Here is a 55664-nt window from a genome sequence, read left to right as displayed (position 1 = left end):
GGTGACGCGGTCGAGGACGTGCACGGTGAGGCCGCGCTGGACGCCGAGCAGCGCGGCGAGCAGGCCGAACGGCCCCGCGCCGGTGACCAGCGCCGTCCGGGGCTCGAACCACGCACGCGCCCCCACCCTGTCGACCTGCTCCCACGCCTTGGCGACCACCGAGGACGGTTGCAGCAGCACTCCGTCCATGCCGAGTCCGGTGGCGACCCGTACGGCGTAGGACTTGTCCGCGCACCACAGGTCGCTGGCGTAGCCGTCGCGTTCCTTCATGCCCCGCTCGAAGTAGCGGCCGTTGCGGCACATGTCGAACTGGCCGTGCGCGCAGGCCCCGCACGGCACCGGGTCGGGCCTGCGCACCAGGCCCACGACGAGGTCTCCCGGAGCGAAGCCGGAGCCGGGCGGGGCCCGCCGTACCCGGCCGAGGGACTCGTGCCCGATGACCAGCCGCTCCCGGCCGGGCGGGGCCCAGCCGTAGTCGCCGGCCACGATCTCCCTGTCCGTACCGCAGATGCCGATGGCCAGACCTTCCACGAGAAGGTCGTCCGGCCCGGGCTCGGGATCGGGGACCTCGGTCAGCGCCAGCGAACCGGCGCGGTGCGGCACGACGGTGAGCGCTCGCATGCCGGTCTCCTTTCCCTGCGGTCAGTTCGGGCCGCCGTCGCCGGGGTCGCCCGCCGCCGCGGTGAACTCGCGCAGCGTCCGCGCGAGCGTACGGCGGCTGCCCGGCGGCAGGCGGCGCAGCGCGTCGGCGATGTGCCCGCGGCGGGCCGCGCGGAGCCGTTCCAGCGATCTCCGGCCGGTCTCGGTGACGTCGATCGTGACCTCGCGGCGGCTGTGCGGGGACAGCAGACGTGTCAGCAGCCCGGCGGTGTGCAGGCGGGCCACCAGGCGGCCGGCGGCGGAGACCGACATGCCCAGCAGGGCGGCGAGCCCGCTCAGGTTCAGCGGGCCGTGCCGGTCGACCGCGAGCAGCACCCGCAGCTGGGTGACCGGCAGGCCGGCGCTTCGCGCCACCGCCGTGAGGGTCATCTCCACGAGGGCGAGGGAGGCGTCCTCGACCACCCACGCGTCCTCCTCCAGGCCGCCCGAATCCGGGCCGCCCGAATTCAGGGCTCCCGAGTCCAGTGCTCCCGAGTCCAGTGCTCCCGAGTCCAATGCTTCGGAGTCCAGTGCTTCGGAGTCCAGTGCTCCGGCGCTCATCGTGCCCCCAGGACCCGCGCCGGGCCGGGCCTGCGTACGATCCGGCACTCGGGGTGGTCGCCCAGCGGGGTGCCGCGCACCCCGGCCGCCAGCAGCTCAGCGAGGTGGATCGCCTGGCGTCCCACCCCCGACTGCTCGATCTGCGTGCGGCAGCTGAAACCGTCGGCGAGGATGAGCGTGCCGGCGTCGGCGGCGCGGATCGCCGGCAGGATCTCGTGCTCCGCGCAGGTCATCGACACCTCCAGGTGACCGGCGGTGAAACCGAAGTTGCCGGCGAGGCCGCAGCAGCCGCCCACCGCCTCCACCCGCACGCCGGCCCGTGACAGCAGGGCCTGGTCGGTCTCGAAACCGAGCACCGAGTGGTGGTGGCAGTGCGGCTGGGCGACGGCGTCCCGGTCGATCCGGGGCGGGTCCCAGCCGTCGGTCGCGCTCAGCAGCTCGGCGAGGGTCCGGGTCTGCTCGCCCAGCCGGGCGAAATCCCGGTCGTGCGCGAACATCTCCGGCGCGTCGGCGCGGAACACCGCCGTACAGCTGGGTTCCAGCCCGACGATCGGAATGCCGCGGCGCAGCGCCGGGGCGAGCGTCCGGACGGTCCGGCGCAGCACCCGCCGCGCCACGCCCAGCTGCCCGGTCGAGATCCAGGTCAGGCCGCAGCACAGGGTGCGGGGCGGGAGCAGCACCCGGTAGCCCGCCGACTCCAGCACCTCGACGGCGGCCCGGCCGATGTGGGGATGGAAGTTGTCGGTGAAGGTGTCCGGCCACAGCACCACGGGGCCCCGCTCGCCCCCGCCGCGGGGACCGCGCCGCCGATACCAGTCGCTGAAGCGCGCCGGTGCGAAGTCCGGCACCGGCCGGGCCGGTTCGAGATGCGCCAGGCGCTTGGCGAGCGCCGCCAGCACGGGCGCGTGCGTCAGCGCGTTGACCACGCCCGGGGCGAGCGCGGCCACGCGGGCCCACACCGGCAGCCACCCCATCGCGTAGTGGTCGGTCGGCCGCAGCCGGCGGGCGTAGTGGTGGGCGAGGAACTCGGCCTTGTACGTCGCCATGTCGACCTGCATCGGGCAGTCGTGCTTGCAGCCCTTGCAGGCCAGGCACAGGTCGAGGGCGTCGCGCACGGCGGTGGAGCGCCAGCCGTCCTCGACCGCGGAGTCGGCGTGGCCGTCGAGCATCTCGAACAGCAGCCGCGAGCGGCCGCGGGTGGAGTGCTCCTCCTCACCGGTGGCCCGGTAGGACGGGCACATCACCCCGCCGGTGTGCTCGCGGCACTTGCCGACCCCGACGCACCGCATGACGGCCCGCTGGAAGCTGCCCTCGTCGTCGGGGTAGCCGAAGTGGACGGACGGGTCGGCGGGCGTCCACTCGGGGCCGAGCCGCAGGTTCTCGTCCAGCTTGTACGGCGCGACGATCTTGCCGGGGTTCATCCGGTCGCCGGGGTCGAAGACGGCCTTGACCCGCTCGAATGCGGTCATGACGTCGGGCCCGAACATCCTCGGCAGCAGCTCGCCCCTGGCCTGCCCGTCGCCGTGCTCGCCCGACAGCGAGCCGCCGTAGGAGATGACCAGGTCGGCGGCCCGTTCGAGGAAGGCGCGGAAGGCCGCCACCCCGTCGGCGGTCACCAGGTCGAACGGGATGCGGGTGTGCACGCAGCCCTGCCCGAAGTGCCCGTACAGAGAGGCGTCGTCGTAGCCGAACTCCTCGAACAGGCGGCGCAGGTCGCGCAGGTAGCCGCCGAGCCGCTCGGGCGGGACCGCGGAATCCTCGAAGCCCTCCCAGGTCTCGCGCATGCCCGGGACCCGGGCGGTGGCGCCGAGCCCGGACTCGCGCACCTCCCACAGCTTCTTCTCGGTCTTGGCGTCGTCGACGAAGGAGATGTGCGGCGCGTGCTCGCTGTCCTTCAGCTCCTTCAGCAGGCCACGTCCCTTGGCGTCCGCCTCCTTCTGGGAGTCGGCGCCGAAGGAGACCATGAGCCAGCCGCCGCCCTCCGGCAGCCGCTTGAGGGCGTCGGGATGCATGTGCTTGCGTCGCTCGAAGTCCACGAGCTTGTCGTCCACCCCCTCCAGCTGGAGCGGGCCGTAGCGGGCGATGCGCGGCACGGCGTCGGCGGCCACGTTGATGTCGTGGTAGCCGAGCAGGACGAGGCATTCGGCCTTGGGCGCGGGGACCAGGCGCAGCTCGGCCCGCAGCACGGTGACCAGCGTGCCCTCCGACCCGACCAGCGCCCTGGCCAGGTCGAACCCGTTCTCGGGCAGGAGCTGGTCGAGGTTGTAGCCCGACACCCGGCGGGGGATGTCGGGGAAGCGGCGGCGGATCTCGTCGGCGTGCTCGTCCACGATCGCGCGCAGCTCGCGATAGATCCGCGCCCGCGGCCCGCCCTCGGCGACGATCCGGCCGAACTCCTCGTCGCCGGTCGGCCCCACCCACATCCTCTGGCCGTCGTAGGTGAGGATCTCCAGCCGCGCGATGTTGTCGGCGGTCTTGCCGTACGCCTGCGCGGTCGAGCCGCAGGAGTTGTTGCCGATCATGCCGCCGAGCGTGCACTGGGAGTGCGTGGACGGGCGCGGGCCGAACATCAGGCCGGTGTCGGCCAGCAGCCGGTTCAGCACGTCGAGCACGATGCCGGGCTCGACCACGCAGGTGCGCGCCGCGGCGTCCACCGACACCAGCCGGTGGCAGTACTTGGACCAGTCGATCACCACGGCGGCGTTGCAGGTCTGACCGGCCAGGCTCGTGCCGCCGCCCCGCGAGGTGACGGGCGCGCCGTGCTCCCGGCAGACCGCGACGGCCTCGGCCGCCGCGTCCACCGTGCGCGGCACCACCACCCCGAGCGGCACCTGCCGGTAGTTCGAGCCGTCGGTGGAATAGGCGCCCCGGCTGCCCGGGTCGAACCTGACCTCGCCGTCCACCCGGGCGGCGAGGTCCCGCTCCAGGTCGCGCAGCCGCACGTACGGCTGTCGCGGCCGGGCCGTCACGGGCGGGGGAACGAGCACCTGGTCGGTCATGGCGTCACCGCCCCAGTTGAGAGATCTTGTCCTTGAACAGCGTCGTCGCGATGGCCGCCTTGTGCGGCTGCCCCTTGAGGAACGCCTCGGCGAACTTGACCGCCTGGTCACGGGCCACCTTGCCCGGCATGGGCGGCTCGTTCGGGTCGACGTCGACGTCCACCAGCGCGGGTCCCGGATGGGCGAGGGCCTGCCGTACGGCCTCGTCCAGCTCGGCGGGATCGGTGACCTTGCGCCCGTACCCGCCGCAGGAGCGGGCCCAGGCGGAGAAGTCGGAGGACGGCGCGCCGAATCTGACTCCGTGCTCGGGGTACCCCAGCACCATCTGCTCCCACAGGATCTGGCCGAGCGAGCCGTTGTTGTTCACCACCACCGTGATCGGCAGGCCCAGACGGGCCGCGGTGAGGAACTCGGCCATCAGCATCGCGAACCCGCCGTCGCCGATGAACGCGATCACCTGCCGGTCGGGGTGGGCGAGCTGCGCCGCGATCGCGTACGGCAGGCCGGGGGCCATGGTGGCGAGGTTGCCCGACAGGTAGAACTCCCGGTCGCCGCGGATCGTCCAGTGCCGGGCCGCCCAGGTCGCGATCGTGCCGGAGTCGCAGGTGAGGATGGCGTCGTCGGAGGCGGCCCGGTCCACGCAGCCGATCAGGTACTGCGGCGCGATCGGGGTGCGCTCCGGGTTCTCCAGGGCGGTCATGTTCTCCCGCCATTCGGCCATGGCCTTCCGGTACTTCTCCAGGTGCGCCCGGTCGTCGACGCGGTGCAGCAGCGGAAGCAGCGCGGCCAGCCCCTCCTTGGCGTCCCCGACCATCGGCACCTCGGTCGGCATGCGCACGCCCGCGCGGGCGGGGTCGGCGTCGATCTGCACGACGCGGACCTTGCCGGGCTCGGGCAGGTGCTTGGTGTAGGGGAAGTTGGTGCCGACCATCAGCAGGGTGTCGCAGTCCTCGACCAGCTCCTCTCCCGGCTTGGTGCCGAGCAGGCCGATCCCGCCCACGGCGTACGGCGAGTCGTCGGGGATGACCGCCTTTCCGGGCAGGGTCTTGATCACGGGAGCGCCCAGCGTCTCGGCGACGGCCAGCACCTCCGCGCGGGCGTGCAGGGCGCCGGCTCCGGCGAGGATCGCGGGCCGCCGGGCCGCGTTCAGCACCTCGGCGGCCGCCCTCAGGTCCTCCTCACGCGGCACGCCGGGCGGGGACAGGTAGACGGGGGCGGTCGCGGGGGGCCGCGCGGGGGCGACGTGCTGGTAGGGGTCGGCGTCGGCGGGGGCCACCTGGACGTCGTTGGGCAGGCACAGGTGGGCCACCCCGCGCCGGGCGTACGCCGTGCGGATCGCGATGTCCACCACCCCGGGCAACTGGGTGGGGTTGTCCACCACCAGGTTGTACTCGGCCACGTCCTCGAACACCCGGTCGAGGTGGACCTCCTGCTGGTAGCCGGTGCCCAGCACACTGGTCTCCTGCATGCCGGTGATGGCCAGCACCGGCTGGTGGTCGAGCTTGGCGTCGTACAGGCCGTTGAGCAGGTGGATTCCGCCGGGGCCCGAGGTGGCCAGGCACACCCCGATGCGGCCGGTGGCCTTCGCGTGCGCGGCCGCCATGAACGCGGCCGCCTCCTCGTGGTGCACCAGCACGAACCGGACACGGTCGGATTGGCGGCGCAGCCCTTCCATGATGCCGTTGATGCCGTCACCGGGAAGCCCGAAGACGGTGTCGACACCCCAGTCGGCGAGCCGCCTGATGAGTACTTCGGAGGCGATTTCCGTCATATAGGCCGCGCTGCCCGGGGAATGGGAAGCCGAACACTCACCGCATGGAAAATCTTTCCTCCGATCCAGAGTCCTGGGGGCACGACCGGGTAGGAGGACGCCCGTGATCAGGGACCTCGTGATCAGGGACCTCCACGTGTCGGCGTACCGCGTGCCGACCGACCGCCCGGAGGCCGACGGCACGCTGAGCTGGGACGCGACCACGATGGTGGTGGTCCGCGCCGACGGCGGTGAGGCGGCCGGGCTCGGCTGGACCTACGCCCCGGCCGCCGCCGCGGCGGTCGTCACGGACCTGCTCGCGCCGGTGGTGCGCGGCGGCGACCCGTTGGACGTGCCGGGCCTGTGGACCGCGATGGTCCGCCGCGTGCGCAACGCGGGCCGCACCGGCGTCGCCGGGTACGCGATCTCCGCGGTCGACGTCGCGCTCTGGGATCTCAAGGCCCGGCTGCTCGGCGTGCCGCTCGCCCGCCTGTTCGGCCTCGCCAGGGAGCGTGTGCCCGTGTACGGCTCGGGCGGGTTCACCACCTACGACGACGACGTCACGACGGCGCAGCTCGCGCACTGGGCGCACGAGCAGGGCATCCCCCGCGTCAAAATCAAGATCGGGGAGTCGGCGGGCACGGCGCCCGGCCGCGACCTGCACCGCGTCGCGCTCGCCCGCCGCGTCATCGGCGACGCCGCCGAGCTGTACGTGGACGCCAACGGCGGCTACGGCGCGAAGCAGGCCGTGCGGATGGAACGCCGCATGCGTGATCACGACGTGCGATGGTTCGAGGAGCCGGTGTCCTCCGACGACCTTGCCGGGCTGCGCCTGGTGCGCGAGCGGGCCGACGCCGACGTCGCGGCCGGGGAGTACGGCGGCGACCTCGTCTACTTCACCCGCATGTGCGCGGCGGGCGCGGTCGACTGCCTGCAGATCGACGCGACCCGCTGCGGCGGCTACACGGGCTGGAACGGCGCGGCCGCGATCGCTGCCGGGCACGGGCTGGAGGTGTCGGCGCACTGCGCGCCCAACCTGCACGCGCCGGTCGCCGCGGCGACGCCGAACGTGCGTCACATGGAGTGGTTCCACGACCACGTGCGCATCGAGGGCGACCTGTTCGAGGGCGCGGCCGACCCCACGGGCGGCGCCGTACGCCCGCCGGACGCGCCGGGACACGGCCTGACGCTGCGCGCCGGCGCCGCCGAGCCGTACCGGGTCGGGTAGCTCAGTCCTCGGGTTTGCGCCAGACGACGCTGTAGCGCCACAGGAGATGGCGGCGATAGCGGGAGCCGGGCAGGATCTCGGCGGCCAGCGCCCGCATCTGCGGGTACGTCACCGGCGGCGGCCACACGATGGGGGACGGATGCTCCCAATGGCCCTTCACGGCGCGGTGGACGGCGAAGGCGACGACGCCGGCCAGCTCGCGCGGCAGGTCTCGGGGGATGGTGCTGCGGGCCAGGCCGACGACGGCCAGGACACCGCCGGGGCGCAGCAGGTCGCGCATGCGGGCCAGCCCGGTGGCGGCGTCCATGTGGTGCAGGGTGGCCACGGACGCGACGACGTCGAACGACGCGGGCTCGAACGGGTGGGTGAGGAAGTCGCCGAGGACGTAGTCGACGTCGTCGCCGTATCCGCGGGCCTGCTCGACGCTGGGGGCGTGGAGGTCGATGCCGGTGACGTGCGGCACGGATTTCCGCAGCTGGCGGGCGAGCATGCCCTCTCCGCACCCGACGTCGAGGGCGCGCCGGGCGCCGTCGGGGACCGCGCCCAGGATGCGGGGATGGTAGTGGATGTTCGTGTTCCACCGTGTGCCGTCGTCCGCCGTCATGTGATCACCTTGCCCGAAGCGGGCGGGCGCGGCGTGCCCGCCCGGTCGGCCGCAAGGGCTCAGTTGAGGCGTTCGAGGTAGCCGTTGTCGGCCAGCCACTGGATGGACACCTCGCCGTTGGTCCCGAACGTCGGAGCGCCGGGGATGTACTTGGCGAGTGTGTGGAACTGCTCGCCGAGGCCCCGCATCTGGAACGCCGAGGCCGCCGGTCCCCCGTCGACGTAGAACGGCCGGCTCACCCGGTAGGCGTGGTAGTTGCACAGGTGCGGATCACCGGGGACGTTGTTGAGGTTGCTCGGCGGCAGCGACCGCTTGGAGAACGGCGTGCCGAAGGGCGCGAGGAACGCGCCGGTGGGCTCCCCCCCGAAGCGGTCCACCTTGTAGCCGAGCGGCAGCAGCACCGGCCTGACGAGCGGCCGGCCGTTGGTGAACCCGCCGGAGTGCGCGAACCCGAAGTCCTGGGGGAAGCGGTAGAACTGCGTCGTGAAGTCGTAGTAGCGATCGAGGAACCGCTCGGGGGAAAGGCCGCCGTATCGCACGTACCCGTCCAGGATTTTGGCGATGAGTCCCTCGCGCGGCAGGAACACCGGGCCGAGCAGCCGATCGCCCTTCACGTACGGCGGCCCGCAGATCTCGCCCGTCGTCGCGCTCAGGGGCGCGGAAGCGGAGGTCGCGGCGCCCTGCCCGGCGGGGGCGGTCGCGGCATGGGCCGGGACACCGGTCAGGGCCGCCGCGGCGAGGGTGCAGGCGGCCATGAACAGCTTGCGAGAACGAACGCGCACGAATTCTCCCGAAATTGCGCACACAGGATGCGATCTGGACATATCCGCATCAGATCAATTTCCATGGAAATCGCTCGATGAAGGGCGCCGAGAAACAGCCATGATCGCTCTGACGCGACGAATTCGTGCGTACCCGGCCTTTGTTCGGGCGCATCGCAAGGAGATCGCCGCAGCGTTCAAAAACCCCGCGTCGCCGGGAGAAACAATGCGACGGCAGGGCTTATTTGGACACCGGTTCCGAAGAAATTCCTATTGTGGACAGAATCCGCTCTTATAACGGTCCACGACGGGGCTTTCCGGACGGGCGGCCCTGTCGCCGTGGGAAAGGCTGTGCGTGGGTGGCACGGTGTCGCCACGCCGCGACGGCCGGGTCAGTCGTCCGGGTCGAGCGGGTCGCCGAGCAGCGCGGCGTCATGGACGAGCAGGGCGATCTGGACGCGATTGTTGAGGCCGAGCTTGGCGAGGATGCTCGACACGTGCGTCTTGACGGTGGGGACGCTGAGATGCAGCAACGCGCCGATCTCGGCGTTCGGCCTGCCCTGGCCGACCGCCACCGCGACCTCCCGTTCCCGGTCGTTCAGCCGCGCCAGGCGCTCCGCGGCCCGGGTCCGGCGCCGGTCCTGGCCGTCCTCGGCCACCCGGGCGATGAGCCGCCGCGTCACGGCGGGTGACAGGACCGGGTGGCCCCGGGCCACCCGGCGGATGGCGTCCACGATCTCGGCCGGCGGGGTGTCCTTCAGCAGGAATCCGGCGGCCCCGGCGCGCAGGGCACGCAGCACGTGCTCGTCGGCGTCGAAGGTGGTCAGCACGATCACCTCGGGCGCTCCGTCGCGCGTGCGCAGCGCCTCGGTGGCGGCCAGGCCGTCCATGACCGGCATCCGGATGTCCATCAGCACCACATCGGGGTGGTGCCGGCCGGCCAGCGGCAGCACCTCGGCGCCGTCCCCGGCCTGGGCGAGGACGCGGATGTCGGGGGCGCCGCCGAGCATCATCACCAGACCGGCCCGGACCAGGGGGTCGTCGTCGGCGATGAGCACGCCGATAGGCGCGGATTCTGGCACGATCATGCCGGCCACGGTAGCCAGGCCCGCACGCGCCAGCCACCCGGGCCCTCGCCGGCGCCCCCATCCGTAGCCCCCTCCAAAGGGCCATGCAGGGGTCCATGCAGGGGTCCGTGCTCCAGCCGTCCTCCCACCAGCGCGACGCGCTCGGCCAGGCCGGCGAGGCCGTGGCCGCCTCCGCCGCCGGCGTCAGGTGGGACGTCGGCGGGGGCGTCGGCGGCGTCGTTGACCACCTCGACGGTCAGGCCCTCGCCGGGCGCCCCCGACACCCGTACGCGGACCGCGGCCCCCGGCGCGTGCTTGCGCGCGTTGGTCAGGGCCTCCTGCACGACGCGGTACGCGGTCCGGCCCGTCCGCTCCGGGACGCTCTCCCGCGAGCCGAGGTCGTCACGCAACCCCACCCGCATGCCCGCCTGGCCCGACTCCGCGACGAGCCGTCCCAGGTCGGCCAGGGTGGGCAGGCCGGGCCGTGTCGGTGCGGACGGCTCGCCCGCCGGGGCGCGCAGCACGCCGATCACCTCGCGCAGGTCCTGCAGCGCCCGGTGGGCGCTCTCCCTGATCACTCGCGCCGCCCGGGCGACGTCGGCGGGGTCGGCGCCGGGATTGAACTCCAGCGCCCCCGCGTGCACGCTCAGCAGGGACAGCCGGTGACCGAGCACGTCGTGGATCTCCCGGGCGATGGCCTCGCGGACCTGGTGCTGCGCCTGCTCGGCCCGCAGCCTCGCCTCGGTCTCCATCCGGGCCACGCGGTCGCGCTGCGCCAGCACCAGACGGCGCCGATGGTGGACGAACAGCCCCCAGCCGGCCGCCGCGCCCTGCAGGGCCAGGCCCAGCGTGAACATCACGGACGGCGGCTCGTTCGGTTCGGGGCGCAGCAACGTGAAGACGACCCCGGCCAGAACGCTGAGACCGAACACCGTGCCGGAGGTCCGCGGGCGACGGTGGACCGCGACCGAGAAGAGCGCGGCCAGCATCGAGCCCGCGACCATCTCGAAGACCGCCGACAGCGCGACCAGTGTCACCGCGAGCCCGACCGGCCACCGGCGGCGCAGCCACAACGCGGCGCAGCCGAGCGCGCCCACGAACTGGTCGAGGGGGAACAACCACGCGGGCGGCAACGGCGTGTTGTGCAGGCGGTCCACCGACATGAAGAAGGCGAAAGCCGCGGCGAGCGTGAACATCGCCGAGTCCACGAGCCAGTCGCGCCGGCCGCGCCGGTGCCGGGGGGTGGCGGAGGGATCCATATTCCCCGCAGCGTACGGCCCGGGGGAGGCCGGCTCACGGCCGAGCTTCGAAGACCGTACCGAAGTCGGGCGCCGTCCTACTTCGGCCGGCGGGGGCGCCGCACGCCGGCGACCTTCGCCGGACGAGAGCATCCTGACGCCCGATCCCCGCCGGGCGCGCAGGTCCCTAGCGTCGGCGCCATGCGTAAGTACGTTCGATTCGCCGGGGGGTTCCTGGTCGTCGCGGGCATCAGCGGGACCATCGACCGCCTGGCCGCGCAGCCGTTCTGGGGCGCGATACTCAACGTCTTCAACCGCCAGGTGATCCCGCGTCTGGGCTTCCTGACCGGCTACGAGATCTACGCCAACCTTCTCGTCGCGGTCGTCGGCGCCGTCGTCTTCGCCGCCGCGTGGAGGCGAGATGAGGAAGCCTGATCCGTGGCGTCTCGCCATGGCGGCCGGGCTCCTGGTGCTGGCGCCGATGTGCGCCGAATACGTCACCGGTTACGACGACAGCACGGGCGACCCGCTCGTGCTCGCCGCCAGTCTCCTGATCTTCAGCCCGTTGTACGGCGCGCCCGCGTTGCTGATCCGTGAGACGTCCCGCCGCCTGGGCCTGGGCTGGCCGGCGATCCTCGCCCTCGCGACGGCGGCCGGCGTGCTACAGGCCGGCGTGATCGACCAGTCGATGTTCAGCGAGGGATACCGGGACATCCCGTACTGGGAGGAGATGGTCCGCCCGACGTACGTCGAGCCGCTGGGACTGGCGGCCTACACCGCGCTGTCCTTCGTCGCGGGCCACGCGATCTGGAGTTTCGGGGTGCCGATCGCGCTGACGGAGGCGCTGAGCCCGCGTCTGTCGCGCACGCCCTGGCTGCGAACGCCCGGCCTGGTGACGGCCGCGGTGCTGTACCTCGCGGCGGCGGCGCTGGTCCTGCGCGACCACCTGCGGACCGAGCACTATCACGCCTCGGCCGCCCAGACAGGGGGATCGCTGGCCGCCGTCGCGCTGCTCGTGCTCTTCGCGTTCGTCCCCGCCGTACGGAGACGGCGCCGGCCCTCGGTCCCGGCTCCGCCCGCAGAGCCGTCCGCGGGGGCGCCGCCGCGGCCGGTCCTCGTGGCGGCGGGCGGTCTGGTGGCGGGCCTCGTCTTCAACTTCCTGCCGTCGACCTGGGCCGGGGTCGCGGCCGGACTCGCGGTGATCGCCCTGTGCGCGGCGGGTGCCGGCCGCCTGGCCCGCACGCGGCGGTGGAGCGGCCGCCACGCCGCCGCGCTCGCCGCCGGAGCCCTGAGCGCGCGTGCGGTCGTCGGGTTCTTCGCGGTCCCGCTCGGCGAGGTCCCACCGGTCGCGAAGTACGCGCACAACGTCGCGTTCCTCGCGGGCGCGGTGCTGCTCGGCGTGCTGGCGGCGCGGCGCCGCGACACCGTGACCCTGCGACACCGTGACCCTGCGACACCGTGACCCTGCGACGCCGTGACCCTGCGACACCGTGACACCTTGACCCTGCGACGCGGTGAACCCTGAGCTCACGCGCCTGAGCCGGGCGCGTCATCCTTCTCCGCGGACGACCTCGCCGGGGTCCTTGTCGTCGCGCAGGCCCCGCCAGGAGGGGTGGCGCAGCCGCCCCTCGCCGGTCCACTCGGCGAACTGCACCTCGCCGACCAGGACCGGGTCCACCCACCGGCCGCCCCTTGCCTCCTCGCGGGTGATGTCCTCGAACGGGGATGTGTCCCGCCGCAGCGGCGCCAGGCGTTCCCCGAGCCGCCGCAGCGCCTCGTCGGTGAAGCCGGTGCCGACGCTGCCGGCGTACCGCAGGCGCCCGCCGGCGTCGTTGACGCCGACGAGCAGCGAGCCGACGGTGTTCGCGCGGCGGCCCTCCCCGGCCCGCCAGCCGCCGACGACGACCTCCTGCGTACGGACGTTCTTGACCTTGACCCAGTCGGGGGAGCGGCGGCCGGGCCGGTAGGGGGAGGCGAGCCGCTTGGCCACCACGCCCTCCAGGCCGAGACGGCGCGAGTCCGCGAGCGCGTGCTCCCCGCCGCCGCTGTAGTACGGCGGGATGGCCCACCGGCGGCCGGTGTGGACCAGGTCCTCCAGGCGGCGCCGCCGTTCGGTGTAGGCCAGGGCGGTCGCCGGCGCGGCGTCGACGTGCAGGACGTCGAACAGCAGGTACGTCACGGGCGTGGTGACCGTGAGCTGCCGGATCTTCAGCGGGTTGCGCTGGTGCATCCGCGGCTGCAGCGCCCCGAACGACGGCCTGCCCTGCTCGTCGAAGGCGACGATCTCCCCGTCGAGCACGAGCGCGTGCCCGCCGGTCGCCTCGGCCAGCCCGGCGAGTTCGGGGTAGGCGGCGGTGATGTCCCTGCCGTTGCGGGAGACCAGCCGGAGGGTCCCGTCCTCGACGTAGCCGAGGGCGCGGACCCCGTCCCACTTCATCTCGTGCGCGTAGTCGCCGTCCGGCTCGGGCAGCGGCCCGAGCCGGGCCATCATCGGCGCGTACGCCGGAAGGGCGGCCATGCCCCGCTGATACCCCGGCCCACCCGGCCAGTACCCCTGACCTGCGGCGACGCGACGGCATCCTCCGGATGGAGGATGCCGGGCGACGTGTCGGGTGATGCCGCGCGATCGGCGCCGCCGCGAATCTCGAGGCATGGAAGCCATCGAGGTGACAGACCTCCGCAAGTCGTACGAGGGCACCCCCGCCGTGGACGGCGTGACGTTCACGGTCCGTACCGGGGAGACATTCGGGATCATCGGCCACAACGGCGCCGGCAAGACCACGACCGTCGAATGCCTGATCGGGCTCAGGCGAGCAGACGCGGGCACGGTCCGCGTGCTCGGCGAGGATCCGGCGCGCAGGCGGCGGGCCCTCGCCCACCGCCTCGGCGTGCAGCTGCAGGACGGTTCCCTGCCCGATCGGATCAAGGTGGCCGAGGCGCTGCGCATGTTCGGCTCCTTCTACCGCGACGCGGCCGACTGGCGGCGGGTGATGGAGCGCTGGAGCCTGCGGCCGCTGGCGAGGAAGGCGTTCGGCGACCTGTCGGGCGGGCAGCGGCAGCGGCTGATGCTCGCGCTCGCCCTGGTCGGCGACCCGGAGGTGGTCGTGCTCGACGAGCTGACCACGGGCCTGGACCCGATCGCGCGCCGAGAGACCTGGCGGCTGGTCGGCGACCTCAGGACGGCGGGCACCACGGTGGTGCTGGTCAGCCACTACTTCGACGAGATAGAGGCGCTCTGCGACAGGGTCGCGGTCTTGGCCCGCGGCCGTGTGGAGGCGACGGGTACCCCGGGCGAGCTCATTGCCCGGACCGGAACCGCCTCGCTGGAAGAGGCCTACCTCGCCCTGGAAGGAGTGGACCGATGAAGGCGTTCACGGCTCTGGCGGCCGCCGAGCTCAGGCTGCTGTCGCGCGACCCCGCCTCGCTGTTCTTCATGGTGGCCTTCCCCCTCATGCTGCTGGTGCTCAAACGCGGCGACAGCGGTGCGGTGCCCGGCTACCTCGCGATGATCGCCGCCATCGGCGGGATGGGCGCGCTGCCGGGCCTGCTGGCCTCCTATCGCGAGCGCAAGGTGCTCAAGCGGCTGGCCACCACGCCGATCTCCCCGGTTCTGCTGCTCGGCGCCCAGCTGGTCGCGCAGGTCGCCGCGGGCCTGGCGGGCTCCGTGCTGCTGGTGGTCGTCACCATCACGGTGTTCGGCGGGCAGGCGCCCGGCGACGTCCTCATGCTCGCCGCCGCCTTCCTGCTCTGCTCGGTGATGGCCTGCGCGCTGGGCTTCGTGATCGCCGCCGTCGTGCGCAACACCAGGGGCGCGAGCCTGATCGGCATGCTGGTCATGTTCCCCATGATCTTCCTGTCCGGCGCGGCCGTGCCCAGGAGGGCACTGCCCGGCTCGCTGCGCCAGATCGGCGACTTCCTGCCCCTGACCCCGGCCGTGGAGGCCCTGGGGGACGCCTGGTCCGGCACCGCCGCGATCTTCCCCCTGCTGATCCTGGCCGGGATAATCGTGGCGGCCACGGCCGCCGGCGCCGCGCTGTTCCGATGGGAGTGAGGACGTGAACGTCTGGGAGGCGCGCTGGTTGCGCGCCTTCCACATGCTGTACTACGCCTGCCTGGCGCTCGGGCTGGTCCTCTCGTACGGCGAGGGTGCGGGCGCGGTCCCCGGCCCGCCGACGCTGGGAATCGTCGCGCTCATGGCCGGCTGGCACGGCTTCTTCGTGGCACGGCGGCCGCGGCTGCTCAGGCGGCCGAACCCGATGGCGTTCCACCTGGCGGTCGTGTGCGCGCTCTACATCGCGCTGGTGATGCGGGACCGGTCCTTCGACGTGGTCGTCTTCGGGCTCATGCCCCAGCCGTATCTGATGCTCGCGAGCCCCTGGTCCTACGTGGGTGCGGTGGCGACGGTCTTCAGCACGTTCGCCGCCAGGGGCTACCTGGACGAGCCCAACGCCGTCTGGCGGCTCGCCGGGAGTTCCGGTCTCGTCGTCGCGATCGGGTTGTTCGTGGACTACGTGTCCCGGCAGAGCGCGCAGAACCGGACGGTCGGGATGCTGGAGGAGCGGGCGAGGCTGGCCAGAGAGATCCACGACACCCTCGCGCAGGGGCTCACCGGGATCATCACCCAGCTGGAGGCGGCGGAGCAGGCGATGCCCGACCCGCGTGCCGTACAGAAGAGGATCACGCTGGCCAAGGAGCTGGCGCGCGACAACCTGCGGGAGGCGCGGCGCTCGGTCGACGCGCTGCGGCCCGGACCGCTCGCCGGCGCGGGTCTCGAGGCGGCGCTCGCGGAGGTGGCCGCGCGGTGGTCGCGGACGTCGGGGGTGGCGGCGACCGCGTCGGTGGAGGGGACGCCCCGCCCGCTGCCCGGCGAGGTGCAGGCGACGCTGTTGCGGGCGGCGCAGGAAGGGTTGTCGAACGCCGCCAAGCACGCGCGGGCGGGCCGGGTCGCGATCACGCTGACCTACATGGACGATGAGGTGACGCTCGACGTGTTCGACGACGGGGTGGGTTTCGACCCGGACGTGCGCGGTGCGGGTTACGGGCTGGCGGCCATGCGCGAGCGGGCCGGCGGCGTCGGGGGAACGCTGACCGTGGAGTCCGCACCGGGAGAGGGGACGGCGCTGTGCCTGCGGATCCCCTCAAACTGATGATCGTCGATGACCATCCGGTGGTCCGCGACGGACTGCGCGGCATGTTCGACCAGGTGACGGACATCGAGGTGGTGGCGGAGGCGTCCGACGGGTTCGAGGCGCTGGCCATGGCCAGGCGGGCGCGGCCGCACGTGGTGCTGATGGATCTGCGTATGCCCGGCCTCGACGGTGTCGGGGCGATCCGGCGGCTCCGGGCGGACCACCCGGAGATCAAGGTGATCGTGCTGACCACGTACGACACGGACGCGGACGTGGCGCGGGCCATGGCCGCCGGGGTGGCGGGCTACCTGCTGAAGGACGCGCCACGTGAGGAACTGCACCGAGCGGTCCGCACGGCCGCCGCCGGCGGAGCGGTCCTGGCCCCGTCGGTGGCCTCCGCCCTGATGAGCAGGCCCACGGCGCAGGAGCCGAGCCCGCGCGAGCTGGAGGTGCTGCGCCTGGTGGCGCGGGGGTCGGCCAACAAGGAGATCGCACGGGCTCTGCTGATCAGCGAGACGACGGTGAAGACGCATCTCAAGCACGTCTTCGCCAAGCTCGGCGTCGACAGCAGGGCCGCGGCCGTCGTCGTGGCCATGGAGCGGGGGCTCATCTAGGGGAGGATCTCCAGGCGGACGTCGAGGCCCTCGTACAGGTAGGGGGTCGCCGTGATGATCCGCCAGCCGCGGCGGGTGGCGTGGACGGCGGCGTGGGCGGCCACCAGGACGTCGGGCAGGAGCGCGTCGGCGGCGGACGGGCGGTGGCGGCGCAGGCTCGCCATGATCTCCTGCGCGTACGGCCCGCCCTCGACGGCGTCGCCGGGGGAGAGCGCGCCGGTGACCACCATCGACATGCGCAGGAAGCGTTCGAGCCGGGGCTGGATGGGGCCCAGCGACAGCACCTGGACGGCGAGCGCGGGGACGAGAAGGGTGACACCGTGGGCCGAGGACTGCCGCACGACGGCCCGGCCGTACATGCTCTTGCCCTCGATCAGGTGGACGACGGCGTCGAGGTCCAGCACGTGGCCGGACAGGACACCGGCCGGTGGGACGGGGTCGGTCACGCGGCGTCCGCCTTGGCGCCGCCGGTCATGAGGCGCGCCGCGCGGGCGCTGTCGTCATCGCTGATCCCGTCCTGCCAGCTCGGCCCCCATAAATCGGCCATGATGGCCAGGTCGCCCTGGATGCGCCGCCGTTCCCGCAGCGCCGCGGCGATGTAGGCCGAGGCGTTGCCGGACGCCTGCGCCTCGTCGGCCAGTTCGTCCGGCAAAGAGATCGTAATCTTCTTGGTCATACTGGGGAGGCTACCCAGTCATACCCTCGGCGGTCCACCGGTTCGCGGAAAAGCCTCCCGCCTTCTCACCGGCGATCCGCGAACGGGGCGGCGATCTCGCGCACCGCCCGCGCGGCTCCCCAGTCGTCGTCGCCGTGCGCGACGATGCTCAGCAGCTCGCGCAGGTGCAGCACGGGCATGCGCTCCCGCCAGCCGTCCGTCAGCGGCGCGACCTCCTCGTACGCCGCGAAGAAGCGATCGGAGGCGGGCGGGCGGGGGAGCACCACAGCATGCTGAGGTCCGCCTCCGCCCAGCAGTAGGACGCGGCCGGGTCGATCAGCGCGGGGCCCCCGCCCGGATCGGACAGGACGTTGCCGCACCACAGATCGCCATGCGTGAGCACCGGGGGCAGGGGCGGGACGAGCTCGGGCAGCGCCGCGCACAGGCGCTCCAGCGCCTCCCGGTCGGCGCGGTCGAAGGCCGCCTCCGCCGCGGGCTCGCACAGCCGGCGCAGGATGCGTGCGCGGGCGAAGAACGAGTGCCCGTCGTCGTCCCACGCGTTGTCCTGGCGCAGGCGGCCCAGCCAGCCGTCCCGGTGCCAGCCGAAGCGGTCGCCCCGCGCTGTCACGTGCATGCCGGCGACCATGTGCCCGAGGTCCCCCCAGAACCGCTCGTCGTCGCGGCGCGGCGCCAACGGCTGGAGGCATCCCGGGCCCGCCGAATGGCCCGGGCGGCGGCGCACGCGCCACGGGGTACACCCCTGGACGAGGGGGTGGGGCGCATGCGGCCTGCGGGGGCACGGGTGCTGGTCACGGGCGCGTCGTCGGGCATCGGCGCCGCGACGGCGCTGGAGTTGTCGGCGCGAGGCGCGCGCCTGGTGCTCTCCGGGCGGGACGAGGACGCCCTCGCCGGCGTCGCCGCCCGGACCGGCGGCGAGGTCCTGCCCGCCGACCTCTCGGACCCGTCGGCCGATCTCGCCGTACGCGCCGGGCGGGTGGACGTGCTGGTGGCGTGCGCGGGCGAGGGCTGGAGCGGACCGTTCACGCGGATGTCCGCGGGCACGGCCGAGCGCTTGATCGCGGTCAACCTGGCGGCTCACCTGCAGCTCACGCGGCTGCTGCTGCCCGGGATGCTGGAGCGCGGCCGGGGCCACCTCGTCTACGTCGCCTCGATCGCCGGCGTGGTGGGCGTGCGGGAGGAGGCGGTGTACGCCGCGACCAAGGCGGGCCTGCTGGCCTTCGCCGAGAGCCTGCGGTACGAACTGCCGGGCATCGGAGTGACGGTCGTGGTGCCCGGAGTGGTCGACACGCCGTTCTTCGCCCGGCGCGGCAGGCCGTACACGCGCCGCAGGCCCGCGCCCGTCCCGCCGGAGCGGGTGGCCCGCGCCATCGCGGTCGCCGTGGAGCGCGACCGTGCCGAGGTGTACGTCCCGGCCTGGCTGCGGCTGCCCGCCCGTCTGCACGGGGCCGCTCCGGGGGCGTTCCGCGTCCTCGCCCGCCGTTTCGGCCGTCCCTGAAGCGCGTGATCGTCAGCCGCCGCGCAGCGCGCGCAGGGACTCGCGCAGCGAGCCGAGGGTGGCGAAGACCGCCGTCGGCTCGTAACCGCAGTGCGCCATGCAGTTGGCGCAGCGCGCGTCCCGCCCCCGGCCGTAGGAGCTCCAGTCGGTCTCCTCGACCAGCTCCCGGTAGGTCTTCGCGTAGCCGTCGGCCATCAGGTAACAGGGCCGCTGCCAGCCGAACACCGAATAGGACGGGATCGCCCAGGCCGTGCAGGGGAAGTCGGTCCTCCCCTCCAGGAAGTCGAGGAACAGCGGCGAGTGGTTGAACCGCCAGCGCCTGCGGTTGCCGCCCGCGAACGCGGCGCGGAACAGCTCGCGCGTCTGCCGCACCCCCAGGAAGCAGTCCTGGTCGGGCGCCTTCTCGTAGGCGTACCCCGGCGAGATCATCATCTGGTCGACACGCAGGTCGTCGTTGAGGAAGTCGAGCACCTCGATCACGGTGCGCGGGCTGTCCCCGGCGAAGAACGTGGTGTTGGTGGTGACGCGGAAGCCGCGCCTCTGGCACTCGCGCACCGCCGCGACCGCCTCGTCGAACACGCCCTCCTTGCACACCGACGCGTCGTGCCGCTCGCGCAGGCCGTCGATGTGGACCGCCCAGGCGAAGTACGGCGACGGCGCGAACCGGTCGATCTTGCGCGGGATCAGCAGCGCGTTGGTGCACAGGAAGACGTACTTCCTGCGCGCCACCAGCTCCTCGACCATCTCCCCGATCTGGGGGTGCATGAGCGGTTCCCCGCCGGCGATCGACACCATCGGGGCGCCGCACTCCTCGACGGCGGCCACCGCCTGCTCGACCGGCATGCGCTGCTTCAGCACGCCGGCCGGGTGCTGGATCTTCCCGCAGCCCGCGCATTTCAGGTTGCACGCGAACAACGGCTCAAGTTCGACCAGCAGCGGGAACCTCTCCCGCCGGCGCAGCCGCTGGGCCAGGATGTACGCGCCCACGCGCAGGCTCTGGCGTACGGGCATCGGCATCAGGGCCGCACCTCCTTCGGCATCGTGAACTCGACGTTCTCCTCGGTCACCCGTCGTTCCTCCACCTCCAGCGGCCCGAGCCCGCCGAGGGCGGCCACGACGGCGTCCACCATCGCGCCGGGGGTGGACGCCCCGGCCGTCAGCCCGACCGTCCGCGCGCCGCGCAGCCAGTCGAGCGCGACGTCGCCGGGACCGTCGACGAGGTGGGCGGGCGGCGCCCCGCCACATCGGGACGCGCGGCCGGCGCGGGCGGCGACCTCGGTGAGGCGCAGGGCGTTGGACGAGTTGGCCGAGCCGACGACCAGGACCAGGTCGGCCTCCGCGGCGACGGCCCGCACCGCGTGCTGCCGGTTGGTCGTCGCATAGCAGATGTCGTCGCCGCGCGGCCCCTCGGCGTCGGGGAAGCGGCGCCGTATCGCCGCAGACACCCGCCCGGCCTCGTCGGCCGCCAGCGTGGTCTGGGTCAGGTAGGCGACCCCGCGCCCCGGCGGCACGTTCTCCACCGCGTCCGCCACCCCTGCCTCGTCCTCGACCAGCACACCCGCGCCGGGCACCTCCCCGAGCACGCCCTCGACCTCCTCGTGCCCGGCGTGGCCGATCAGCACGACGAGGTCGCCCCGCGCGGCGAACCTGCGGGCCTCCGCGTGGACCTTGGCGACCAGCGGGCACGTCGCGTCGACGACGCGCAGCCGGCGTCGTGCCGCCTCCTCCCGCACGGCGGGCGCCACGCCGTGCGCGGAGAAGACGGTCACCGCGCCCTCCGGCACCTCGGCCAGGTCGTCGACGAACACCGCGCCGCGCCGCTCGAGGTCGCGTACGACGTGGACGTTGTGCACGATCTGCTTGCGCACGTACACGGGCGCGCCGAACCGGTCCAGCGCGCGCTCCACGATCTCGATGGCCCGCTCGACCCCGGCGCAGAACGAGCGGGGTGACGCGAGCAGGACCCGGCGGGGACCCAAGGCCGCCGCCCACCGCGCCAGGATCGGGCCGATCGCGGCCAGCGTGCGCCGCGCGGCGACCGCGCCGGCCAGGGTGGCGAGGTTCAGCAGGGGAGCGTCGGGGGTGTCCACGATGACCCGCACCGCCGCGAACGGCCGCCCGCCCGCGGCCGCCGCAAGGGGAGCGCTCTCCATGTCGACGGCGGAGGCGCCCGCGCGGGCCAGGACGAGCCGGTCGCGGCCCGTCACCATCCCCGGCGAGGTGACGAGCGGGCCGGTGCGGGCGGGCAGCCCGGCGCGGGTGAGTTCTCCCGCCAGCAGCGGGGCAGACGGGCACGGCCAGACCCGGCCGCCGGAGCGGACCTCGGTGGCGACGAGCACGTCCCCGGGACGCAGGCCGTCGTGCAGGGCCCCGCCGAAGCCGGTGACGGCGAGGGCGGCGGCCGGCGGGAGCAGGGCCGCCGCCCTCGCCGCCCGGTCCGGGCCCATGCCGATCCGGACGACCCGGACACGCGGATGGCCGTCCCCGAGATCCGGCCGAGACCGCAGGCCACGGGCGACGGCCCGGGCCTCCATCCCCAGCGCGGTGCACACGATCAGGTCTTTCATGACGTCCCCTCCTGCGCCCGCAGGTAGCGGCCGAGCGCGCTGACCGGGAAGACGAGCCGGTAGAGGTGGTAGTTGATGAAGAAGTCGCCGGGAAAGCCCGTCCCGGTGTAGTGCGGCTCGTCCCACGTGCCGTCCGGGCGCTGGCTGCCGGCCAGCCAGGCCGCCCCTCTGTCCACCGCCCGGCCACGCTCCCCGGCGGCGAGCAGGCCGATGAGGGCCCAGGCCGTCTGCGAGGCGGTCGGCTCGCCCCGCCCGATCCAGGCGGGGTCGCGGTAGGAGCGCATGTCCTCGCCCCAGCCGCCGCAGGGGTGCTGACACGCCTCCAGCCAGGCCACGGCCCGCCGTACGGCGGGGGCGCCGGGCGGCACCCCGGCCGCCGCGAGGGCGGGCAGCACCGCCCCGGTGCCGTACACGTGGTTGGCCCCCCACCTGCCGAACCAGGAGCCGTCGGGCTCCTGCGCCCGCAGCAGCCACATCACGGCGCGCCGGACGACGGGGGAGCGGGCCAGGCCCTCGGCGGCGAGCGCCTCGACCACGTGCGCGGTCACGTCGGCCGAAGGCGGGTCGATGACCGCCCCGAAGTCGCAGAACGGCAGCCGCAGGCACAGCTCGCGGGTGTTGTCGGCGTCGAAGGCGGCGAAACCCCCGTCGCGGCAGGCCATCCCGGCCATCCAGCGCAGCCCCCTCTCGACGGCCGGCCGGGCGTCGGGCCGGCCCCAGCGGCGCAGCGCGAGGATCACCTCCGCGGTGTCGTCGACGTCGGGATAGCCGTCGTTGTCGAACTCGAAGGCCCAGCCGCCCGGCGCGAGGCCGGGGCGCCGCACCATCCAGTCGCCCGGTCCCCGGATCTCCTCCCGTAGCAGCCACTCGCCCGCCCGGGTCAGCGCGGCATGGTCGCCGGGCAGGCCGGCGTCGAGGAGGGCGGTCATCGCGAGCGCGGTGTCCCAGACCGGCGACTGGCACGCCTCCAGCCTGCGCGTGCCGTTCTCCCTGATGGTGAACCTGTCCAGCCCGGCCAGGCCGGCGCGCATGACGGGATGGTCCAGGCCGTACCCGCTCAGGCTCAGGGCGATCAGCGAGTAGACCCAGGGAGGCTGGATGCCGCCCCACGAGCCGTCGGCCTCCTGCCGGGCCACGACCCACTCGGCGGCCCGCCTCAGCGCGGCGCGGCGGAGTCCGGCCACCGGGCGGCGCTCGTAGCGGTGCAGGGCGCGGTCGAGGGCCGCGAACACGGCGTCCCAGCCGGTGCGCGGGCCCCGCCGCGCCACCTGCCCGCCGGTGATGTCCCGGCCTGAGTTGTCCGGGCCTGAAATGTCACCGCGCAGCTCCGGCAGGCCGAACGGCAGCGGGCGGACCGGCCGGTGCGCGGTCACGATCGTGAGCGGGACGATGGTCTGCCGCGCCCAGCAGGCCCAGTCGTACACGTTGAGCGGGCACCACGGCGGCAGGAACATGATCTCCGGGGGGATGACCGGCAGGTCCTCCCACCGCCAGAGGCCGAACAGCGCGAGCCAGATCCGGGTGAAGACCCGGGCCGACTCGACGCCGCCGGCCCCGCGCACGTACGCCGCCGCGGCCCGCATGTGCGGCGCGGAAGGCGGGTCGCCCGCGAGTCGCAGCGCGGTGTACGCCTCGACGCTGGTGGACAGGTCGGCGGGTCCTTCGTGGAAGTTGGCCCAGGTGCCGTCTTCGCGCTGTTGCGACCTGATCCACCGGGCGGCCTCGGCGGTCTCCTGCGCGGTCCGCACGCCCAGGAACTCGCGCAGCAGAAGGTCCTCGGCGTCCATGGTCACGTTGGTCTGCAACTCGCCCTTCCACCACCCCTCGGGCGTCTGCAGGCCGAGCAGGTGGTCGCGGGCCGCCGCCAGGGCGGTCGCGGCGCGGGCGGCGCCGGTGGCGACCGCGGTCACGGCGCCCACTCCCGTGCCCACTCCCGTGCCGAGATCCGCTCGAGATGCCGCCTGACGAGGCGGGCCGCCTGGAGTCCGCTGCGCACGGCTCCCTCCATCGTGTCGGGCCAGCCCGTGTCGGTCCACGCGCCGGCGAGGAACAACCCCGGCCACCGGGTGGCCGCGCCGGGGCGCAGCCCGCCGCTTCCCGGGACCTGCCGGAAGGTCGCCCGCCGTTCCCTGGTGATGAACAGGTCCACGACCCGCGCCTCCCGCGCGGCCGGGAGCAGCCGCTCCAGTTCGGGCAGGAACACCTCCCGCATCACGGCGGTCGGCACGTCGATCCAGTGCCGCGCCGCCGACACCGAGACCGTCAGGTACTGGCCGCGCGTGAGCCCGCCCGCCGCGGTCCTGTCGAAGATCCACTGCACCGGCGAACCGACGACCGCGGCGAACGGCAGCCGGGTGACCGGCCGGTCGTAGACGACGTGCACGTTGACGATCGGGCTCGCGCCGAGACGCGCCCAGGCGTCCCGGTCCGGCGCGGCCTCGGCCGGCACGAGCCGCGCGGCCTGCCCGTGCGGGGTGGCGACGACGACGGCCGCCGCCTCGACGTGCCGGCCGCCCACGAGGATCGACGGTCCGTTCGGGCCCGGCGGAGACGGCAGCACCCCGTCGACCTTCGCCGCCAGCCGCACCTCGCCGCCCAGCCGGGCGATGGCCGAAAGCGCGGCGCCGCCGTGCAGGTCGCCGAGCGGCACGGACGGCACGCCGATGTCGGCGGCGTCGGCGCGGCCCAGCAGCGCCGTCCTGAAGACCATCGCCGCCGGCCCCAGCGCCGCCTCCTCGGACGGGATGTTGAGCGCGGCCACCGCGAACAGGTCCCACAGCGCCCGCTGTACGCTCTCCCGCTGGCCGTTGGCGGCCAGCCAGCCGCCGAGCGCGGCCCGGTCGAGGGCGGGCTCCGCCGGGTCGAGCCCGCGCAGCGCGAGCGCGCCGCGCACCGCGCGCAGCCGGTCGGCGGGGGACAGCAGGCGGTAGCCCGCGAGCGCGGGCAGCAGATGGAGCGGCCCGGGCAGCGCGGACCGGCGCAGCCGTCCCCGTCTGCCGTGCGGAGTGAGCACGCTCACGTCGAAGCGCTCCTGCAGGCGCACCCGCCCGGTCCCGCCGAGCCGGTCGAGCAGCCCGCGGTAGGCGGTGCAGCAGCGCAGGAAGACATGCTGCCCGTTGTCAGCCGTCAGGCCGCCCCTGGCGAAGGAGTGGGTGGCCCCGCCGAGCCTCGGCCTGGCCTCGTAGAGAGTCACCGGCCAGCCGGCCTCCGCGAGCGCGAGGGCCGCGGTGATGCCGGCGAGGCCGCCGCCCACTACCGCCACGGGCGGGACGGCCCCGCTCCCCATGCCGTTCAGCGGGTCGTTGCCCATGCCGTTCATCGGGCCGTTCACGGGGCCGTTCATGGGCCCGCCCCCACGATCGCCCGCGCCGCGACCATCGCCTTCGCCCACGGCGTGAGCGACACGCGTCCGTCCAGCGCCCGGCCCGGGTCGGCGGCGATGCGGGCGAGCAGGCGCCGGTAGATGCCCGCCATCGCCGCGGTGCAGGCGGCGCTGCGCCGGTCGAGCAGCGGGATCAGGCGCAACCCCTCGGCGTACCAGCCGAGCGCCCGCCCGGCCTCGTACCGGATGAGCCGTGCCAGCCGCTCGGGCGGGTCGGCGAAGTCCCCGGACCCGTCCAGGTCGAGCGTGCAGCCGAACCTGCGCAGGTCGTCGGCGGGCAGATACACCCGGCCCGCGCAACGGTCCTCCCGCAGGTCCCTGAGCACGTTGGTGAGCTGAAGCGCGACCCCGAGGGAGTCCGCGAACCGCGCCGCGCGCCGCAGCGTCCCTCCTCCGGCGCCGTCGCGTCCGTCCACCCCGGAGGCGAGGCCGAACACGCCGAGAGACAGCCGCCCGATCGACCCGGCGACCTCCCTGCAGTAGCCGACGAGGTCCTCGTACGACTGGTAGCACGCGCCCGCCACGTCGGCGGCGCATCCGTCGATCAGCTCCTCGAACGCCTCCAGCGGGACGGGGAAGCGCGTGGCGGTGTCGCGCAGGGCCACCAGCACGGGGTCGGCGGGATCCGGCCCCGGCGCCCGCAGGCCAGCGCGCGCCTCCTCCAGCGCCGACAGCCGCGCGTTCACCGGCCCGGCCGCGTCGCCGATGTCGTCGATCCTGCGGGCGAAGGCGTACAGCGCGCTGAGCGCGCGGCGCTTCGGCGGGGCCAGCAGGCGGATTCCGTAGGCGAAGTTGCGCGCCCGGGCGCGCACGACGCGCTCGCAGTACCGGTAGGCCACCGGCACAGGCACGAGCACCGGCATCGGCCCGGGCACCGGCTCGGAAATGGGCGTGACGGGGCGCAGCGCGCGGGCGGTCGGGTCGTCGCCCACGCTACGCGGCGTGGGGCCGGGCGGGCGGTCGGGAGCGGGATCAGGAATCGCGCCGGGAACCGTCACCGTTCACCTCCTTCAGCACGCGCACCCATTCGCTCAGCACCGCGCGGCGGCGCGCGCGGACCGCCCGGCCGAGGACGTCGTGCCGGCCGCGATCCAGCGCCGCGAGCGCCGCCCGGCCGCCCGCGACGTAGCCGGCGACCGCGGTACGCGCGAAGCCGCTCAGCGTCTCCAGCAGCGGCATGCCCTCGTCCAGCAGGGTGGCGGCGCGGCGGGCCTGCAGGGCGACCGCCCGGCGCAGCCGCGGGCAGGCGTGGGAGGCGGCGAGGTCGGCCTCGCGGCAGCCGAACCTGCGCAGGTCCTCGGCGGGCAGGTAGACGCGGCCGCGGGCGTGGTCCTCACCCACGTCCTGGCAGTGCTCGATCACCTGCAGCGCGGAGCAGATGCGGTCCGACAGCCGCGCCCGCTCGTCGGTGGCCACGCCGAAGACGTGCAGGACGATCCGGCCGACCGGGTTGGCGGACAGCTCGCAGTAGGCCAGCAGCTGCCCGAAGGTGTCGTAGCGCCGCACCACCTGGTCGCGCCGGTTGGCCTCCACGAGGTGGAGGAAGGGCGCCCTCGGCACGCTCCGCCCGGTGACCAACGGCGCCAGCGCGCGTACGGCGGGCAGCCGCGGGCTCCCCCCGGCGTACAGGCGGCCGAGGTCGGCCTCCACCGCGTCGAGCAGGGCGGGCCGATGGGCGGAATCCGCCTCGTCGCCGACGTCGTCGACGTAGCGGGCGAAGCCGTACACCGCGATCAGGTCGCGGCGGTACGCGCGCGGCAGCAGGCGGGAGGCCACCGGGAAGTTCTCCCGGCGCGCGGCGTCGCGTACGTCCGCTGCGGACATGCCTGAAGAATCTCCACCGCAATTCGCCACAAACCCGGACAGAGCGGGCAGGTGTTTTACGTGGGCAACCCCGGAGGAAAAGCGGCGTACACGAGCAGGCGGCGCCCGGAGAGAACGGCAAAAACACGGTCGAGAACAACGGCGGGAACGCGCGGCTCTTTTCCCCGGACTTCACACTTCCGGCCGCGGGTAAAGAGTTGCCCGGACCGGAAGCCGGTGCGGCCGCGCGCCGCCGGGTACAACCCCGGTCCGGGACGTGTGCGGGCGGCCGACGCCGTGGGCGCCGAGCGGTCCGACACGGAGCCCGGCGGCGCGGCAGCGGCCGACCACGCCGGCGAGCGCGCCCAGCGCCGAGCGCCAGGAATCCGGGGCGGAGGTGTGGTCGCAATCGTGCAGCAGCAGCGTCGCCCCGCCGCGCAGACCGGGCTCCAGGGTGCTGAGCACCGATTCCGGCGTGGCCCGTTCCGTCCAGTCCCGGCCCCAGGCCGTCCACAGGACCGGCCGCAGGCCGTGCCATCGGGCCGCGAGCAGCGCCTCGGCGCTCAGCACCCCGTACGGCGGGCGGTACCACGAGGGGCGTATGCCGGTGACGGCGGTGACGAGGCGCACGGCCCCGCCCATCTCCGCCGCGACCCTGCCCGGCCGGGTGACCAGCGTGTTGTCGTGCCGCCAGCCGTGCACGGCCACCTCGTGACCTGCGCGCGCGATGCTCCGCCCGACCTCGGGATGGCGGTCGAGCATCTCGCCGAGGAGGAAGAAAGTCGCCCGGCACCCGAGCCGGTCCAGCTCGTCCAGGAACAGCGGGGTCGACCGCGGGTCCGGCCCGTCGTCGAAGGTCAGCGCCACGTGCCCGGGATCGCCCTCGCCCGCGAGGGACGGCAGCAGGCGGCGGACCGGGGGCAGCCAGGTCGCCCCCGGCCCGGCGTGGAGCAAAGTAAGGCCGGCGGCGACGAGCGCGTGATGTCTCAATCGACCCTCCATGGTGTGGAGACTCCGGCGCCTTCCCGTGTCCGTTCGGTTCCTTCAATGTCGCCCAGTGCCTGTCCAGTGTCCGTCGGTCGCCACCGGGGCTCCACACGGCCTGCCGGGGAAGGAGGGCCATGACGACAGCAGCGCCCGCGCCGCCCGTGGGGACGGTGCTCATCGTCAGCGCCTCGATGGGAGCGGGCCACGACGCCGTGGCCGCGGAGCTGGCCCGCCGTCTGGCCGCCATCGGCGCGCGTGCCGAGACCGTGGACGTGCTCGCCCTGCTGCCGCTGCGGCTGGGCGCGCTGATGCGGTGGTGGTACCGCGGGGTGATGCTGCGGGCGCCGTGGCTGTACGCGCTGGTCTACCGCGTCTTCTTCGTCTCGCGCCGGGCCCCCTCCACCTCGCCGCTGACGGTGGTGGCCGCTGCCGGGCTGGCCCGGGTGGTGCGCCGTCTGCGGCCCTCGGTGGTCGTGCCCGTCTTCCACGTGGCCGCGCAGGCCGCCGGGCACTTGCGGGCGCGGGGGCGGCTCGCGGTGCCGAGCGTGGTCGTGCTGACCGACTTCGCCGTGCACCGCCTGTGGCTGCACCCCGGCAACGACCGCTACCTGTGCCCGGACGCGGCCACCGCCCTCGCCGTGACGGCCGCCGTCGGCCGCCCGGCCTTCCGGTGCGCCCCGATCGTCCGCCCCGGGTTCGCGGCGCCGGGGGCCGGGGTGCCGGGGCCCGGGGCGCCCGGGGTCCGGGCCGGCGCGGCGGACGTCCGGGCCCGGATCGGCCTGCGCGACGGCGATCGGATCGTGCTCGTCTGCGCGGGATCCTGGGGAGTCGGCCGGGTCGCGGAGACCGCCCGGACCCTGGCCCGTTCCGGCCGGTACGCACCCGTCGTGCTGTGCGGGCGCAACGAACGGCTGCGCCGCCGGCTCGGCCGTCTGCTCGGCGGCGCCGGGGCGGGCGCCGCCCTCGGCTGGCGGGACGACCTGGCGGGCCTGCTCGCCTCGGCGTACGCGCTGGTCGACAACGCCGCCGGACTGACCTGCAGGGAGGCGTTCGCGGCGGGGGTGCCTGTCGTCACCTACCGGCCCATCGCGGGTCACGGCGGGGACGGGGTGCTCGCGATGGCGCGTGCCGGGGTGAGCGTCCACGCGCGCCGCCGCGCGGACCTGCTCAGGGCGCTCGACCGGCTCGAACCCGGCCTGCCCGGGCGGGCCGCGCTCACCGCGCGGGCGGCCGCCCTGTTCACCACGGCGCCGGCCGAGTCCCTTCTTCTCCCGGGCCTTCCGCTCCCGGGTGACGCCGTGCCCCGGCCATGCGCGCCTGCTCCCTGATCGGCGCGGATCTCGACAGCAGCACGCTGCCGTACAGGATGAGGGCCATGCCCGACAGCTCGGGCAGCACCCACGGGCCGGTGCGGATGTCCTCACCGAACATCGCCACGCCGTACGCGGTGCTGGCCACGGGGTCGGTCACGGTCAGCGCGGGCTGCACGGCGACGAGCGGACCGCTGTGCAGGGCGTTCTGCAACAGGAACAGGCTGCACAGGCCGGCGGCCACCATGGCGTACAGCGACCAGGAGCCGGCGAGCGTCCGCACGCCCGCCGGCAGGTCCTCCACCGTGCGCTTCATCAGGACGGCTGTGTAGGCGAATCCGAGACCCGCGGCGGCCCCGAGCAGCACCGCCCGGGCGGGCCCGTCGGCGGCGATCGCGGCGGCGACGCAGCCGGCGAGGAGCCCGGCGGTCACGCCCGCCGAGATCACCCAGGTCAGCAGGCCGGGCAGCCGGTCGCCCGGGGTGGGTGACGCCGCCGCGAGAAACCCGGCCAGGCCCGCCGTCAGCGCGCCGATGGCCAGCCACGTCTGAGGGGTGACGCGAACCCGGAACATCCAGCCCGCCACGAGCATCGTGATCGGCAGTTCCGCGACCAGCAGGGGCTGGACGAGCGCGAGCCCTCCGGAGGTCAGGGCGGCGGCCTGCAGCAGGAAGCCGGCGATGAGCGCGGCGATGCCGCCCAGCCATGCGGGCCGGCGGACGAGGTCCCAGATCAGGCCGGCCCGGAACGCCTCGTCGGCCGGGGCGCTGCGGGCGGCCCGGCGCTGCAGCACGGAAGCGACGGCGTTGGCCGCCGCCGCGAGCACCGCCAGGACAACAGCGATCATGACCCAGCGCCCCGTCTCCGGCCTCTCTTCGCGGGCTCTCTCGCTCGAGGCCCTACCGCTAACCTCCCCTGCGACGCCCGCCGCATGTCGCCTTAGACGCTGCGAAACGTATTTATCTCTCTATTTCCGAATTAGCACGCAATTATTAATCAGATTCGAGAATGCCGGGAGTTTGGGGGGTATGGCCGTCGGCACAAACGCACGCAGCAGGAAAGGCGGAACCAGACATGGTAGGACCCACCGGCCTCGAGCGTCATCCCGACGTCGCCGAACTGCGCCAGACCTACGACCGGGCGGGCTCGACGGCCCCCGCCCAGGTATTGGAAGGGCTGGCCTTCCTGGCCGGGCTCTATCTGGCCCTCTCGCCGTGGATCGTCGGGTTCTTCGGATTCCGGGGCATGACCGTCAACAATCTGATCACCGGTCTCGTGATCAGCGCCCTCGCTCTCGGGCTCGCGTCCGCCTTCGGCCGCACCCACGGAGTGGGGTGGCTGCTCCCGCTGCTCGCCGTCTGGGCGATCATCTCGCCCTTTGTGCTGCGCGCGGGACGTGAGGCCACGGCGACGACCATCTGGAACAACGTGGCCATCGGCGTCGTGACCTTTGTGCTGGGAGCCGCCGCGCTGGCGATGGCGATGGCGTTCCGCCGGCACGAGCGGGGCGAGCGCAGCGCGCGCAGGCTCGGCAACTGGTGACGGAACCGGTGCCCGGCCCGCCATGAGGCGGGCCGGGCACCGCTCGCTTCACCCGCCGCACGTCCTTGGCCGGAACGCGGACGATCAGCCGCCTTGGGGGCTCCCCTGCCCGAGGGCGGTCGGAGCCCGGCCGGCGTCGCCGGGAAACGCGCGCAGGCGCGCCAGGGAGAAGGCCACAGTGTCGTCGCCCGGCAGGAGCGGCCGCAGTGGCACGTCCAGCCCGGCCTTGTAGCCGACGCCGGGGGTGGGCATGGCGTACAGACCGGGGCCGCCGGGGACGGGTCCGTCGATCAGGCCGGGCACCCGCGCGGACGGCTCGATCCCGGCGTAGTGGACCACCTGTTCGAGGTACGGCCTGAGCGACGCCGTCACGCCCAGAGAGGCGAGCAGCGGGGGAGTGCCCGGCCCCGCGGCGACCACGACCGTGTCTCCGGTCAGCGTGGTGCCGTCGGCCAGCCGGACGGCCGGGCGGAGGGCGGCGGCGTCCACGGCGACCGCCTCGCCCGCGAGCACGCGTCCGCCGTTCGCCCGCAACCGCTCCGCCTGCGCGGCCAGGTAGGCCTCGGCGAGCACCACGCCCGCGTCCGCCTGGAACACCGCGTCGCGGCCGTCGCCCGCCATGCCGGGAAAGAACCGGCCGACGTCGGCCGCCTCCACCTCGGTGAAGGGCAGGTGCGCGGCGTGCAGCGCGGCCGTGAGACGGACCAGCGACTCCCCGTCCCGCCACAGCAGTCCCCGGCGCAGGTGCAGCGTCTCCGCCGTGAGACGCTCCAGCCGCCGCATGGTGTCCCGGGCACGCAGGGACAGCCGGACCTTCAGCGGATCGGGGTCGGCCAGCCGCCACAGCCGCGTCGGTCCGCGGGAGGAGGACAGCGCGTTGCCGATTCCGTGGCGTTCCACGAGCGTGACCCGGTGGCCCCGCGCGGCCAGCTCGGCCGCGGCGGACAGGCCCCAGGCGCCGGCCCCGACTATCGTGCACCGCACGTGATCACTCCGCCCCGTCTTTGCGCTGTGTCTTGGCGCCGTGTCTTTGCGCTGTGTCTCTGCGCTGTGTCTCTGCCGTGGTGCTCGCCCGGCTGTTTGCCGCTGTTCGCCGCGGCTGTTCTCCCGCCGCCGACGAGCATGTCCGTGACACGCGGCGAGCCGCCAGCCTCACTCATCACCCCAAGAGCGGACAATTTTGACAGTGTGTCAATCGGATCACACCGGGACCGGGACGTGAGATCCCCGCCCCGCAGCCCGACGGCTCATCGGAGGGTGACGCTGAGCCGGGCCGAGGCGTCCCTGAGGTAGTCGGCGAACGCGCGCAGGGCGGGATTGGGATTGGTGGGGCGCAGGGCGGCGCCGATCCGCCGGTAGAGCTTGGGCCCCTCCACCTGACACGCCTGGATGCCCGCGGCGCCCTGCACACCGAGGCTCGGCACGAGGGCCACGCCGAGCCCGGCCCGCACCAGGCCGAGCGTCACCTCGTAGTGGTCGCTGCGGCAGCGGATGGTGGGCGTGAACCCCTCCAGGGCACTGGCACGCTCCAGCACCGACACCGGGGTCTCGGTGCCGAACGTGGTGATCCACGGTTCGTCGGCCAGGTCGGTCAGCCGGGCACGGGGCCGGTGCCCCACGGGGTGGCCGAGGGGCATGACGAGGAGCTGCGGCTCGTCGAACAGGTGGACGACCTCGACGCCCTTGGGCGCCTTCCAGGGATCCAGCGCGTGCTCGAACACGACGAGAACGTCCAGCTCGCCGCGTTCCACGTCGGGCAGCAACTCGTGCGGCTGCCCGAGCACCAGATCGAGCTCGACGCCCGGGTGGCGGGCCGTGAAGGACGACAGCGCCATCGGCAGCAGCCGGTAGCCGGCCGAGGCGAAGAACCCGATGCGCAGCTGCCCGGCGTCCGCCCGCGCCTGCGCGAGCAGGTCCTTCTCGGCGGACTCGATAAGGTCGAGCACCTCCTGGGCCCGCCCGGCCAGGCGGCGGCCCGCCGCGGTCAGCCGCAGGCTGTGCGCGGCCCGCTCCACCAGCCCGACCCCCGCCTCCTCCTCCAGCCGGGCGAGCTGGTGGGAGACGGCGGACGGCGACAGCCGCAGGTTCTTGGCGGCTCCGGCGATGCTCCCGGTCCTGAAGACCTCCAGGAGCACCTTGAGGCGGTGACTGCTGAGCATGCCCCCAAGTATCGGCTCCATTCAGCATGGACCGAGCCGGTGGACATTTCATCGCCCCCTCCCTGACGTGCTCCGACGGCACCGCCGTGGGGGCAGAGGGTGTACACCATCGACGGTTTCGCCCGGGAGACGCACACGTTGGAGATCGAGCCGGGACACTTCCTAGAGGACGGTGGCGGCGACGGCGAGGCCCGCCTGCCGGATCGCCTGCACCAGGCCGTGCTCGCGGCCCGCCGGTCCGTGCGCGAGCACGGCGTAGCCCTCCCATCGCGCCCCGGCCATGACGCCCACGTCGGCCCGCGTCCCGGCGTCCGTGCCGGTCTTGTTCGCCACCCACACCCCGGCGGCGTACGGCAGGGCCACCGGCGGGTCGCGGTCCTCGGGCTCGTGCGGGAGCAGCGCGGGCACCAGCGCGCGGTCGGTGTTGTGCGCCATCCAGCCGAGCAGCAGCCGCTGCCACGGCTCTCGGCCGTACGCCAGGGACCGCATGAGCCCGGCCAGCTCGCGTGCCGTGCCGCTCGCGAACGCCGGCGGGTGCTCGGGCAGCCGCGGCTCGCGGATCGTGTCGTGGATCCGGGTCACGGCCAGCCCGAGCGCGGCGGCGGCCGCGTCCACCCGGCCGAGCCCGAGCCGCCGCAGCAACGCGTTCGTCGCGGTGTTGTCGCTGACGGAGGCGGTGAGCAGCGCGAGGTCGCCGATCGTCCAGACGCGGGCCGAAAGATCGGTCAGCAGGCCCGACCCGCTCGCGTAGTCCTCGTCGAGCAGCGTCACCGGCTCGGCCGGGTCCACGACGCCCGCCGCCACGTCCTGGGCGAGCGTCGCGAGCAGCAGCACCTTGCCGGTGCTGGCCAGCGGCAGCACGGCGTCCTCGTTCAGGCCGAGCACCCCGGGCACGCAGACGGCCAGCGTGCCCGGGCAGTCGGCCGCGGCCTCCTCCAGCCGCACCGCCCCCGGCGCACGGGAGTCCGTCCCGCCCACGCCGCCGGTGTCCTTCCCGCTCATGACGTCATCCCTTCCCCAGGCCCTCTCACAGTCCCTCTCACAGGGCCAGCACCGCACCCGGGCGGGCGCCGGTCTCCTCGCCGTCGCGGACCACGACCTCGCCGCCGGCGACGACCGCGTCGATCCCCGAGGGCGGCAGCAGCGGCTCGGTGAACGTCGCCAGGTCGGCCACCGCCGCGGGGTCGAAGACCACCAGGTCGGCGTGCGCGCCGTCGCGGATCACACCGCGGCCGGTCAGCCCGAACCGCGCCGCGGCCATCCCGGTCATCTTGTGCACCGCCTCCTCCAGGCCGAGCAGCCCCAGCTCCCGGACATAGCGGCCGAGCACCCGCGGGAACGTCCCGGCCCATCGCGGATGCGGACGCCCGCCCGGCTTCGGCACGCCGTCCGAGCCGATCATCGCGTACGGCGCGGCCAGCACCCGGCGCACGTCCTCCTCCACCATCGAGTGGCTGATGATCGTCACCTCGCCGGCCTCGGCCACCAGCAGATCGGCGGCCACGTCGAGGGGGTCGGCGCCCGCGGCGGCCGCGAGGTCGGCGATGGTCCTGCCCTCGGTCCGCGGGTGGCGGGGCGCGCACGCCACGGAGATGCGGTCCCAGCCGCCGTTGCCGACCGTGTTCTCCCAGCCGGGCACGCCCTCCGCGATGGCACGGCGCATCCGGTCCCGCTGCCCCGGATCGCCGAGCCGCGCCGTCAGCGCCCCCAGGCCGCCGTCGTTCGCCCAGGGCGGCAGCATGGCGGCCAGCGCCGTGCTGCCCGCCGTGTAGGGGTAGACGTCGCAGGTGACGTCCATGCCCTCGGCGCGCAGCGCGGCGATGCGCGGCAGCGTGCGTTCGGTGCGGCCCCAGGCGTACCGGCCGGCGGTCTTGTGGTGCGAGACGTGCAGCGCCGCGCCACTGCGCCGGGAGATCTCGATCGCCTCCTCCAGCGCCTCCTCCACGCGCGACATCTCGTCGCGCAGGTGGGTGACGTACGGCTTGCCGTGCCGGGCGGCCACCGCCGCCAGCGCCACGACCTCGTCGGTGCCGGCGTACGAACCCGGGGTGTAGATCAGGCCGGTGGACAGCCCGGCCGCCCCCTGCGCCAGCGAGGCGTCGAGCAACGCGCACATCGTGCGCAGCTCGCCGGGCCGGGCGGGCCGGTCCACGGGGCCGAGCACGCCCGCCCGGAGCGTGCCGTGCCCGACGAGCGAGGCCAGGTGGTTGGCCCGGGGCACCCCGGCGTGCGCGGCGGTGAAGCCCGCGAAGTCGGCGTACGCGCCGACGTCGCCGCCGAAGGTGATCCGCGTCTCGGCCCGCATGGCGGGCAGCCGCTCCGGCAGGGCCGGGAACAGGCTGGACCCGCAGTTGCCGCAGATCTCGGTGGTCACGCCCTGCAGCACCGACGCCCGCACCAGCGTGGAGCCGCCGCCGGACGGGCCGAGCAGCGTGACGCCGTCGGAGTGCGTGTGGACGTCGATGAAGCCGGGCGAGACCACGCGTCCGCGCGCGTCGATCACTTCGGCCGTGCCCGTAAGGGGGGCCTCGCCCGGGGCCAGCACGGTCAGCCGCCCGGCGGCGATCCCGACGTCGGCGGGCCTGCCGGGGCGGCCGGTGCCGTCGACCAGCAGACCGTTCCGGACGACCAGGTCGAAGCCGTTCACTGGACCTGCCCGAGGAAGGCGCGCAGCCGCTCGTGGCGGGGCGCCGCGAGCACCTCGCGCGGGTCGCCGCGCTCGACGACGACGCCGTCGTCCATGAACACCAGCTGGTCGCCGACCTCGCGGGCGAAGTTCATCTCGTGGGTGACGACCATCATGGTCATGCCGGTCGCCGCGAGATCCCGCATCACGGCCAGCACCTCCTGCACGAGCTCGGGGTCGAGCGCGCTGGTCGGCTCGTCGAACAGCATGAGGCTGGGCCGCATGGCGAGGCTGCGGGCGATGGCCACCCGCTGCTGCTGGCCGCCGGACAGCTGGGCCGGGTAGTGGTGGGCCCGGTCGGCCAGGCCGACGCGTTCCAGCAGCTCCTGCGCCTGCCGCCTGGCCTGTGCGGCGGGCGTGCCCAGCACGGTGACCGGCCCCTCCATCACGTTCTCGATCGCGGTGCGATGCGGGAACAGGTGGAAGCGCTGGAACACCATGCCGATGCCGCGCCGCTGCCGGGACAGCTCGGCCGGGCGCAGCGCGTGCAGCCGGCCGCCGCGCTCGGCGTAGCCCATCAGCTCGCCGTTCACCCAGATCCGGCCCGAGTCGATCGTCTCCAGGCGGTTGACGCAGCGCAGCAGGGTCGACTTGCCCGACCCCGACGGGCCCACGACGCACACCACCTCGCCCGCGGGGACGTCGAGGTCGATGCCCTTGAGCACCTCCAGCGAGCCGAAGCGCTTGCGGACCGCGCGGATGCGCACCATCGGCTGGTCCTGCGCGTTCACCGCGACTCCTTCGACGACGGGGACTCCTTCGACGGCAGGGGCTCCTTCGACTGGGACTCCTCGGGCGACCGGGACTCCTTGGACGGCAGCGGCGGGGACAGGTTGCGGCGGACCCGGGAGGACAGCCGCACATGGCCGCGCTCGAACCGTTTCTCGACGAAGTGCTGGCCGACGCTCGCGATGGTGGTGAGCACGACGTACCAGATCGAGGCGACCACGAGCATCGCGATGACCTCGAAGTTGCCGAGGTAGATGCGCTGCGCCACGGTCAGCAGCTCGGCCCCGGCGATCACCGAGACCATCGAGGTGGTCTTCAGCATCGAGATGAACTGGTTGCCGGTCGGCGGGATGATCACCCGCATGGCCTGCGGCAGCACCACGCGGCGCAGGACCTGCCGGTGCGACATGCCGAGCGACTCGGCCGCCTCCCGCTGGCCCGGGTCGACCGAGCGGATGCCCGCACGGACGATCTCCGCCATGTACGCGCCCTCGTTGATCGCCAGGCCGAGCAGCGCGGCGGTGAACGGCGTGATGACGGCGTTCGCCTGCCACTCGATCAGCTTGGGCCCGCCGAACGGCACGCCGATCGCGAAGGTGGGGAAGACCAGCCCGATGTTGAACCAGAAGATGAGCTGCACCAGCAGCGGCGTGCCGCGGAAGAACCACGTGTAGAGCGCGGAGGTGCCGCGCAGCATGGGGTTGTCCGACAGCTGCATGACGGCGGCCAGCACGCCCAGCGCCAGGCCGATGGCCATGGACAGCACGGTGAGCTGGATCGTCACCCACAGGCCGCCGAGGATCCTGCCGTCGCCCAGGTAGGCGACGATCACGTCCCAGTGCAGGTTCTCGTTGACGATGACCGTGTAGGCCAGCCAGACGAGGAAGAGGAGGGCGACGGCCGCCCCCAGCCACCTGCCGGGCCGTACGGGGCGCACGGCCTCGATCGGCAGCTCGGCGCCGGCCGCCTGCTCCCGGGTCACTTCCACGGCTGGGTGTTGACCAGCACGCCGTCGACGGCGTTGGCCGTCACGCCGTACTTGTCGAGCACGGCCGTGTAGCCGCCGTCGGCCTGGAGCTCCTCCATCGCCTTGGCGACCGCGTCACGCAGCGCCGTCTTGCGCTTGTCGACGGCGATGCCCCACGGCCCGGCGTCGTACTGGTCGGGCAGCACGTCGTACTTGCCGGTGTCCTTGGCGTACATGACGGCGACGGGGTAGTCGACGATCGTCGCGGCGGCGCGCCCGGAGTCGATCGAGAGCAGGCCGGTGGGCGCGTCCTCACTCTGCATGATCTTCATTTTGGTGGCGCACTTCTCGTTCTGCTTCTCGCCGATGGCGAGGTTGGAGCTGCCCTTGGCCAGCACCACCGTGCGGCCGCACAGGTCCTCGAGGTTCTTGATCCCGTCGGGGTTGCCCTTCTTCACCATGATGGCGCCGCCGGCGTTGAAGTAGTCGACGAAGTCGACCGCCGCGCGCCGCTCCTCGGTGTCGCTCATCGAGGACATCACCAAGTCCCAGCGCCCGCCCTGAAGGCCGGGGATGAGCCCGTCGAAGGCCGCGTTGGTGATCGAGAACTTCAGGCCGAGCTTGGCCGCGATGGCCGCGCCGAGGTCGGGGTCGACGCCGGTGAGCTCCTGGGTGCCCTCCTTGTACATCTCCATCGGGGGGTAGCCCTCGGACGTGGCGACCCGCAGCGTGCCCGTCTTGCGCACGTCCTCGGGAACCAGGTCTTTGGCGGTCTTGCCCGTCGTGGCCGCCGCGTTGTCGCCCGCGGCGGCCCCCGACGACGAACGCCCGCAGCCGCCGGCGAGCGCCGACACGACCAGCGCGCCAGCTATGGCCATATATAGGCGCTTTGTCATGGAACCTCCTGTTTTGCGAACGATTGAGCTTATGCTGACGACAGGAGGTAACGGCTGTAACAATCGTGAACGCTTGCGGTCCTGAGCATCGAAGTCTTCGACGCTCCGCCCGGTGGTGTCCTTCCTCGTGACGCGGCGACCGGGAACGGCGCCACACCCAGCCGACTGCAAGTGACCCACAAGTTGCGATCGTTACGTTCCGCACATGAGGAAAAGATCGTCTGCTCTGGCCGCCCTGTCCGCCGTCGCCATGCTGGCCGTTCCCGTCGCCGCCCCGGCCGCGGCGGCGCCGGCCGGGGCCTCGCCGGTCGCCGCGGCCCCGCAGGCCCGCGGGACCGCGGCCCTCTCCTTCCGCGGCATGAACCTGAGGATCCCGTCCGCCTGGAAGGTGCGCCGCTACGCGGACACGGTCAGGGTGATCACCGGTGCGTGCGCCGATCCCGAGTACTTCTACGGCGACTGCAAGGGCTTCTGGCTGGTCGGCCCCAAGACACTGGGCTATTGGGGATACACCGGCAAGACCCAGTACATCCCCACGCTCGCGCAGCCTTCGTGTCCCTTCGGCGGGCTCACCCCCGTGGTGTTCGCGGACAGGGCCGGTTCGAAGGGGCTACGGCAGGCCGGGCGGGGGCACACGGCCAAGTACACGGCCTGGCGCGACTACTGCGAGCCGCAGGGCAGTTCCGGGCGCAAGGTGAGGTTCACGCAGCGGGAGTGGTTCCTGCCGACCTCGAAGATCCTGGTGGCGGACCTGTGGGACCACAAGGAACTGTCCGGCCTGCTCAAGAACGCCACCTGGAGCTGACCGGGAACGCCTGCCCGCCCGCTCCGCCGCAGGGATCGGGAGCCGGCCGGCGCGGCGCTTGCCCCGGCTCTCAGCCGCCCAGCCCGTGGGCCGGGCGGGACGCGGACGCCGCGGGCCGTACGACCGCGACCCGGGCACGCTGGACGTTCGGTTTGCCCGCCGGACGCGCCACGGCGGTCCAGCACACCGCGCCCACGGCGAGAGCCGCCACCAGCGTGAGCCACCCCAGGGCCCGCCCCGCGCGCAGGCCGTACCCGCAGGCGAGCCAGTACAGCGACAGGAGCATCCGGGCCCGGCCGCGCGGGCTGCCCAGCCGCCGCATCTCCATCGCGCCGAACGCGAAGTCGTCCGCCACGCGCGCGTCGTCGACGCCCGGCCGCAACCGCTCGTACAGGACCGCCAGGCGCGCCGGATCGGACGCCCGATCCCCGGCAGGACCGGCGGAAGGCCCGTCCACCCCCTGCGCCGGCCATCCCCGCCACAGGTGCTCGTCGGCGATGACGCGGCGGCGGCTCCACCACCGGACGGGCGGCCAGCCCAGGCGCAGCCCGAGCCCGCCAGGGGGCGCGGCGAACAGGCACTCCCGCAGGCGCAGGCCCTCGGGACGGCGCAGCCCGCCGAGGCCGCACGCGCGCAGGTCGGCCCCGGTCAGCGTGAGCGCGCCCGCGTCGAGGCCGTCGAGCGAGGTCACCCGCAGCCGGCCCGCGCGCCGCGCGACGGCCGCGGGCCCGGCGAGCGTCGCGTCCCGCAGGTCGACCTCGGCGTCCGACAGCCGCGCGGCGAGCCGGCCGAGGACGGCCGCCGAGCGCAGCACCACCCGGCACCCGCCGGTGTCGAGGTGCAGCGGCGCGCAGGCCCGTACGCCCGCCAGCGACAGACGCCGCACGATCCGCATCGGGCCGAGGTAGGCCGCCCCCTCGAAGCGGGCGTGCTGGAACTCGGCGCTCGCTGCGCAATCCGAGCCGCGGAAGGAGACGGCCCGGTGGAACCGGGCGCCGCGGAAGCAGGCGTCTCCATGGAAGGCGGCCCCGTCGAACACGGCGAACCCGTGGAACTGCGCGTGCTGGAACGACGCGTTCCCCGCCTGCCGGAACGTCGCGTTCCCCGTCTGTTGGAACGTCGCGTTCCCCGTCTGTTGGAACGACGCGTTCCCTGCTTCCTGGAACGACGTGTTCCCCGCGCTCGGGAACGACGCTCGCGGAAACTGCGCGTCCCGGGACGGCTCGGTCGCGGTTTCCCCGGCCGGCGGGGCGCCGAACGGCCCCGCCCCGAACCGTGTCTCCCCGAACCGCGCCTCACCGAACAGGGCGTCGCCGCGCACCGTGACGTGGTCGAACGTGGCGTGACCGCACACCCGCGCGTCATGCAGGGACAACTCCCGCAGGAACCGCGCATCCCGGAAGGAGACGTTGCGGAGGAACCGGGCGCCGTAGAACGAGGCGAGACGGTCGAACCTGGCGTGGCCGAAGGTCGCGTCGCCGGCGAAGACGACCTCGCCGAAGCGGGCCGGGCCGGTGAAGACCGCCCGGTCGAACCTCGCCCTGCCCAGGCGGCCCTCAACGCCGTCGAGGACCCGCGCGAGCAGGTCCTCAGGCAGGAGGGTGCCGCGCAGGTCGAGAGCCTGGCCGGGCGTCAGGCTCCGCAGCACCTCGGCCGTCTCGGCCGGGGTGAGGTGCGCCAGGCACCTGCCGTACGGCTCCTGGGCGACGCCCAGGCACTCGGGCATGGCGTCGCACGTTCTCCAGACCACGTCGAGCGGAGCGATCCGCGACCGGGGTGTCATGGCAACGTCATACCCGATGTCCCGTCTCGGGACATTAAAGCGTGATGGATAGGTAACAGTGTGTGTCCGCCGCGTGATCGACGCCGTGCCCGCGGGCGGCCGTTTGCCCTGGACGGGCAGGGGTACCCGACGTGCATGTCTGAGCAGCCGAACTCCACACCGCCACCGCAGACGCAGCCGTACCCGGGCCGGACGGGCGAGATGACGCCCGAGCCCAGGGACGAGATGCGCGACTACGCCGGACGCGACCTGCTGGCCGGCAAGCGCGCCCTCGTCACCGGCGGCGACTCCGGCATCGGGCGGGCCGTCGCCGTGGCGTTCGCCAAGGAGGGGGCGGACGTCGCGATCGCGTACCTGACCGAGCACGAGGACGCCGAGCACACCAGGAAGCTCGTGGAGCAGGAGGGCCGCCGCTGCGTGACCATCCCCGGCGACCTCGCCGATCCCCGGCACTGCGAGGAGGTCGTGGAACGCACGGTCCGCGAGCTCGGCGGCATCGACGTGCTCGTGAACAACGTGGCCACGCAGACCCCCGTGCAGTCGTTGGAAGAGCTGCCGGACGAGCAGTGGGAGCACACCTTCGCGGTCAACATCCACAGCTACTTCCGGGTGACCAAGGCCGCGCTGCGGCACATGCCGGAGGGCGGCTCGATCGTGAACACCTCGTCGATCAACGGGCTGCGCGGCAACAAGACCCTGATCGACTACTCCGCGACCAAGGGTGCGATCAACGCGTTCACCTACTCGATGGCCCAGGTGCTGGTCGAACGGGGGATCCGGATCAACGCCGTGGCCCCCGGACCGGTCTGGACGCCGCTCATCCCGTCGACGTTCCCGGAGGAGAAGGTGGACAAGTTCGGTCAGCAGGTGCCGATGGGCCGGCCTGCCGACCCGGACGAGATCGCACCGTCGTACGTGTTCTTCGCCGCCAACCGGCTGTCGTCGTACTACACGGGCGAGGTCCTCGCCCCGATCGGCGGCGAGACGCTGCCCGGGTGACGGCGCCGGTGGAGCCGAAGGGCCGCCCGCGGAAGACCCGGGCGGCCCTTCGGCGTGGTTCACCCGTTCTCGTTCAGGCGGCGGCTCTGGTCCTGCAGCTCGTCGATCAGCCGGGAGGCCTCGGCCTTGCTGAGTCCCTCCGGCACGTCCCGCCCGGCCTCCCTGGCCAGCGTGCGCAGGTAGGACTCCTGCGGCGCGGTCATCGGCTCGTCCCCGGTCGCCCACTCCTCGGGGTCCTTCTCCACAGGTCCTCGGTCCATGACTCCTCCATTGTCGAACTGCCGTTCGCTCTACCCGTCGTCGTGGTCCGTAACCGGATCACCGTGCGGCGGGATGGCGCAGGTAGCGGGCGCGGGTGAGCTCGGACTCGGCGGGCTCCGCCCGTCGCCGCAGCATCCGCGCGGCGAGCACGCCGCCCGTGGCGCATCCCGCGGCCAGCGCCGCCGCCGCGGCGAACATCGAGCCGGTCCGGGTCGACGGAGGCTCGGGCCGTACGGCGCGGGCCCGCCAGGCGCGCAGCCACATCGCTTCGGCCGCCGCGTCGAGAAGATAGGTGGGCCGGATGCGGCCCGTGGGCACGTAGACCAGATCGACGGCGAGCAGCGTCGCCGCCGTGGCCATGCCCAGACGGCGTGCCTGGTCGGCGCCGCCGGGGCTGGACGCGCCGCGGATCTGCGTCCACCCGATACCCACGAGGAGCCCGGCGACCGTGCGTTCCAGCCATCGGTCGGTCTTCGCGCCGAACACTTTCTCGAAGCTCGGCAGGTGCAGGAGCGGCCACAGTCCGCCCGCCATGTTGAAGAGCCCGTGGGCGCGGGCCAGGGCCGCTGCGCCCCTGTCGTCCTGGGTGGTCATAGGCCGACGATGCCCGGCCGAAAAACGGACAAACCGCGCTCGGTTCGGTGCGCGGGCCGGGGGTAGGCGCACATGGAGCAGCAGCGGGAGGACACCATGCCGGGAAATTTCAAGATCCGGCCGCTCGGGGGAGCGGCGGGCTGCCTCATGATGATCGTCATCTCGGTCGTCGCGTCGATCCTGCTCACGATCCTGGCCAACGTCCTGCTTCGCTGACCGGCCCGGCGCACCCTGGATCGTGATTGCGTCAGCCGAAAACGGGATTCCGGTCGGCTCAAATGATATATAGCGCGCCAATAATGCGGAATTGTCCATGAACCACGAATTCGCGCGCTGACAGATAGAACAATTCGCCTATATCATCGCCGACCGTGGCTGAAAGCGATCTTTCGAGCCCGTCCCTTGTCGATGATCTCTACTTTGTCCTGCACGACAATGCGACGGGTCATCCGTTGCTTCATTCCCGGCTCACCGGGCTGGTGCTGGCGAGCGGGGTCCTCGGAGAACTCATGATCGCCGAGCGCGTGGCGCTCGACGTCGCCGCGACCCCCGAACGCCTCTACGCGACGGTCCAGGAGGCCGGAGGCGACCCGCTCACCCGCGCGGTGCTCAGTCACGTCATCGCCGAGCCATACCACCCGGTCGGCACGTGGCTCCTCTTCTTCGCCCGCACGATCTACGCCGACGTCACCGCCAGGATGATCGCCGCGAAGCTGCTGAAGCCTCCGGTCAGGCACCTGCTGAAGCATCAGCCCGCGGCGCCGGCGGACGTGAACACCGCCGCATGGCCGCTCGCCCGCCTGAACCTCGCCGTGCAGCGGCGCAGGCCGCCGGTGACCCGGGATTGCCTCCTCCTGGGGCTCCTGGCCGCGGCCGGCTGCGCCCAGCGGGTCCTGTCCGAGCACGATCCCCCGTTCGTGGCCGCCGCGACCGCCATGCTCCCCCTACCGCTGCAGAGACTCATCGCCCAAACCAAGGTCGCCGTCGGCGAGGCCGTCATCAGCCGCCGGTGACCCCACCCCCCTAACACGGAGTTCCAGGTGTCCCTCACACAGCAACGGCCCAGCGCCGTCACCGCCGCACTGGCCGAGGACCGGCTCGGCGTACCGTCCATCGTGTTCTTCGTCATCTCCGCGGCGGCGCCCCTGATGGTCGTCGCGGGGTCGGTCCCGACGGCGTACACGGTGACGGGCGTCATCGGCGTCCCGTTCGCGTTCCTGCTGCTGGGCGCCGTCTTCGCGCTCTTCGCCGTCGGATACGTGACGATGGCCAGGCACGTGGTCAACGCGGGCGCCTTCTACGCCTACGCCGCGCAGGGTCTCGGCCGCACCCAGGGAGTCGCGACCGCATGGGTGGCTCTGCTGGCGTACAACGCGCTGCAACTCGGCCTCTACGGAATCATCGGATCGGCGGCCGAGCCGCTGCTCACCGACTGGTTCGGCGGCTCGCCCCCGTGGTGGGTGATCGCGCTCGTGGCCTGGGCGCTGACCGGCGTGCTCGGCCTGCTGCGCGTGGAGGTCAACGGCAAGATCCTGTCCATCCTGCTGATCAGTGAGATCGCCATCGTGCTGCTGTTCGATTTCGGCGACGTGACGCACGCCGCCGCGGGCGGTCTCAGCTTCGAGGGCTTCACCCCCGGCGCGCTGTTCGTGCCCGGCGTGGGCGCGGCGCTCGCCACCGTCGTCGCGGGGTTCGCCGGTATCGAGTCGTCGGTGGTCTTCGCCGAGGAGTCCAAGGACCGCCACAGGACGGTGCCCATCGCCACCTACCTGGGCATCGCGATCATCGCCGTGCTGTACTCGTTCTCCGCCTGGGCGCAGACGGTGCCGACCGGGCCGGACGGGATCGTCAAGGCCGCCTCGGAGCAGGGGACCGAGCTCATCTTCAACCAGGCCGCCGCCCACCTGGGCTCCGCCGTCTCGACCATCGGCTCGGTGCTGTTCGTGACCAGCAGCGTCGCCTGTATGATCGCCTTCCACAACACCACGGCCCGCTACATCTTCGCTCTGGGCCGGGAGAACGTCCTGCCCTCGGTCTTCGGCCGCACCTCGGCCCGCACCGCCGCTCCGATCGCCGGGTCTCTGCTGCAGACGGTGCTCGGGCTGATCGTGATCACCGTGTACGCGGTCTCCGGCCTCGACCCGGTCACCAAGATGTTCTTCATCTTCGGCACCTTCGGCGGTCTCGGGCTGCTGACCCTGCTCACCGTCACCTCGATCTCGGTGATCGTGTTCTTCTCCCGTGACCCCCGGGGGGAGACGACCTGGCGCACCCGCGTCGCCCCGGCCCTGGCGATCCTGGCGCTCTGCGTGATCATCGGTCTCACCCTCGTCAACTTCGACACGGTCCTCGGGGTCGAGCCCGACTCGATCCTCCGCTGGGTCCTGCCCGGGATCTTCGTCGTGGCGATCGTCTTCGGCCTCGTCTGGGGCCGGGTGCTGAGGTCGACCCGGCCGGAGGTGTACGCCAACATCGGCCTGGGCGCGCGGGCCGTCGGCGGGGGCGTCAAGTGACCGCCGAGATCACCCGGCTGGCGGACGCGGACGCGGCCGGCGGCCTCATCGCCGACACCTTCCACACCGACGAGATCACCAGATGGCTCATCCCGCGGATGGACGACCGCCTGCCGATGCAGCGGCGGTTCTTCACCATGTGGGCCGGGCACGCGCTGGAACACGGCGACGTCTACGGCATCCACGAGTCGGGCGAACTGGCCGGTGTAGCGGTCTGGTTCGCCGCGCCGTTCCCCGAGATCCCCGGTGAGCAGGAGGCGATCGCGTCCTTCGCGGGGGAGAACGCCGGACGTTACCGTCTCCTCGGGGAGCTGATGGACAAGCTGCACCCGCACGAGCCGCACCACTACCTGGCGTTCATCGCACTCAAGCGGGGGAGGACCGGCCGCGGCCTGGGCAGCCTGCTGCTGGAGGAACACCACCGCAGGTGCGACGCCGAAGGTATCGCGGCCTATCTGGAGGCCAGCAGCCAGGCGAGCCGGCGGCTCTATCTCCGCCACGGCTACGCCGACATGCCCGAACTGGTGCGGCTGCCCGATGGTCCGGTCATGTACCCCATGTGGCGCGAGCCCCGCTCGTCCGCGCAGCCCGGATAACCGCACAGCCCGCGAACCACCGAGGCCGGAAGACGGGCGGCGGCAGATCGCTCAGCCCGACCGCTCAGCCGCCGCCCGTCTCCTCGGCCCGGGTGGACACGTACGCCCCCTGCCCTTCGACCACGTACACAAGACCTTCGCCGCTGAGCACCTCGACGGCGCGGCGAACTTCGTCGGGCGCGAAACCGTGCTCCCGCACGAGGCGCTCCTCGGGCGGCAGAGGACGGTCGGGCTCGATCCGGCCGCGCACGATCTCCTCGCGCAGCATCGCCGCGAGCCGCCGGTACGCGGGGACCGGCTCGTCGGAATCGCTGGTGACGGCCACGCCCCCCCACTGCCCGTCCCCGCCCGTTCCAATCCTCGGCCTCCGCCCCGGCTTGTCGTTCCCCACCGCCCCGTGACCGGCGGCCGCGATCCGGTTGCCGTGATCGGCCGGATCGGTGGCGTCGTCGGCGATCGCGCGAAGCCGGGCCCTGTCTCGGCGCGCGGAGCGGCTCCCCGGGCACCGGCCGGCAGTACCCGCTCCGGCGGTCTCCCCAGGCGGCTCACTCGCGGGCGGGCTCGGCGTGGCGGCCGGCCGAGGGTTCCGGCCGGGGCGAGCGCAGCGCCGGAGCGGCGAGGGCCACGAACAACGCGAGCACGGCGGGCACCAGCAGCGCGTGCGGAAGGGAGACGGCCTCGGCCAGGCCGCCGATGAGAACGGGACCGGTGAGGAAGCCGGTGTAGCCGAGACTCGCCACGGCGGCCAGCGCGCGACCCGACTGGGCGGGGTCGCGATGCCCGGCGGCCGAGAACACCTGGGGAACGATGCACGACAGGCCCGCGCCGAACAGCCCGAAGCCAACGACCCCGGCGACGGGGTGACCGACGAGGATCCCTGCCGCGAGGCCCACCCCGGCCAGCCCCCCGCAGCAGCGGACCAGCGTGACCGGCCCCAGCCGGGCGGCGAGGCGGTCCCCGGCGAACCGGCCGGCCGTCATCATGATCGAGAACGCCGCGTACGCGGCCGCGGCGAAGCCGGCGGAGGAGCCCAGGTTGTCGCGCAGGTAGACGGAACTCCAGTCGGCCGAGGCGCCTTCTCCGATCATGCAGCAGAAGCCGAGGACGCCGAGGAACAGCACGGCGCTGTTGACGCGCCACCGCCGTGCCGGGCCGGTCGCGGGGGACGCGACCTGCGCCGCCTCTCGCGCCGGGTCGTCCCGGACGGCCCAGCGGGCGCTCAGCAGGGCGATGAGCAGGATCACCGCACCCATCGCCGCGAAGGTCGCCCCCGGGCTCACCCCGGCGTGCGCGAACAGTCCGCCGGCGGACGCCCCCGCGAACCCGCCCACGCTGAACACCGCGTGGAAGGACGACATGATCGGCCGGCCGTAGGCCCGCTCGACGACGACGGCGTTGGCGTTCATGGCCACGTCGAGGGTGCCGTGCACCGCGCCGAACGCGAACAGGGACAGCGCCAGCGCCGGCAGGTTGGGCATGTAGGCGGGAATCACCAGGACGAGGCCCTGGACGATGGCCATCGGCAGCATGGTCCGGTAACTGCCGTGACGGTCCACCAGCCGGCCGACGACCTGCATGCCGGTGATGGCGCCGGCCGCGATGCCGAGCAGGCCGAGGCTGAGCGCGCCGTCGCTCAGTCCCAGGCCGGCCTTGATGGCGGGAATCCGGCTGGTCCACGTGCCGATGGCCATGCCCGACAGCAGGAACAGTCCGTAGACGGCCACACGTGCGCGCAGGAGCACGGGGCGGGCGGGGGCGGACAGAGCCATGGGGTGCTCCTCGAGTGCCGAGCGATTCGTACTGGAAGGTTCGTCTGTGCCCCGGCGTGGAAGTGCCTGCGGCGGCCGGTGTGGAGGTGGCCGGGGCCGGGCAGCCAGTGCCAAGCGGCTGGTGTGGAGGCGGCGGCTGTGCGAACGATCAGGGAAGGTGTTCGCACCGCACCGCCCCCGAGGAGCGTCGGGTCGACTGACCGTGCGGTTGCGAACCCGGTGCGACGCCGGCCACGGCCACGGACGGCTTCGGCGTGACGCCGCACACGCGGGGGAGAGGCGGTGCTCAGGTGACGGGGACCGACGCGGGGGCGGAGGCGGGCACGGTGCGGACGGTGACTCCGGCGGCGGCGAGGGCGTCGTGCTGGTCTCGGGGGATGCCCTCGTCCGTGACGACCACGTCGAGCCGGTCGAGCCCGCAGACCGCACCGAACGCCGTCCGGGCGAACTTGCCCGAGTCGCACGCGACGACGACGCGGCGGGCCGAGGCGATCGCGGCCTGCTTGATGGCCACCTCGGGCAGGTCGTGGGCGGTCAGGCCGTGCTCGGCCGACAGGCCGCAGCAGCCGATCACCGCGGTGTCGAACCGGAGGGCCTTGATCGAGGTCTCGGTGAGCGGGCCCATGAAGTTCATCTCCCCGTGCCGCACCTCTCCTCCCGGCAGGACGAGGCGGATGCGGGGTGCGGCCGCCAGTTCCTGGGCCGCCTGCAGCGCCAGCGGCAGGACGGTCAGGCGTCGCTCGCGTACGGCCCGGGCGACTTCGAGCGCGGTCGTGCCGCCGTCGAGCAGCACGGCCTCGCCGTCGGCCAGCAGCGCGGCGACCTCGGCGCCGATGTGGCGCTTGGCGTCGATCGCCTCCCGCTCGCGCACCCCGAAGGGCGGCTCCTCGCCGCGCAGCAGCAGGCTCAGGGCGCCGCCGCGTACCCGCCGGACCACCCCCTGCTGGGCGAGTTCGTCGAGGTCGCGCCGGATGGTCATCTCCGACACGCCGTACGCCAGCGCCAGCTCCGCCACGGAGACGCTGTCGGCGGTGCGCAGCGCGTTCATGATGGCCCGGATCCGATCGGCACTTTCCATGTGTGCATTTGAACACAGGTCATGTGCGAAAGCAAATAAATCTACTTTGTAAAGGTGGCAGACTGGTCGCATGCGCGCGAGCCGGTTGCTGTCCCTGCTGCTCCTGCTGCAGACCCGCGGCAGGATGACCGCCACGGAGATCGCCGAAGAACTCGAAGTCTCGGTCAGGACCGTCTATCGCGACGTCGAGGCCCTGTCGGCCGCCGGGGTGCCCGTTTACGCCGACCGTGGCCCGCTGGGCGGCTACCGGCTGCTCGACGGCTACCGTACCCGCCTGAACGGGCTCACCGTGGAGGAGGCGTCCTCCCTGTTCCTGGCCGGGCTGCCGGGCCCGGCAGCCGAGCTCGGGCTCGCCGACTTCGCCGCGGCGGCGGAGCTGAAGCTGCTGGCCGCGCTGCCGCCCGAACCGCGGTCCCACGCGGCCAGGATGCGGGAGAGATTCCACCTCGACGTGCCTGGCTGGTATCGCGGCGCCGACGAGGCGCCGTTCCTCACGGAGGTCGCGGAGGCGGTGTGGGAGGAGCGGGCGCTCCGGCTGCGCTACCGCCGGTGGGGGCCGGCGGAGGTGGAACGGCTGGTGCATCCCTACGGCCTGGTGTTGAAGGGCGGTTCCTGGTATCTCGCCGCCGCCTGCTCGGGCACGGTGCGGACCTACCGGGTGGGCCGCATCCTGGAGGCCGAGGTGCTGCCCGAGCGCTTCGAACGGCCGGCGGACTTCGACCTCGCCGAGTTCTGGCGCGGCTTCGCCGCGGAGTTCGCCTCACGCATGTACACGGCAGAGGCGGTGATACGGCTCGCGCCGGGGGCGGAGGACCTGCTCCGGTACACCCTTGGGGGAGACGTCGTCGACAAGGCGCTGGCCGGCGGGCAGCCGGAGTCCGGCGGCTGGACCCGGCTCACGCTGCCGATCGAGTCACTCACGCACGCGCGGTGGTTGTTCCTGCGCATGGGCGCTCTCGTCGAGGTGCTGGAGCCGGCCGACCTCCGCGCGCTGATGGCCGAGGCCGTCGCCGACCTGTCCCGCGTGTACGGCGCGGCGCCGGACGGCGGCGTCTCGCCGGTGCGGATGCCGCCCGCCCCCGATCCGGCAAATCCGCCGTGACCCGCCGGCCGGCACCGCCCGCGTCCTGTTGTCACTCCTGGACGGCCGCACCGCCGGGGCCGGGGTCTGGTGGGTATCAGTGGTGGGCGGTCATGTGCGCGAGGGTCTGTTCGGCGCTGTCGGGAGAGAAGGCGCCGTCGATGCCTTCGGCCGCACCCTCGGCCGCCTCGACGGAGCGGGGCAGGAGGATCTTCTCGTAGGCGATGACGGCGTCGTCCAGCTCGGCGTGATCGATGAGGGCGCGGGCGAGGTCGGCGCCGTCGCGCATGGCGAGATTGGCGCCCATGCCGGAGAAGGGGGACATCAGGTGGGCGGCGTCGCCGAGGAGGGTGACCCCGGGGGTGTGCTCCCAGACGTGGGGGACGGGCAGGGCGAACAGCGGGCGGTTGACGTAGCCGGTGTCGGTGATGTAGCCGCGCAGCGCCGGGCTCCAGTGGGCGAAGCGCTCCAGGAGGGCGTCGCGGACGGCGGTGGGGTCGGCCAGGTCGACGCCGGCCTGCCGGTGCCAGTCCTCGGGGGTGCGCATGCCGACATAGACGCGGATGTGGCCGCCGCTGTTGCGCTGGGCGACGAAGCCGAGGTTGTCGTCGAGGGCCAGCATGGTGCCGTCGCCGGTGAGGGCGGCGAGCTCTGGGTGGCGGGCGTCGGCGTCGTTGAGGCCGGTTTCGACGAAGGTGACGCCGGTGTAGACCGGGACGGCGTCGGAGACCAGGGCCTCGCTGTAGTCCCGGGGAAATTTCCAACGGATTTGCCTGACCTGCACTGATACGGGCATGTTCCGTTTGTTGATCACTTCCGCTACGGTTCGTACGGTCCTGACCCGGGTTGCGGTGTGGAGATGGTCGATGTCGACCCGAATGTTCTCCGAGGACCAGCTGGAGCGGCTGCGGTCTTTCCCCGACATCAGCCGCGAGGATCTGATCCGGTACTTCACCCTGGCGTCCGCCGACGTCGCCTCCATCGACCCGGGCCGCGGCCGCGGCCCGGGTGATCGATTAGGGCTTGCCGTCCAGCTCGCCACGTTGCCCTGGTTGGGGTTCGTGCCGGATGAGGTGAGTTCGGCGCCGCCGGTGGCGTGGGCCGGCTGGCCGAGCGGCTGGGGATCGATCCGGACGTTCTGGCCGAGTGCGGTCAGCGGGAGCAGACACGCAGCGATCATCTGCGGTTGGTGGCCGGCTATCTGGGGTGGAAGAGCGCCCCGGCCGGCAGCACCGCGATGAAGGAGCTGGAGCAGTTCCTGCTGGACCGGGCGATGGAGCATGACTCGCCCACGCTGTTGTTCAACTTGGCCACCGAGTATTTGATGGCGGCCAAGACGATCCGGCCGGGCGTGACGACGCTGGCCAAGATGGTCGCCGCCGCCCGAACCGGCGCCACCGCGCTGACCTGGGAGAAGGTGGCGCACCTGCTCACCGATCAGCTACGCGCGGATCTGGACCGGCTGCTGGTCTATGACGCCGGGCTGAAGATGACCCGGCTGGCCTGGCTGATCAAAGCGGCCACCGATCCCAGCGCGACCTCGGTCAAGACCGCCATCGACAAGCTGCTCTACCTGCGCAACATGGACGCCCACACCCTGGATGTGTCGGCGCTGGCGGCCGAACGGCGCCGTTTTCTGGCCTCGGTCGGCCGCCGCTCGACCAACCAGGCGCTGGAACGCCGCGAGCCGCAGCGGCGCTACCCGATCTTGCTCGCGGTGGTCACCCAGTCCGCGGTCGATCAGGTCGACGAGGTGGTGATGCTGTTCGACCAGGCCGTGTCCGCCCGGGAGTCGCGAGCCAAGTCCAAGACGGACGAGGCGCTGGTCGAGCGGGCCAAGGCCGGTGAGGCCCGCCAACTGCTGCTGGATGTGATCTTGCCGGTGCTCGCCGACACGTCCATCCCGGACGAGCAGATCGGCGGCCTGCTGCGCAACACGATCGGGATGAGCAGGCTGCGCGAGGTCGTCTCCGAGGGCTGGAAGAAGCTGCCCCGCGATCACGGCCGGCTGTCGGCGCTGCATGCCTCCTACACCTACCTGCGCCAGTTCACCCCGCAGGTACTGGCGGCGATCGACTTCCAGGGCAGCACCGGCACCGCGGATCTGATGGAGGCGGTGGCCATCTTGAAGCGGCTGAACGAGAGCGGCGGCCGCAAGGTGCCCGAGGGCGCGCCGACCTCGTTCGTGCCCACCCGCTACGCCGAGTACCTGGCCAAGGCGCGAAAAGACGGTGACGAGACCGCCTACCGCCACTATTGGGAGCTGTGCGTGGTGCTGGCGCTGCGCGACGGGCTGCGCTCGGGCGACATCTTCGTGCCCGGCTCGCGCCGCTACGCCGACCCGGCCACCTACCTGTACACGCCCGAGCAGTGGGCGCCACGGCGCGCCGACTTCTGCAAGCTGGTCCGCAAGCCCGCTAACGCGGCCGAGGCGATCGAGCAGGGCAAGGAGGAACTGGGCGCCGCGCTGGCACAGCTGGAGCAGACGCTGGCTGCGGCGCTGCCGGACGACACCGGCGCGGTGCGGCTGGATGAGGACGACCAGCTGGTCATCCCGCCGCTGTCGGCCGAGGACGTGCCGGGCGAGGTCAAGGAGCTGAAGGCGGAACTGACCGGGATGCTGCCGTTCGCGCCGATCGCCTCGCTGCTGATCGAGCTGGACGTGCGCACCGGGTTCCTGGACTGCTTCACCCACGCCGGCGGCCGCAAGCAGGCCCGCTCGGCCGATCTCAAACGCAACATCCTCAGCGTGCTCATCGCCAACGCCACCAATTTGGGGCTCGCCCGGATGTCGGAGGCCTGCGGTATCCCGTATGACGTGCTGCGCTGGACGCAGGAGTGGTACGTGCGGGAGGAGACGCTGCGCGAGGCCAACACCTGCCTGGTCAACCATCACCATGGGCTGGCGCTGTCGAAGGTGTTCGGCGGCGGCACCATGTCGAGCTCGGACGGCCAGCGTTTCCCGGTGCGGGGCAAGAGCACGACCGCCCGGGACATGACCGTCCACGGCGGGCAGGTGCTCTCGTCCTACACGCACGTGTCGGATCAGCACTCCACGTTCGGCACCAAGATCATCGTACCGGGCGCACGGGAGGCGCACTTCGTGCTGGACGACTTCCTGGGTAACGCCACCGATCTGCCGCTGTTCGAGCTGAAGGAGTGGGGCATGCTGCGCCGTACCCTGCACGCGGCGAAGTATCTGTCCGACCCGGCCTATAGCAGGAAGATCGCCCGCCAGCTGAACAAGGGCGAGAGCCTGCATGCGCTGCGCCGTGACCTGTACTACGCCCAGCAGGGCACGGTCACGAAGCCGGCCTTGGCCGACCAGACGGACCAGGCGTGGTGCCTGACCGTGTTGACCAACGCTGTCATCACCTGGACGACGGAGTACTATTCGCTGGCCGCGCGGCAGTTGCGGGCGGCCGGCCGCGACGTCCCGGACGAGCTGCTCGCCCACATCTCCCCGGCGCACAGTGAGAACGTCAACTTCTTCGGCGTGATCACCGTGGATGTGGAGGCGGAGCTGGACGGCGGCGGCTGGCGGCCGTTGCGCCCGGTTGCCGCGGAGGCGATGTCGATCTGATCGTCACGTCCCTGGCCTGCAGGCGGTGCATGCGCCCATTCGACAGTGACGCCGCAAACGAGCCGTGCACCCCGATGGGGATCCGGCCGCCGACCTGTACGGACGCCTGCGCGAGCTGCGTGAGGCCGCCGCCGTCGACGCTGAGCCGGAGCAGTAGAGCCTGGTGAGCGACGACAGTGACAACCCGCCCGGGGCCGGGCGTGCCTATACGGTGTCGGCCCGGCCGGACGGCTGGCACGATCTGCCGGGCCGGCGGCCGCTGAGCGCGGCCGAACGCGCCCGGCTGCGCCACCCTGCACCAGGCCGCGCAGCACGACACATCTCCCGCGGCGGCGCCGGACCCTGATCCCGGGATGTGTTCTCTCACGATCAGCGGCCTGGACCGCGCGGCCGATCCGGCACGGGCGACCCGGTTGCGCGGCTAAGCGCCGGGCAGAAACCCCCACCCCGCAGGAGTCCGCTCATGAAAAGCTTCATCGCCCGCCACAACCTGTACCTGCTGACCGCGCTCAGCGCCGCGGCCCTCCTCTACACCCTCGTGAGCTGGTCCTCGCTCCCCGTCCCGCAGCGGATGGTCGGCCTGTTCAGCTTCGCGCTGGTCCTGCACCTGTGGGAAGAAGGGCGCTTCCCCGGCGGCTTCACCGCTATGATCACCGACAAACTGGGCTTCGCCGCCCGCAGCCCCCACTTCGGCGAGATCATCACCGCCACCTACGTCTTGTTCATAGCCTTCGTCCCGCTGCTCCTGCCGAACGTGGCCTTCCTGGCCATCGCCCCGATGATGCTCGGCATCCTGGAGGCCATCGCCCACACCGCCGCGATCAAGATGTTCGACCTCAAGCGCTTCTACTCACCCGGCCTCATCACCGCCGGGCTGCTCCTGCTGCCGCTGTCCCTGAGCGCCATCATCCACACCGCGCAGCACGACCTGCTTCAGCCCGCCGAATGGCTGTATGCCTTCCTGTACATGCTCGCGGGCCTCGCCCTGGCGCAGCAGATCGTCGTACGAGAGGCGCCGGTAAGAAACGCGTTATGAGCCTCAAACGAGCGGCTCTGTCCAGGTTTCACCAGACATTTTTGATCTTCGTCACTTAAAGTAGATATTCGTGTGCTCTACGTGAGCGTAGCGTCGTGTGGGGCCTGGCCCGTTGGGGGCCGGCCCGGCAACAGGAAGGCGGTGCGCATGACCACCAGTGAGGACACGACTCAGCAGCAGCGGCTGGAGCAACTGCGGAGTCTGCTGGCCGGAACGCGTGGCGATTCGCGTCTGGGGCGGAATCTGGCGCGCACGCAGAAGGCCAACGTCATATTCGGGGCGACGCTGCATGCCGCCGATCGGCTGCGCCAAGGCGAGCAGCTGACCGAGCTGGAGGACACGCTGCTGCAAGCGCTACGGGTGGTGGTGCCGGAGGAGGAGCTCAAGGGCTGGGGGCGCATCTACCGGGAGACGGTGAGCGTGCGAGGGACGCTGGTGGGGGTGCCCGAGGTCATCACCAGCCGTCCGGTGTCGGAGGGCTACGACTTCGCTGATCTGGTGAAGGATCTCCCGGCTGTGGGGGAGGAGTGGATGGCGCAGTCGAACACGGCACTGATCACCGCAGAGGCGCTGGCAGCGGGAGAGGACTTCGACAGCCCGGAGTTCATCGAGGGCATGCGCGAATGGGGCTTCGGCGTCAGCGCGCCCGCCGTGCTCACCACACCCGGCAACGGGCAGACGGCGCAGGACGCTGAGCGGGCAGAGCCGCTCCGCCAGGCCTATCTGGAGTTCGAGAACTTCCATGTCCATCGCGTGGTGGGTGACGGATGGCCGAACACCAGGGACGAGATCCGCTGGGTCTCGGGCGGCAGCAGTGACCGACGCGGGGCCGAGCCGTTCCTCTCAGAGGAGTTCGGCGGCGACAAGGCCACGGCGGGCAAGACCCCGGCCTTCAGCGTGTTCAACCGGAACGTCTTCAACGGCTCCACAAGTACCGGGCTGATCTTGAGTGTCGCCTGCTGGGAATGGGACACCGGCGGCGGTGGCGACTACGACATCCTCGGGCTCGTGCGAGAGATGAACAACAACATCTTTCTCAACGTCGCATGGACACTCATCGCCCAGATGCCGGGAATGGAGCTCCTTGGACTTCTGGCCGACATCACCTCGCATGCGGTCAACGTGGCCGACCTGGTGAACAAAAACGACCTCTCCAGCGCGCGCACCCTGTTCCTCGACCAGGATGTCTTGGCCGTGCTCTCCCACCGCGGAAGCACGCAATGGCACTTCAACGGCGATGGCCACCACGAGCTGCGGGTGAAGTTCACCGGCGACGCGGTGCCCTTCCCCGAGGCCACTTTGGAGTACGCCGTGCGCACCAGCCAGGGATGGGGCGCGCCGGTCGCTCTGCCTTGGAAGAGCATCACGCCTCCCGCCCTGGCTTCGTACAAGGGCAAGCTCTACGCCGCGTTCGTCCGCAGCGATCGGGCGGTGATGTGGACGCGCCTGGAGAACGGGAAGTGGAGGACACCCGAACGGGTCGGCGGGGACCACAGCTACTGCGCCCCCGCTCTCTGCGTGGCCCACAACGAGCTGTTCTACGCCGTCACCGGCGTAAACAACGCCTTGTACTGGCGCAGATTCACCGAATCCGGGGGCTGGAGCGGGGTCACGAAGTTCAACAGCTACAGCTCCGGCTATGCCCCGTCCATGGCCGCAATCCCGGGCCGGCTGTGGCTGACGCACGTCGGCACCGACGGCAGGCTCTATCACAACACGCACGACGGCAGAGGGTGGAGCTCCCCCCACAGTTCCAACCTCGACTGGTTGGTGGACA

The 55664-nt window shown here is 72.8% G+C and carries 54 protein-coding genes and 1 pseudogene (2 of these 55 only partly in view); 21 read left to right on the top strand and 34 right to left on the bottom strand.

Features of this window, described 5'->3' with window-relative positions:
- The 4 genes in view from AB0O28_RS09740 to AB0O28_RS09725 are tightly spaced (at most 21 nt apart) and all read right to left on the bottom strand, a layout consistent with a single transcriptional unit that may run on beyond the window.
- Nucleotides 1-621, bottom strand: the 5' portion of a protein-coding gene (locus tag AB0O28_RS09740) for a glucose 1-dehydrogenase (protein WP_363638208.1). 429 nt of this gene lie to the left of the window's left edge; the window shows 621 of its 1050 coding nt (coding positions 1-621); it begins with the start codon at nt 619-621; its stop codon lies off the left edge, out of view.
- A gap of 21 nt (nt 622-642) precedes the next feature.
- On the bottom strand, nt 643-1200 hold the full coding sequence (locus AB0O28_RS09735) for a MarR family transcriptional regulator (protein WP_363638206.1): 558 nt from the start codon (nt 1198-1200) through the stop codon (nt 643-645).
- Nucleotides 1197-4199, bottom strand: a complete 3003-nt coding sequence (locus AB0O28_RS09730; RefSeq protein ID WP_363638204.1) for an FAD-binding and (Fe-S)-binding domain-containing protein — start codon at nt 4197-4199, stop codon at nt 1197-1199. Before AB0O28_RS09730 ends, AB0O28_RS09735 begins: the two co-directional genes overlap by 4 nt.
- 4 nt (nt 4200-4203) lie before the next feature.
- Nucleotides 4204-5970: a thiamine pyrophosphate-dependent enzyme gene (locus tag AB0O28_RS09725; protein WP_363638202.1), complete on the bottom strand. Its 1767-nt coding sequence runs from the start codon at nt 5968-5970 to the stop codon at nt 4204-4206.
- 103 nt (nt 5971-6073) lie between these two features.
- Between AB0O28_RS09725 and AB0O28_RS09720 the strand changes: the two genes are divergently transcribed.
- The gene (locus AB0O28_RS09720; RefSeq protein WP_363638200.1) at nt 6074-7177 is read left to right on the top strand and encodes an enolase C-terminal domain-like protein; all 1104 of its coding nucleotides are present in this window, start codon (nt 6074-6076) and stop codon (nt 7175-7177) included.
- A gap of 1 nt (nt 7178) precedes the next feature.
- Here the strand turns inward: AB0O28_RS09720 and AB0O28_RS09715 are convergent, their stop codons facing one another.
- The 4 genes from AB0O28_RS09715 to AB0O28_RS09700 all read right to left on the bottom strand — a co-directional run bounded on the left by AB0O28_RS09715 (nt 7179) and on the right by AB0O28_RS09700 (nt 10868).
- Complete coding sequence (locus AB0O28_RS09715) at nt 7179-7781, bottom strand: class I SAM-dependent methyltransferase (protein WP_363638198.1); 603 nt, start codon at nt 7779-7781, stop codon at nt 7179-7181.
- 59 nt (nt 7782-7840) lie between these two features.
- On the bottom strand, nt 7841-8563 hold the full coding sequence (locus tag AB0O28_RS09710; protein ID WP_363638196.1) for a TNT domain-containing protein: 723 nt from the start codon (nt 8561-8563) through the stop codon (nt 7841-7843).
- A gap of 371 nt (nt 8564-8934) precedes the next feature.
- Nucleotides 8935-9630 (bottom strand): response regulator transcription factor, encoded by a 696-nt coding sequence (locus AB0O28_RS09705; protein WP_363638195.1) that lies wholly within the window; start codon nt 9628-9630, stop codon nt 8935-8937.
- Entirely contained in the window at nt 9627-10868 is a 1242-nt protein-coding gene (locus AB0O28_RS09700) for a histidine kinase (RefSeq protein ID WP_363638193.1), read from the bottom strand. Before AB0O28_RS09700 ends, AB0O28_RS09705 begins: the two co-directional genes overlap by 4 nt.
- Nucleotides 10869-11048: 180 nt before the next feature.
- Here AB0O28_RS09700 and AB0O28_RS09695 point away from each other — a divergent pair, with 180 nt between their 5' ends.
- Together AB0O28_RS09695 and AB0O28_RS09690 are read left to right on the top strand one after the other, a co-directional pair.
- The gene (locus AB0O28_RS09695) at nt 11049-11282 is read left to right on the top strand and encodes a hypothetical protein (protein WP_363638191.1); all 234 of its coding nucleotides are present in this window, start codon (nt 11049-11051) and stop codon (nt 11280-11282) included.
- Nucleotides 11269-12309 (top strand): hypothetical protein, encoded by a 1041-nt coding sequence (locus tag AB0O28_RS09690; RefSeq protein ID WP_363638189.1) that lies wholly within the window; start codon nt 11269-11271, stop codon nt 12307-12309. The genes AB0O28_RS09695 and AB0O28_RS09690 overlap by 14 nt, the downstream gene beginning before the upstream one ends.
- 87 nt (nt 12310-12396) lie before the next feature.
- Here AB0O28_RS09690 and ligD read toward each other — a convergent pair whose 3' ends face one another.
- Nucleotides 12397-13365, bottom strand: a complete 969-nt coding sequence (gene ligD, locus AB0O28_RS09685; protein ID WP_363638187.1) for a non-homologous end-joining DNA ligase — start codon at nt 13363-13365, stop codon at nt 12397-12399.
- Nucleotides 13366-13498: 133 nt separating this feature from the next.
- Between ligD and AB0O28_RS09680 the strand changes: the two genes are divergently transcribed.
- Genes AB0O28_RS09680 through AB0O28_RS09665 form a run of 4 tightly spaced genes read left to right on the top strand, consistent with a single transcriptional unit; the run spans nt 13499 to nt 16590 of the window.
- Nucleotides 13499-14212, top strand: coding sequence for an ABC transporter ATP-binding protein (locus tag AB0O28_RS09680; protein WP_363638185.1), 714 nt, complete (start codon nt 13499-13501; stop codon nt 14210-14212).
- Nucleotides 14209-14898, top strand: a complete 690-nt coding sequence (locus tag AB0O28_RS09675; protein ID WP_363638183.1) for an ABC transporter permease — start codon at nt 14209-14211, stop codon at nt 14896-14898. Before AB0O28_RS09680 ends, AB0O28_RS09675 begins: the two co-directional genes overlap by 4 nt.
- Before the next feature lie 4 nt (nt 14899-14902).
- Complete coding sequence (locus AB0O28_RS09670; RefSeq protein WP_363638181.1) at nt 14903-15994, top strand: sensor histidine kinase; 1092 nt, start codon at nt 14903-14905, stop codon at nt 15992-15994.
- Nucleotides 15994-16590 carry a response regulator transcription factor gene (locus AB0O28_RS09665; protein WP_363638179.1) on the top strand — a complete coding sequence of 199 codons (597 nt, stop codon included), beginning with the start codon at nt 15994-15996 and terminating at the stop codon, nt 16588-16590. Before AB0O28_RS09670 ends, AB0O28_RS09665 begins: the two co-directional genes overlap by 1 nt.
- Here AB0O28_RS09665 and AB0O28_RS09660 read toward each other — a convergent pair.
- From AB0O28_RS09660 to AB0O28_RS09650, 3 genes are all read right to left on the bottom strand, one after another.
- On the bottom strand, nt 16587-17036 hold the full coding sequence (locus AB0O28_RS09660; protein WP_363638177.1) for a hypothetical protein: 450 nt from the start codon (nt 17034-17036) through the stop codon (nt 16587-16589). The genes AB0O28_RS09665 and AB0O28_RS09660 overlap by 4 nt on opposite strands.
- On the bottom strand, nt 17033-17266 hold the full coding sequence (locus AB0O28_RS09655; protein WP_363638175.1) for a hypothetical protein: 234 nt from the start codon (nt 17264-17266) through the stop codon (nt 17033-17035). Before AB0O28_RS09655 ends, AB0O28_RS09660 begins: the two co-directional genes overlap by 4 nt.
- Nucleotides 17267-17465: 199 nt before the next feature.
- Nucleotides 17466-17879, bottom strand: a complete 414-nt coding sequence (locus tag AB0O28_RS09650) for a fructosamine kinase family protein (RefSeq protein ID WP_363638173.1) — start codon at nt 17877-17879, stop codon at nt 17466-17468.
- Between the two features lie 147 nt (nt 17880-18026).
- On the opposite strand from AB0O28_RS09650, the gene AB0O28_RS09645 reads away from it, so the two are divergent.
- Nucleotides 18027-18761 (top strand): SDR family NAD(P)-dependent oxidoreductase, encoded by a 735-nt coding sequence (locus AB0O28_RS09645; RefSeq protein WP_363638171.1) that lies wholly within the window; start codon nt 18027-18029, stop codon nt 18759-18761.
- Nucleotides 18762-18773: 12 nt separating this feature from the next.
- Here AB0O28_RS09645 and hpnH read toward each other — a convergent pair whose 3' ends face one another.
- The 7 genes from hpnH to AB0O28_RS09610 form a co-directional block, all read right to left on the bottom strand.
- Nucleotides 18774-19778, bottom strand: coding sequence for an adenosyl-hopene transferase HpnH (gene hpnH, locus AB0O28_RS09640; RefSeq protein WP_363638169.1), 1005 nt, complete (start codon nt 19776-19778; stop codon nt 18774-18776).
- Nucleotides 19778-21328: a 4-hydroxy-3-methylbut-2-enyl diphosphate reductase gene (ispH, locus tag AB0O28_RS09635; RefSeq protein ID WP_363638167.1), complete on the bottom strand. Its 1551-nt coding sequence runs from the start codon at nt 21326-21328 to the stop codon at nt 19778-19780. Before ispH ends, hpnH begins: the two co-directional genes overlap by 1 nt.
- Nucleotides 21325-23238 (bottom strand): squalene--hopene cyclase, encoded by a 1914-nt coding sequence (gene shc, locus AB0O28_RS09630; RefSeq protein WP_363638165.1) that lies wholly within the window; start codon nt 23236-23238, stop codon nt 21325-21327. Before shc ends, ispH begins: the two co-directional genes overlap by 4 nt.
- Nucleotides 23235-24671, bottom strand: coding sequence for a hydroxysqualene dehydroxylase HpnE (gene hpnE, locus AB0O28_RS09625; RefSeq protein WP_363638163.1), 1437 nt, complete (start codon nt 24669-24671; stop codon nt 23235-23237). The genes shc and hpnE overlap by 4 nt, the downstream gene beginning before the upstream one ends.
- A complete protein-coding gene (locus tag AB0O28_RS09620) occupies nt 24668-25708 on the bottom strand; it encodes a squalene/phytoene synthase family protein (RefSeq protein WP_363638161.1) in 1041 nt (346 codons plus the stop codon). The genes hpnE and AB0O28_RS09620 overlap by 4 nt, the downstream gene beginning before the upstream one ends.
- Entirely contained in the window at nt 25683-26534 is an 852-nt protein-coding gene (hpnC, locus tag AB0O28_RS09615; RefSeq protein WP_363638159.1) for a squalene synthase HpnC, read from the bottom strand. Before hpnC ends, AB0O28_RS09620 begins: the two co-directional genes overlap by 26 nt.
- Nucleotides 26535-26705: 171 nt before the next feature.
- Nucleotides 26706-27503, bottom strand: a complete 798-nt coding sequence (locus tag AB0O28_RS09610; RefSeq protein ID WP_363638157.1) for a polysaccharide deacetylase family protein — start codon at nt 27501-27503, stop codon at nt 26706-26708.
- Between the two features lie 131 nt (nt 27504-27634).
- Here AB0O28_RS09610 and AB0O28_RS09605 point away from each other — a divergent pair, with 131 nt between their 5' ends.
- Nucleotides 27635-28828, top strand: a complete 1194-nt coding sequence (locus AB0O28_RS09605) for a hypothetical protein (RefSeq protein WP_363638155.1) — start codon at nt 27635-27637, stop codon at nt 28826-28828.
- On the opposite strand, the gene AB0O28_RS09600 is transcribed toward AB0O28_RS09605, so the two are convergent.
- Nucleotides 28740-29657, bottom strand: coding sequence for a DMT family transporter (locus AB0O28_RS09600; RefSeq protein WP_363638153.1), 918 nt, complete (start codon nt 29655-29657; stop codon nt 28740-28742). The two genes, AB0O28_RS09605 and AB0O28_RS09600, sit on opposite strands and share 89 nt — an antisense overlap.
- 227 nt (nt 29658-29884) lie before the next feature.
- Between AB0O28_RS09600 and AB0O28_RS09595 the strand changes: the two genes are divergently transcribed.
- Nucleotides 29885-30352, top strand: a complete 468-nt coding sequence (locus AB0O28_RS09595) for an SPW repeat protein (protein ID WP_363638151.1) — start codon at nt 29885-29887, stop codon at nt 30350-30352.
- A gap of 84 nt (nt 30353-30436) precedes the next feature.
- On the opposite strand, the gene AB0O28_RS09590 is transcribed toward AB0O28_RS09595, so the two are convergent.
- From AB0O28_RS09590 to AB0O28_RS09560, 7 genes are all read right to left on the bottom strand, one after another.
- Entirely contained in the window at nt 30437-31336 is a 900-nt protein-coding gene (locus AB0O28_RS09590; protein ID WP_363638149.1) for an FAD-dependent oxidoreductase, read from the bottom strand.
- Nucleotides 31337-31599: 263 nt separating this feature from the next.
- Entirely contained in the window at nt 31600-32511 is a 912-nt protein-coding gene (locus tag AB0O28_RS09585; RefSeq protein ID WP_363638147.1) for a LysR family transcriptional regulator, read from the bottom strand.
- A 162-nt stretch (nt 32512-32673) separates the two neighbouring features.
- Nucleotides 32674-33513, bottom strand: coding sequence for a serine hydrolase (locus tag AB0O28_RS09580; RefSeq protein WP_363638145.1), 840 nt, complete (start codon nt 33511-33513; stop codon nt 32674-32676).
- Between the two features lie 37 nt (nt 33514-33550).
- Nucleotides 33551-35158 carry a D-aminoacylase gene (locus AB0O28_RS09575; protein WP_363638143.1) on the bottom strand — a complete coding sequence of 536 codons (1608 nt, stop codon included), beginning with the start codon at nt 35156-35158 and terminating at the stop codon, nt 33551-33553.
- On the bottom strand, nt 35155-35907 hold the full coding sequence (locus AB0O28_RS09570; protein ID WP_363638406.1) for an amino acid ABC transporter ATP-binding protein: 753 nt from the start codon (nt 35905-35907) through the stop codon (nt 35155-35157). Before AB0O28_RS09570 ends, AB0O28_RS09575 begins: the two co-directional genes overlap by 4 nt.
- 17 nt (nt 35908-35924) lie before the next feature.
- Nucleotides 35925-36914, bottom strand: a complete 990-nt coding sequence (locus tag AB0O28_RS09565; RefSeq protein WP_363638141.1) for an amino acid ABC transporter permease — start codon at nt 36912-36914, stop codon at nt 35925-35927.
- Nucleotides 36905-37789, bottom strand: a complete 885-nt coding sequence (locus AB0O28_RS09560) for an ABC transporter substrate-binding protein (protein ID WP_363638139.1) — start codon at nt 37787-37789, stop codon at nt 36905-36907. Before AB0O28_RS09560 ends, AB0O28_RS09565 begins: the two co-directional genes overlap by 10 nt.
- Nucleotides 37790-37994: 205 nt before the next feature.
- Here AB0O28_RS09560 and AB0O28_RS09555 point away from each other — a divergent pair, with 205 nt between their 5' ends.
- Nucleotides 37995-38594 carry a hypothetical protein gene (locus AB0O28_RS09555; protein WP_363638137.1) on the top strand — a complete coding sequence of 200 codons (600 nt, stop codon included), beginning with the start codon at nt 37995-37997 and terminating at the stop codon, nt 38592-38594.
- Between the two features lie 70 nt (nt 38595-38664).
- On the opposite strand, the gene AB0O28_RS09550 is transcribed toward AB0O28_RS09555, so the two are convergent.
- A complete protein-coding gene (locus tag AB0O28_RS09550; protein ID WP_363638135.1) occupies nt 38665-40377 on the bottom strand; it encodes a pentapeptide repeat-containing protein in 1713 nt (570 codons plus the stop codon).
- A 135-nt stretch (nt 40378-40512) separates the two neighbouring features.
- On the opposite strand from AB0O28_RS09550, the gene AB0O28_RS09545 reads away from it, so the two are divergent.
- Nucleotides 40513-41376: an SDR family oxidoreductase gene (locus AB0O28_RS09545; protein WP_363638133.1), complete on the top strand. Its 864-nt coding sequence runs from the start codon at nt 40513-40515 to the stop codon at nt 41374-41376.
- A gap of 59 nt (nt 41377-41435) precedes the next feature.
- Here the strand turns inward: AB0O28_RS09545 and AB0O28_RS09540 are convergent, their stop codons facing one another.
- Nucleotides 41436-41636, bottom strand: coding sequence for a DUF3072 domain-containing protein (locus tag AB0O28_RS09540; protein ID WP_363638131.1), 201 nt, complete (start codon nt 41634-41636; stop codon nt 41436-41438).
- A 58-nt stretch (nt 41637-41694) separates the two neighbouring features.
- Nucleotides 41695-42231 carry a hypothetical protein gene (locus AB0O28_RS09535; protein WP_363638129.1) on the bottom strand — a complete coding sequence of 179 codons (537 nt, stop codon included), beginning with the start codon at nt 42229-42231 and terminating at the stop codon, nt 41695-41697.
- A 72-nt stretch (nt 42232-42303) separates the two neighbouring features.
- Between AB0O28_RS09535 and AB0O28_RS09530 the strand changes: the two genes are divergently transcribed.
- From AB0O28_RS09530 to AB0O28_RS09515, 4 genes are all read left to right on the top strand, one after another.
- Nucleotides 42304-42447, top strand: coding sequence for a hypothetical protein (locus AB0O28_RS09530; protein ID WP_363638127.1), 144 nt, complete (start codon nt 42304-42306; stop codon nt 42445-42447).
- Between the two features lie 155 nt (nt 42448-42602).
- Nucleotides 42603-43244 (top strand): GPP34 family phosphoprotein, encoded by a 642-nt coding sequence (locus AB0O28_RS09525; RefSeq protein WP_363638125.1) that lies wholly within the window; start codon nt 42603-42605, stop codon nt 43242-43244.
- Between the two features lie 27 nt (nt 43245-43271).
- On the top strand, nt 43272-44744 hold the full coding sequence (locus tag AB0O28_RS09520; RefSeq protein WP_363638123.1) for an APC family permease: 1473 nt from the start codon (nt 43272-43274) through the stop codon (nt 44742-44744).
- Complete coding sequence (locus tag AB0O28_RS09515; RefSeq protein WP_363638121.1) at nt 44741-45340, top strand: GNAT family N-acetyltransferase; 600 nt, start codon at nt 44741-44743, stop codon at nt 45338-45340. Before AB0O28_RS09520 ends, AB0O28_RS09515 begins: the two co-directional genes overlap by 4 nt.
- Nucleotides 45341-45404: 64 nt before the next feature.
- On the opposite strand, the gene AB0O28_RS09510 is transcribed toward AB0O28_RS09515, so the two are convergent.
- The 3 genes from AB0O28_RS09510 to AB0O28_RS09500 all read right to left on the bottom strand — a co-directional run bounded on the left by AB0O28_RS09510 (nt 45405) and on the right by AB0O28_RS09500 (nt 48187).
- Complete coding sequence (locus tag AB0O28_RS09510) at nt 45405-45665, bottom strand: GntR family transcriptional regulator (RefSeq protein ID WP_363638119.1); 261 nt, start codon at nt 45663-45665, stop codon at nt 45405-45407.
- Between the two features lie 220 nt (nt 45666-45885).
- Nucleotides 45886-47223: an MFS transporter gene (locus AB0O28_RS09505; protein ID WP_363638117.1), complete on the bottom strand. Its 1338-nt coding sequence runs from the start codon at nt 47221-47223 to the stop codon at nt 45886-45888.
- A gap of 172 nt (nt 47224-47395) precedes the next feature.
- A complete protein-coding gene (locus AB0O28_RS09500) occupies nt 47396-48187 on the bottom strand; it encodes a DeoR/GlpR family DNA-binding transcription regulator (protein ID WP_363638115.1) in 792 nt (263 codons plus the stop codon).
- Nucleotides 48188-48257: 70 nt separating this feature from the next.
- Here AB0O28_RS09500 and AB0O28_RS09495 point away from each other — a divergent pair, with 70 nt between their 5' ends.
- Nucleotides 48258-49289, top strand: coding sequence for a transcriptional regulator (locus AB0O28_RS09495; RefSeq protein ID WP_363638113.1), 1032 nt, complete (start codon nt 48258-48260; stop codon nt 49287-49289).
- A gap of 76 nt (nt 49290-49365) precedes the next feature.
- Here the strand turns inward: AB0O28_RS09495 and AB0O28_RS09490 are convergent, their stop codons facing one another.
- Entirely contained in the window at nt 49366-50064 is a 699-nt protein-coding gene (locus AB0O28_RS09490) for an FAD-dependent monooxygenase (protein WP_363638111.1), read from the bottom strand.
- Here AB0O28_RS09490 and AB0O28_RS09485 point away from each other — a divergent pair.
- From AB0O28_RS09485 to AB0O28_RS09470, 4 genes and pseudogenes are all read left to right on the top strand, one after another.
- A pseudogene (locus AB0O28_RS09485) lies at nt 50063-50350 on the top strand (DUF4158 domain-containing protein); the annotation flags it as partial. The gene AB0O28_RS09490 and the pseudogene AB0O28_RS09485 overlap by 2 nt on opposite strands.
- Before the next feature lie 14 nt (nt 50351-50364).
- The gene (locus AB0O28_RS09480; protein ID WP_363638109.1) at nt 50365-52851 is read left to right on the top strand and encodes a Tn3 family transposase; all 2487 of its coding nucleotides are present in this window, start codon (nt 50365-50367) and stop codon (nt 52849-52851) included.
- Nucleotides 52852-53314: 463 nt separating this feature from the next.
- Nucleotides 53315-53887: an HXXEE domain-containing protein gene (locus AB0O28_RS09475; RefSeq protein WP_363638107.1), complete on the top strand. Its 573-nt coding sequence runs from the start codon at nt 53315-53317 to the stop codon at nt 53885-53887.
- A 147-nt stretch (nt 53888-54034) separates the two neighbouring features.
- Nucleotides 54035-55664, top strand: the 5' portion of a protein-coding gene (locus tag AB0O28_RS09470) for a hypothetical protein (RefSeq protein ID WP_363638105.1). Its footprint extends 353 nt past the window's final position; only the first 1630 of its 1983 coding nucleotides appear in the window; it begins with the start codon at nt 54035-54037; its stop codon lies beyond the right edge, outside the window.

It is taken from the genome of Microbispora sp. NPDC088329 (assembly GCF_040685655.1).
Classification (GTDB): Bacteria; Actinomycetota; Actinomycetes; order Streptosporangiales; family Streptosporangiaceae; genus Microbispora.
This window is presented reverse-complemented; position numbering and strand designations above follow the sequence as displayed.

Bases quoted from the DNA above. Each gene is read 5' to 3' on its own strand.
- AB0O28_RS09725 (WP_363638202.1), bottom strand. From the start codon at position 5,970: ATGACGGAAATCGCCTCCGAAGTACTCATCAGGCGGCTCGCCGACTGG.
- hpnH (WP_363638169.1), bottom strand. From the start codon at position 19,778: ATGCCGATGCCCGTACGCCAGAGCCTGCGCGTGGGCGCGTACATCCTG.
- AB0O28_RS09655 (WP_363638175.1), bottom strand. From the start codon at position 17,266: ATGACCAAGAAGATTACGATCTCTTTGCCGGACGAACTGGCCGACGAG.
- AB0O28_RS09540 (WP_363638131.1), bottom strand. From the start codon at position 41,636: ATGGACCGAGGACCTGTGGAGAAGGACCCCGAGGAGTGGGCGACCGGG.
- AB0O28_RS09550 (WP_363638135.1), bottom strand. From the start codon at position 40,377: ATGACACCCCGGTCGCGGATCGCTCCGCTCGACGTGGTCTGGAGAACG.
- AB0O28_RS09700 (WP_363638193.1), bottom strand. From the start codon at position 10,868: ATGGATCCCTCCGCCACCCCCCGGCACCGGCGCGGCCGGCGCGACTGG.
- AB0O28_RS09680 (WP_363638185.1), top strand. From the start codon at position 13,499: ATGGAAGCCATCGAGGTGACAGACCTCCGCAAGTCGTACGAGGGCACC.
- AB0O28_RS09715 (WP_363638198.1), bottom strand. From the start codon at position 7,781: ATGACGGCGGACGACGGCACACGGTGGAACACGAACATCCACTACCAT.
- AB0O28_RS09545 (WP_363638133.1), top strand. From the start codon at position 40,513: ATGTCTGAGCAGCCGAACTCCACACCGCCACCGCAGACGCAGCCGTAC.
- AB0O28_RS09735 (WP_363638206.1), bottom strand. From the start codon at position 1,200: ATGAGCGCCGGAGCACTGGACTCCGAAGCACTGGACTCCGAAGCATTG.
- AB0O28_RS09555 (WP_363638137.1), top strand. From the start codon at position 37,995: ATGAGGAAAAGATCGTCTGCTCTGGCCGCCCTGTCCGCCGTCGCCATG.
- AB0O28_RS09595 (WP_363638151.1), top strand. From the start codon at position 29,885: ATGGTAGGACCCACCGGCCTCGAGCGTCATCCCGACGTCGCCGAACTG.
- AB0O28_RS09730 (WP_363638204.1), bottom strand. From the start codon at position 4,199: ATGACCGACCAGGTGCTCGTTCCCCCGCCCGTGACGGCCCGGCCGCGA.
- AB0O28_RS09650 (WP_363638173.1), bottom strand. From the start codon at position 17,879: ATGCACGTGACAGCGCGGGGCGACCGCTTCGGCTGGCACCGGGACGGC.
- ligD (WP_363638187.1), bottom strand. From the start codon at position 13,365: ATGGCCGCCCTTCCGGCGTACGCGCCGATGATGGCCCGGCTCGGGCCG.
- AB0O28_RS09500 (WP_363638115.1), bottom strand. From the start codon at position 48,187: ATGGAAAGTGCCGATCGGATCCGGGCCATCATGAACGCGCTGCGCACC.
- AB0O28_RS09675 (WP_363638183.1), top strand. From the start codon at position 14,209: ATGAAGGCGTTCACGGCTCTGGCGGCCGCCGAGCTCAGGCTGCTGTCG.
- AB0O28_RS09570 (WP_363638406.1), bottom strand. From the start codon at position 35,907: ATGGTGCGCATCCGCGCGGTCCGCAAGCGCTTCGGCTCGCTGGAGGTG.
- AB0O28_RS09495 (WP_363638113.1), top strand. From the start codon at position 48,258: ATGCGCGCGAGCCGGTTGCTGTCCCTGCTGCTCCTGCTGCAGACCCGC.
- AB0O28_RS09645 (WP_363638171.1), top strand. From the start codon at position 18,027: ATGCGGCCTGCGGGGGCACGGGTGCTGGTCACGGGCGCGTCGTCGGGC.
- AB0O28_RS09690 (WP_363638189.1), top strand. From the start codon at position 11,269: ATGAGGAAGCCTGATCCGTGGCGTCTCGCCATGGCGGCCGGGCTCCTG.
- AB0O28_RS09530 (WP_363638127.1), top strand. From the start codon at position 42,304: ATGGAGCAGCAGCGGGAGGACACCATGCCGGGAAATTTCAAGATCCGG.
- AB0O28_RS09560 (WP_363638139.1), bottom strand. From the start codon at position 37,789: ATGACAAAGCGCCTATATATGGCCATAGCTGGCGCGCTGGTCGTGTCG.
- hpnC (WP_363638159.1), bottom strand. From the start codon at position 26,534: ATGTCCGCAGCGGACGTACGCGACGCCGCGCGCCGGGAGAACTTCCCG.
- AB0O28_RS09705 (WP_363638195.1), bottom strand. From the start codon at position 9,630: ATGATCGTGCCAGAATCCGCGCCTATCGGCGTGCTCATCGCCGACGAC.
- AB0O28_RS09535 (WP_363638129.1), bottom strand. From the start codon at position 42,231: ATGACCACCCAGGACGACAGGGGCGCAGCGGCCCTGGCCCGCGCCCAC.
- hpnE (WP_363638163.1), bottom strand. From the start codon at position 24,671: ATGAACGGCCCCGTGAACGGCCCGATGAACGGCATGGGCAACGACCCG.
- ispH (WP_363638167.1), bottom strand. From the start codon at position 21,328: ATGAAAGACCTGATCGTGTGCACCGCGCTGGGGATGGAGGCCCGGGCC.
- AB0O28_RS09490 (WP_363638111.1), bottom strand. From the start codon at position 50,064: ATGCCCGTATCAGTGCAGGTCAGGCAAATCCGTTGGAAATTTCCCCGG.
- AB0O28_RS09580 (WP_363638145.1), bottom strand. From the start codon at position 33,513: ATGAGCGGGAAGGACACCGGCGGCGTGGGCGGGACGGACTCCCGTGCG.
- AB0O28_RS09600 (WP_363638153.1), bottom strand. From the start codon at position 29,657: ATGATCGCTGTTGTCCTGGCGGTGCTCGCGGCGGCGGCCAACGCCGTC.
- AB0O28_RS09695 (WP_363638191.1), top strand. From the start codon at position 11,049: ATGCGTAAGTACGTTCGATTCGCCGGGGGGTTCCTGGTCGTCGCGGGC.
- AB0O28_RS09475 (WP_363638107.1), top strand. From the start codon at position 53,315: ATGAAAAGCTTCATCGCCCGCCACAACCTGTACCTGCTGACCGCGCTC.
- AB0O28_RS09585 (WP_363638147.1), bottom strand. From the start codon at position 32,511: ATGCTCAGCAGTCACCGCCTCAAGGTGCTCCTGGAGGTCTTCAGGACC.
- AB0O28_RS09665 (WP_363638179.1), top strand. From the start codon at position 15,994: ATGATCGTCGATGACCATCCGGTGGTCCGCGACGGACTGCGCGGCATG.
- AB0O28_RS09605 (WP_363638155.1), top strand. From the start codon at position 27,635: ATGACGACAGCAGCGCCCGCGCCGCCCGTGGGGACGGTGCTCATCGTC.